The following is a 57,451-nucleotide window of genomic DNA, read 5'->3' as shown; positions in this document are numbered from 1 at the left end:
AGAATACTGGTTTCGGCTTTTTATAGCTACTTTAAGAAAAGTTTAACCTTTTTTAATCCGTCTTTCAAATTGGGATATCTAAGTGGTATGTCAAATTTGGTCGTTTGTTTTAGGACGCTTTTGTTATGTGAAAATGTGTCAAAGCTCCCTTTGCCATGATAAGCTCCCATGCCACTTGTTCCTACACCACCAAAGGGTAAGTAGGGTGTAGCAAGATGATAAATGGTGTCATTGATACAACCACCGCCAAAGGTTATCTTGTTTAGTACCTCGTCTACTGTACTCGTATTTTCAGAGAAAAGGTAAAGGGCAAGTGGTTTTGGATGATTATCGATGCCATCAATAACTTCAGCTAGGTCATTATAGACCATTACCGGAAGAATTGGTCCGAAAATCTCATCTTGCATGACAGGATCTTCCCAAGTGATATTGGTAAGGACCGTTGGCTCAATCGTTAACCCTTCTTCGTTTGTCGAACCGCCATGAGTAACTTTTCCATCTTGAAGAAACGATTGCAATCGTTCATAGTGACGTTTGCTGACGATACGGGTATAGTTTGGGTTTTTTAATGGTTCCCCTCCGTACAATTCTGTTATGGCGTCTTTAATATCAGTCAGGAATTCATTTTTAATACTTCTGTGAACATATAAGTAATCGGGAGCTACGCACGTTTGTCCAGCATTTATAAATTTTCCCCAAGCAATTCGCTTTGCCGCTAGTTTGAGGTTAGCATCTGAATGAACGATGCAAGGACTTTTCCCACCTAACTCTAAAGTTACAGGGGTGAGATTTTTGGAGGCAGCTTCCATTATAACTTTTCCTACTGGTACACTTCCCGTAAAGAAAATATAATCAAATGGTTCTTTAAGTAGCGATTGACTCCTTTCAACACCGCCTTCAATGACTGATATATACTCTTTGGGAAAGATCTCACCAATAAGCTTCGCCAAAAGTTCAGAGGTTTTCGGTGTTAATTCTGATGGTTTTAAGACAGCGCAATTACCTGCTGCAATGGCACCAATTAACGGCGCGATTGCTAACTGAAACGGATAATTCCAAGGTGAGATAATCAGTGCGACACCATAAGGTTCTGGGTAAATATAACCAGAGGAACCAATGTGAGTTATTGAGGTCTTTACCTTTTGAGGCTTCGCCCATTTACGCAAATTTTTCCGTGTGAAGCGAATTTCCTCCAACACCACTCCGATTTCTGTGGTGTAGGCTTCAAATTCAGATTTGTTTAGGTCTAATTTCAATGCATCTAAAAACTGTTGCTCATATGTTTTGATGGTATCTCTTAACTTTTCTAATGCATGAAGACGATAAGAAAGATCTTTGGTTTGCCCAGAACGGAAGAATGCTTTTTGCCTTGTAATGAGTAAATGATAGTCCTCCAAATGTTTTAACCTCCTAATAGTCTAACCATATTAATGGACAAGTTAGTTAAATCTATTCTTTAATTTGTTGATAGAGTTGAAACATATCTTGTTTCGAAAGGATTTTTGGAACTGGATAAAATGGATTGGCTTCCTTCATTGCTCGTTCAACCATTAATGGGATATCAGTATTATTAATACCGGAAATTTTAGTTGGAATATTCATCGAAGCATTAAGTTGTTTTATTGCTTCAATGAAATTTGTAGCTTTTTGCGCATCTGTATTCGTCCGAGTACCTAGTGATATCAAATCGGATAGTTCAGCAAGAGACTTATGTACTGTTGTTCCATAATACTCAAGTACGTAAGGTAAAATAATAGCATTTGCTAAACCATGTGGGATGCCATAAAACCCACCTAACGTATGCGCAATAGCATGTACATACCCAACGTAGGCACGGGTGAAGGCAATACCTGCTAAATAAGAAGCTCTTTGCATGTTCTTACGTGCTTCAATGTTCGTGCCGTTTGTATATGCTTCATTGAGGTTTTCAAAAATTAACGTTACTGCTTCCTTGCTAAACTTTTTTGTCTCTTCTGTGTTGCTTCTACCTATGTAGGCCTCAACCGCATGTGTCAGTGCATCTATTCCGGTTGTGGACGTTATGTGTGGGGGGAGGCCGACTGTTAGTAACGGGTCCAGTACAGCTACATGGGGGATTAAAACGGTATCAGTAATCGCATACTTTTCATGTGTATCATTGTTAGAAACAACAGCAACAATGGTAGCTTCACTTCCAGTTCCAGCTGTAGTAGGAATAGCGAAAAATGAAGGAATTTCTTTCCTGACTTTTAATTGCCCCTTCATTTGCTGAATGCTTTTCTTTGGATTAGCTACTCGTGCTCCAACCCCTTTTGCACAATCCATTGGAGAGCCTCCACCAAAAGCAACAATCCCCTGACAGTTGTTTTGTTTATAAATTGTCAGTGCTTCCTCAATATTTGTAATTGTTGGATTGGGAATCGTTCGATCATATACTACATAGTTTATATCCTCATGCTGTAACCCTTCTAACAGCCTATCTAACAGACCTAAAGATGTAATTCCATTATCGGTTACTACTAATACATTATCAATACCTTTACTTCTAATAACAGCTGGGAGTTTACTTACGCTATTTTCTCCTTCTAGTAACTCTGGTTTACGCCAATTTAAGAGGTAAGTAACTACCTTCATAGTCTCTTGATAAGCTCTACAATAAAATTTATACATCGATATATCACTTCCTTATACATCTTATAGTTAAATTTTATTAAAGGAATAGTACAAAAGACCAAAGAAGTGTTCTTGTGTAAAACTATAATGTATCAAACACCCCAAAAGCCTATACTACTCATATAGCTGTAATATCTTATAGGTGTCAAGATAATATTTAAAATAGTTTGTTTATTTATTTCATCGGCGTATGTTAATTTGTTAAATGGCTTATACACGACGCGACACTCATTCAACTTTCTACGAATTCTTTAACTGTAAAAGAGGATAGTAGTTTAACGAAGTAAGACCTGGATAGGGTAAAGAGCGTTTGTTTAAGCTGAATGGGAAGAGGACCGCAATTAGCTGTTCCTTTTTATTTTTAATTTCAGTGAAAAAAGGTGTAAGTACAAGAGTTCTAGAATATTGTACTTATTGATATATACTATTTTCCCGAAAGAGTGAGCTTATGAAGACGAAAAGCAAATTACGTAGAATGTCAAAGATCCTATCAATGGCATTTGTCATCTTTATTCAAATTTATTGGTATAAAGTTCGCAAAAAATCTGAAAGCGATTGGAATAGCTTATGGGGGAATATTGGTGAGAGATTTCGTCAAACATTATTTGAATTAGAAGGCTTACTAATAAAAATAGGTCAGCTATTAAGTATTCGCTCTGATTTATTGCCCTCTGCGTTTATCAGTCAACTTCAAGATCTTACTGATCAGGTTCCGCCTTCTGAATGGGGGGAAATAAAAGAGGTTCTCGAACTAGAATGGGGGTGCAGTCTCGAAGAAAAGCTACTTTCTATTGAACCGAAGGCAATTGCTTCAGCGTCTATTGGAGAAGTGTATAAAGGTGTTCTTCCAAATGGAAAAGAGGTTGCGATCAAGGTCCAGCGTCCAGGTATCCAATCTATTATTCATACAGATTTCCAAACATTAAAGATTATTATTTGGTTTGCTGATCATTTTGTTCCGATGCCAAAAGGATTTATAAATTTGAAGGTTTTATATCATGAGTTAAAACAAGTAATTGAAAGAGAGTTGGATTTCGTTCACGAAAAGGAAACATTGCTCTCATTTCAACAACGTTTTCATAGTATGGATATTGTTAAAGTACCAGAGGCTTATGAGGAGTTCTGTACGTCGAAAGTTCTCGTAATGGAATGGGTTGAAGGGATAAAGCTAACAGATGAAGAAAAAATTAGTTCACTTGAAGTAAGCCGACAGGAGTTAGCTCAGCGACTTATCAAGTTATTTCTGCCACAATGGTTAGAACCTGGTACATTTCACGCTGACCCACATTCCGGTAACGTATTAGTCTCAAAAAAAGGGGAAATCATTCTTCTTGATTATGGAATGACCGGTGAAATTAGCAAAAAGGATGCATCATATTTACAAGAATTAATAGAATGTTTCTTATCAAAGAATTATAGTAAAGCAGTTGAAACCTTAACCCAATTAGGGTTCTTGCTACCAGAAGCTGATCCGAGGACGATGGAAAGACTGTTATCGGAATTAATGACCTTCCAACCTGAGCAATTAAAGGAAATGGATCTCATTAAGTTAAAATTAGAAATGAACGATATTATTCAAGCCCTTCCGATACAGGTTCCAACACGATTTGTTTTTTTGGGGCGCTCATTTGTAACGATGGAAGGACTAATTCGAGGTTTAGTCACCGAAGATGAACTCTTTGAGTTAGCCAAACCAGTTTTTATGGAATGGGTGAAGAATCAAGGGAATAATAAATGGACATTTGTCTGGTATTGGTTGCAATCTCAGCCTTTATTTAAGGTCCTTCATTCTGCTACAGAGTTTTTACAGTTACCCCAAAAGCTCGAGATACTGAAGGAAAAAGAGCAACGGAGAGAGTTTCAATTTACAATTTATGAAAACTACAAAAGACAATTATTTCAATTGATGTTACTAAGTCTTTTTGGCGTTGGTGCAGGAATTTATGCAGAGCATTTGTTCATCCTACAATTAGCGAGCGCAGTAGCGGGTGTTTCAAGCGTTGGTTACTTGATATGCAATTATAAATTGAAAAAGTGGCTAAAATACATGCATGAAAAAAGAAGGTAGGTCTATGAATTCGATAACTCATTATTAGCGCCATCATAGATTGAGAAGGTTCGATTTTGGTAATTATGAAATTCACTCAGGTGGAGTGATGTAAAAACTGGTTAATATAATTACCTCACAGTTCATATAATGGAGTAAAAACTACAGGGGTAGAAACTATTGGATAAACAAGATAGCAGATTTAGATGGATTGTCTTTGCTTCTGTATTGTTTACTTATTTATTAATGGCGAGCCAAAGAACGGCTCCAGGGTTAATTACAGATCAATTGATGACGGATTTTATGGTTACAGCATCAACGATTGGGCTACTGACCAGTATCCAATTTTTTGTGTACACTGGATTACAAATTCCAATGGGGATTTTGGCTGATCGTTTTGGGCCAAATTATTTCCTCATTATTGGGGCAATCGTTACAGGTATAGGTACCATGATCTATAGTCTTGGTACACATGAATACATTCTTTTTTTTGCAAGAATTCTTACAGGAATAGGCGATGCGACCATTTGGGTCAATATGGTGTTAATATTAAGTCAGTGGTTTAAAGCAAAGGAATTTGTTCGGTTAATTGGATTTGCTGGCATGACAGGAAGTCTAGGTTTTCTATTGGCTTCATTTCCTTTCTCCTTATTAATTCATTTACTTGGTTGGAGGGGAGCATTTTTTTTACTAGGCTTTCTTTTATGCTTATGTGGAACTCTCCTTTACTTCGTACTCTTAAAAAAGCCAAAACAACTCTTTGTTAACGAACCTCTTGTCAAAGAAAAAGAAATACAACGTGAGAAAATATTCGCTTTACTTCGGAGGATTTCCTCCAATCGGCAAGCGTGGGCGTTATTCTGTTGTCACTTTGGGCTTGTTGGGGGCTATTTGGGGTTTATCAGTTCATGGGCAGTTCCTTACGGGATGAATGTATATGAACTAACACGTTCAGGTGCCAGTCAGCTCATCATGATTGGGCTTATTGGGGCATTGATTGGAGCACCTCTAACTAGTTGGATTTCAAGTCGGTTAGAAACAATTAAACGGCCTTATGTGGTTGTCCATATCGTTATTTTTATGAGTTGGTTTTCGTTTCTTTTATTTAATGGAAATCCACCATTTTATTTATTAATTTTACTTTTCTTTATCATTGGCTTTGGATTTGGGGCTAGTGCCCTTACGTTTGCTGTCGTCCGACAATCATTTCCGATCATGGAATCTGGTATTGTCTCCGGATTTGCTAATACGGGTGGGTTTCTGAGCGCCGTATTGTTGCCTAGCATTTTCGGAAGAATATTAGATCATTTTATGGTTTCATCAGGTAGTTTAGGTGATGGATACTTCTACGGTTTTTTCATTCCAGTAATTTTCTCGATGATTGGTTTGTTTGGGGTTATTTCTATTAAAGAAAAACGTGGGGATACAAAGCGTCAAGTAGCAGTGAATTAGTGAAAAGGCAACGAGAGGTCCTCGTTGCCTTTTTGCTAAAGAAGAATTTCCTCTGGAGCATTAGGGACATCTCTAGTCTTTATTTCAATAACCTCCGAGGAATAAATTGCAATACTTAAAGCCCCTCCGTACACCTTGGCTTGGATAAGGATCGGTTGATTGTGAATGTTCTTGAATCTAAAGTCAGCTCCGTACCAACTAACTTGTGCGTCCCGTCCTGGTGGTACGTAAGGAACTCGTTTACTGTGAGAATACCGTTGTAAAATTTGAACTCCTGCCCGGTCAACTGCGTTAAATAACGTAGATGAAACCTGGCAAATCCCACCGCCGAAGTCTCGATATACACGTCCTTTTATAATGACTGGTGCTGGTAAATACCCTTTTTCAAAGGTACGTTGACCAACAACCTGATTAAATGAAAAACTTTCTCCAGGAAAAACGACGTGATTATTGATAGCTTCTGCAGCTAGCGTAATGTTTTGGACTCTTCCTTTTTTACGACGGTTAAAATATGTTGTGTAGTGTCCAATCTGTTTTACTCGAATATTTCCGAGTAACTCACTATCTACTTTAGGGTATATAGGGGTTGTAGGTAATTCAATTGTCATTGGACCCCGTCCATAATAGTATGTATAAAAGGATTCGGAAAATTTTTGACGATCTAGTTTATAACCTAATTCTTCCTCAACGATAGTTCCGTATTGATCAATTCTTGCGTTTTGTGGTTCTTTTTTAATTTGTTGATCGAGTTTCTCAAGAAAGTCCTCAACTTTATCAACGTCTAAGATTGATTTTCCAATCATAGATTGAAACTCAAGACGATTGACACTGCCAATTGATTCTCCTTCTAAGGTTAATAATACGTTGTCAGATATATTTAAAGTTTGTACAAATAGTAACATAAGAGCAAAACAACCATATTTAATCATCAATCTACCTCCTAGAAGTAGTATGAGTAGGAAAAGAGTGTTTCATGAATTTCCTCAACATGGTAAAAAATAGTATGTGGTTAAGAAAACATGTATAATTAATGTTTAGAGTACTTTTTTTTAGGAGATGAAATAATGAAGTATATGCCATTACAACAACGTCAAATTTCAACAAGTAGACTCGTATTTGGTTGCATGGGCTTAGGTGGGGGCTGGAACCAAACTCCTGTTAGTGAGGAAGATATCCTGAGTGCAGAACGTGCGATAGATGCTGCGTTATCAATAGGAATCACAATGTTTGATCATGCTGATATTTATACATTTGGCAAAGCAGAAAAAGTTTTTGGTGAAGTTCTAAAACGTCGTCCAGAGCTTAGAGATCAGATGGTCATTCAATCAAAATGTGGAATTCGCTTTCCGGAAGGCGAGATACCAAATAGATATGATTTTTCAAAAGAATATATTGTCGAATCTGTCGATGGGATTTTAACTAGATTAGGTATTGAGCAATTAGATATCTTGCTTTTACACCGACCCGATCCATTAATGGAGCCAGAAGAGGTCGCAGAAGCTTTTGATTTATTAGTAAAAGCAGGAAAAGTAAATCATTTTGGTGTTTCTAATATGAATGTAGCTCAATTGAAACTTTTACAAAATGATTGTTCAACACCGCTTGTCGTCAATCAATTAGAGATGAATTTACAAAAATTAGATTGGCTAGAAGCGGGAGTGCTGGTAAATCAGGCAGCTGGAACGAATGTTAATTTTGCGGATGGTATTATAGAGTATTGTCGTTTAGAAAATGTTCAACTCCAAGCATGGAGTCCCTTAGCAAAAGGGATATATACGGGTGTGGAAGTAGCACAACCATCAGAAGCATACGTAAAAACAAAGCAACTAGTAGAAGAGATGGCCAAAAAGAAAGAAACCACTCTAGAAGCAATTGTCCTAGGTTGGTTGATGAGACATCCTGCGATGATACAACCTGTTATTGGTACGGCAAATGTAGATCGAATTCAGAAATGTGAAGATGCTGTAAGACAAGCAGAACAGATGTCTCGAGAAGAATGGTATGCCCTCTATGTAGCCTCTAGAGGACAGCTTATGCCTTAAGCTAATTTTTTTGCGAGCGTAACTATTCTAAGCAATGAACGACTAAATAAATGATAAACACCAATGCCAAAGGGGAGATTTTGATGATTTCGATCGTATTATTTATTGGCGTAATCCTTATTGTTTTTTTCTTCTTACTTGCCGCGGCAGGTGTTAAAAGTAAAACAAATGGGGGAGAAGACATGATCAAGAATGTGTATATTTATTTAGTACTGTTTGCTACTCTAATGATGACAATTGGGGGAAGTGTTGCGGCGTTTATGGCACTAGCTGACATGGTTGCGCCACCGCCATTCTATCAGTCATTTGAGGAATATAGTCGTTGGGGTGGAGAAAAGCCAGTTGGTGATACTACTGAAAAGCTAACTGAAGCAGAGTTAAGAGCTAATTATGAAGCAGCAGTTCAGTCACATCGTGCCACTGCTATGGAGAGATCAAAAAATAGCTTAGTAAAGAGCTTTGGTTGGATTATCATTCCTCTTCCAATTTTTATTTACTTCCAACGTCGATTAAATTCAGCAAAAGAATAAGTTTTATAGAAGCGTTAGGCTATCTTAATCACTGTTATGGTAAAACTTTGTTGTAATTCACACGATAGTATGATAGAAATAAATAGTAATAGTTCTTTAACATAAATTTCATAAGAATCACTCTAGGGGTGCTAGAAAGCTGAGAGAGACGATCGTCTTGACCCTTATTACCTGATCTAGGTCATACTAGCGTAGGGAAGAAGTGCAGAACTTTAGTAATTACTACAATTATTAATGTCTTGGTCTATCCAAACCACTTCTTTTCTAGGAAGTGGTTTTTTATATTGGAGGTAAAATAATGGAAGAGAGACTTTCATTCGTTTTAGAACAAATGGAAGACCGGAAAGATGAGTTAATTGAATTGGTGAAGACACTGATAGCTTTTGAAACACCAGCACCTCCTGCTAGAAATACGAGGGAAGCTCAAGATTTTGTAGCAAGTTACTTAAACCGCTTAGGGTTTGACATTGATATGTGGGATGTTTACCCAAACGATCCAAACGTAGTTGGGACGTTAAAAGGGAAAGCTTCTGATTATTACAAGAGTTTAATTGTAAATGGACATATTGATGTAGCAGAAGTAAACGAAGATGAAGAATGGGAGAAAGACCCATTTACACCTGTCGTAAGAGATGGTGTAATCATTGGTCGTGGTGCTGCTGATATGAAAGGTGGATTGGCTGGAGCTCTTTTTGCTTTAAAATTATTAAGAGAAGCAGGGATTGACTTTCCAGGTGACATCATTTTTCAATCGGTAATCGGTGAAGAGGTGGGCGAAGCTGGAACATTACAATGTTGTCAAAGAGGCTACAAAGCAGACTTTGCGGTTGTCGTTGATACGAGCGATTTACATATTCAAGGTCAAGGTGGTGTTATTACGGGCTGGATTACTGTCAAAAGTAAACAAACCTTCCATGATGCCACCAGAAGAAATATGATCCATGCAGGTGGCAACTTGTTTGGAGCAAGTGCGATAGAAAAAATGGTGAAGATCATTGCTGGGCTACAAGATCTTGAACGACATTGGGCGGTTACCAAAAGCTATGAAGGCTTCTTGCCTGGAACAAACACGATCAACCCAGCTGTAATTGAAGGTGGCAGGCACGCTGCCTTTATCGCTGATGAATGTCGTTTGTGGATTACCGTTCATTATTATCCAAATGAAACATACGAACAAGTGGCAAAGGAAATTGAGGACCATATCGTAAGTGTTGCCAATAGTGATCCTTGGCTAAAAGAAAATCCGCCTATATTTACTTGGGGTGGTACATCAATGATTGAAGATCGTGGTGAGATTTTTCCTTCGTTAGAAGTGGATCCAAGTCATGAAGCCGTTCAGTTGTTAGCTCGTACACATACAGAAGTATCTGGAACAAAGGCAGTGATCGATGTTTCACCAACGGTTACTGATGGGGGGTGGCTAGGGGATGCAGGAATTCCTACTGCTATTTATGGTCCTGGCACACTTCAGTATGCTCATTCGGTAAATGAACAAGTATCCATTGATCAGTTAGTTAAATTTACAAAAGTAATGACTCAGTTTATTTACAATTGGACCCATTCAAAAAAATAAGGAGTTGTCTACAAAATGAAATTTAGTGAACGTTTATACCAGGAATTACAGCCGATTTGGCAAGCCAATCACAACCATCCATTTGTCCAAGAAATGGGTGCTGGAACTCTTGATAAAGAAAAGTTTAGATTTTATATGATTCAAGATTACTTATATTTAATTGATTATGCTAAATTATTTGCACTTGGGGCAATGAAAGCAAGTGACGTAAAAACGATGGGGCGTTTTGCTAGTTTATTAAATTCTACATTAAACGAAGAAATGTCACTACACCGTGAATATGCGGTAAAATTCGATATTTCTGAAGAAGAGCTAGAAAACGCAAGCCCGTCACCAACCACATTGGCTTATAGTCACTATATGTTGCATGTAGGGCAAAATGGAACGTTGGCAGACCTTGTTGCGGCTTTACTCCCGTGTATGTGGAGCTACTGGGAAATTGGCAAGGAATTAAGCAAAATTCCTGGAGCAAGTGATCATGAATTTTATGGTGAGTGGATCAATATGTATAGCTCTGAAGAGTTTGGCCAATTAGCTATTTGGTGCATCGAACTTCTAGATGAGCTTACATTGGGCTTACCTGAAAAAGAACTAAAGAAATTAGAAGAAATTTTCCTTAACACGACGAGATTTGAGTATATGTTTTGGGATATGGCTTACAATCAAGCGATGTGGCCAACAAATGAGTAAATTTTCTTTGGAATTTGAGGATGTTTCATTCTCTTATCACCACGGGGAAAAGGCTATCTTAGAAGGCCTAAGCTTTCTTGTGAACGAAGGTGAGTTTGTCAGTATTATTGGGCCAAGTGGCTCAGGGAAAAGTACGATTTTCAAATTAATCACTGGCCTTGAAGATCATTCAGGTGGAAAGATTGCCATAAACGGAGAAGTGTATGGCAATCGATTAGGGCATGTGGGGTATATGCCACAACAAGATTTGCTTATGCCCTGGCGCACGGTCTTGGAAAATGCAGCATTGCCTCTTGAAATTCAAGGAGCAACAAAAACGGATGCCCGTGAGAGAGTGGTAAAGCTCTTAGATCAATTTGGATTAAAAGGCGTAGAGAATAAATACCCAAGTGACTTGTCTGGTGGGATGAAACAACGAATCTCGTTTTTACGTACAGTCTTAAGTGGTTCAAACGTTCTGCTCTTAGATGAGCCATTTAGTGCGCTTGATGCCATTACAAGACTTGCAATGCAGGAGTGGCTACTAGACCAATGGGAAAAGTGGAAGCTATCGATTTTGTTTATTACTCATGACGTCGATGAAGCGTTGTTCTTATCTGATCGTATCTTCATTTTTACAGAACAGCCAGTCCGTAAGTTTGTGGAAGTAACCGTACCCCTTGGACGTCCAAGGGGAATACGTGATATTCATTCACCTGAAGTTTTACAAGTGAAAGAAGAACTTATTGAACAACTTCGTTCGAAGGTGAAATTATGAAGCAGTTACATCGAACGATTGCACCGTTATTGTTAGTATTCTTGTTTTTAGTTGTTTGGCAAGTAGTTGGTATGATTATTGACTTGGCTTTTATTTTACCAACGCCACTACAGGTTGCCGTAAAACTTTGGGAACTTAAGGAGATTTTATTTCTAGTTCATTTACCGGCTACCCTATTGGTAATCATTGTAGGACTTACCTTATCAATTACTTTAGGAGTGGGGCTTGCCATTTGGATGAGTGTCAATAAAACGGTAGAGAAAGCATTTTATCCAATTATTGTTGCGTCTCAAACAATTCCAATCATCGCCTTGGCACCTATTTTTGTTTTATGGTTTGGTTACTCGATTTGGAGTAAAGTAGCAGTGACCTTAATCATTACGTTTTTTCCCATTACAGTTAGTACGTTTGATGGTCTCCGTTCAACTAGTAAGGAATTAAGAGATTTAATGTTGACGATGGGAGCTGATAAAAGAGATATCTTTTTTAAGCTAAGTATACCTTCAGCACTGCCATTCTTTTATTCCGGATTAAAGGTAGCGGTAACACTAAGTGTAATTGGGGCAGCCATTGGTGAATGGTTAGGAGCACAAAGTGGTCTTGGTTATTTTAGTCGCCGGATGATGACGCAATTTGACGGGGCAGGAGTGTTTGCGCCAATCGTTTTATTGTCAGCCATCGGTATTGGATTATTTTTATTCGTGGTATTACTAGAGAAAATTACATTACATTGGAGGAAGACCGAGTGAAGAAGAGTTTATTATTTTTTATGAGTTTAGTTTTAGTAGCGGTAATGGCTGCGTGTGGGCAGAAGGCAACGACAGGTTCAGAAAAGGGATTAGCAGAAATTGATTTAATGCTAGATTGGTATCCGAATGCCGTACATAGTTATTTGTATGTAGCTGAAGAAAAGGGATATTTTGAGGAAGAGGGCATTAAGGTGAATATTCAGTTCCCTGCAAACCCTACAGATCCAATTAATTTAGCAGCTGCGGGACAAATTACACTTGGGATTTCCTATCAACCAGATGTGGTAATTGCTCGTGCAAATCAAGATGTTCCGGTAAAGTCAGTTGGGGCAATTGTTCGTTCGCCACTTAATCACGTAGTATTACTAAATGATAGTCCAGTTAAGACACCGAAGGATTTAGAAGGGAAAACAGTTGGTTTCCCAGGTATCCCATTAAACGAAGCTTTATTAAAAACAATGGTGAAAAATGATGGTGGAAATCCAGACAATGTTACGATGATCGATGTTGGATTTGAATTAGGAACATCAATCGTTAGTGGTCGTGTAGATGGTGTGATTGGAGCTTACATTAATCACGAGGTTCCTGTGTTAAAGCATAAAGGCTATGATACTCGCTATTTTAATCCAGTAGATTACGGAGTTCCTAGTTTCTATGAGTTGGTTGTAGTAACAAATGACAACACTTGGAATGAAAGGCAAAAAGATATCGAAGCTTTCTGGAGAGCGGCAACAAAAGGGTACGAATTCATGAAAGCTAATCCAGATGAAGCTCTTTCAATTCTATTGAGTAATCAAGACAAAGCAAACTTCCCACTTATTGAAGAAGTAGAAAAGGAAAGCTTACAAATTCTTTTACCAAAGATGGAGTCTGCAAATGGTTTTGGCAGTCAAGACGAGTCTTCTTGGCAGGAAACAATTGATTGGATGATCGAGTTTGATTTGATCAAAAAAGAACCTAGATTAGAAGATATTTTTGTGAATATCGTTAAATAATGGAAAAAGAACGCTGTTGTGAATGCGAATTTTGCGACAGCGTTTTTGTTTTGCATGTGAACAGGTGAAAGTGAAATTGATCAATCAAAAAAACAGGCTGTAGATCAGCCTGTTAGCACTTAATTGATTCGTCTAAGCATTGAATTCTTTTCAACACCTGTTGTTTCTGTCACAAATGAAGCTTCTAAAATAGCCGTAGGGTCAAGTGTTAAAACGATGTCTTTTAGCTTTGGGTACATAATTCGGTCTGTTATACAATAAATCAATTGGACCTTATCACCTGTGTAACCACCAGTTCCATTTAAGTATGTGATCGAAATACCTAATTCCTCTACCAGCTTTTGCCCTACTTCCTCAGGTTTACTAGAAATGATCATAACGGATTTCCCCTGATTAATACCGTCTAAGATAAAATCTATAACTTTAGTAACGATAAAGAATATCGCGATCGAAAACATGGCTTTTTCTAATGAGAAAACCACTGCTGCCATCGTTAAAATAAAGGCGTTAATTCCTAATAAAAACTTACTAATGGGAACTCCATATTTTTTATTTATCCAAGTGGCAATCATTTCAGACCCATCAATTGCGCCACCTGCTTTTACGACTAAACCAATGCCTAGACCAAGTAATAGCCCTCCATAGAGAACAATTAACACTTCTGAAGAGGTAATTGCTGGAAAAGGAGCGAAATAGATTAATGAAGCTGCTGTAATAATATTCGCGTATAAGGTACGCACGACAAATTTCTTCCCCATGAACTTACCAGAAATGAGGAGTGAAGGAATGTTAAGTAGGATAAAAACAACCCAGATCGGAATATTGAATAATGATTTCGCCATAATTGCCAGGGCTGTTACACCACCATCTACTAGTCCATTTGGAGATAAAATTAATTCAAGTCCAATCGCTACAATAATTGAACCTATTGTTAATAGAAAATAATCAAAGAATTTCCGCATAGGACACCCCCATTTTATAAATTTACATCTATTCGTGCGTGCATGTCTTTTTGCTCGATACCAATGTACCTTAGTGTTTCGCCTCTAGAAGAATGGTGAAAGATTTTTTGCAATAGGGAAACCGCAACTCCACCGCGGTATGCATGATAGCCAAAGGTTTTCCTCAAGGTATGAGTACCAATCTTAGACTCAATTCCGACTTCTTTTGCTACAGAGTTAATAATTCGATAAGCTTGCTGGCGAGTAATCGGATGTTCACCTTTTTTTGATCGAAACAGGTAATCTTCTGAAGTGAGAGAAGGGACTGTAGCTAGATACACTTGAAGGGCATTTATTACTTGTTTATTTAGATAAGAATAATTCACCTCATTCTCTAGAATGAGAAACTCAGTAAAATTGCCAGTTGTGTCAATGATCTGCTCTTTTTTGATCTTTAAGATGTCACTAATCTTTAAGCCAGTATTAATACCCAAAGTGAATAGAAGGAAATCTCTTTTTGATCGTTTAAATAGTATATCTTTAATTTCATTTATTTTCTCGCGACTTTTAATAGCTTCAACAAATTCCATTTTTGGAAACCACCTACTCTTCATGTTACATAGTAATATTATAACACAGTTATAAGTAACGTAATTTTTGAATAGATATACTAACAATACTATCTTTCGGAAAATTCAATAAAATGAATGAATTTCATATTTCCCTTAATGGAGCCATATCAAACTAGTATCGTAAAGGCGATTGTAATAAATTATGAAATTCATTGAAATATAATAGTTTAATTAAGGCCAATGCAGGAAAATAAACTAGTAGATATAGACCCCTAGATAATGAGATAGGAGAGAACTAATTATGCATGATCTCAAGGACACCATTAAAGAGGTGGTTTTTGCAGTAATTCCACTCACCGTAGTTGTCATTATTCTTCAATTCACGATTATCTGGTTACCATTAGAGATGTTTTTGCAGTTTTTAGTTGGTGTGGTTTTTGTCAGTGTAGGGCTCATTTTATTTCTATTAGGGGTTCAAATTGGTCTTCTTCCTGTTGGGGAGATGATTGGATCTGCGTTACCTAAGACCAACAAATTATCGTTGATTTTATTCTTCGGTTTTCTCCTAGGATTTGTAGTGACTGTTGCGGAACCGGACGTAAGAGTTTTAGCTACGCAAATTGATCTTGTTTCAAACGGTGAAATCTCTAGTAACATTCTTATCTATTCTGTAGCCTTAGGGGTTGGTATATTTGTAGCCCTTGCTCTAATAAGAATTATTTTTAATATAAAAATTACACATTTATTAATGGTAGGCTATGGCATAGCGTTCTTACTAGCAGCTTTTACACCAGCCAACTTTATCCCGATTTCGTTTGATTCAGGTGGTGTGACCACTGGCCCGATGACAGTACCTTTTATTCTAGCATTAGGTGTAGGTGTGGCTTCCGTACTGAAGGGAAAAGCTACTTCTAGTGACAGCTTTGGTTTAGTTGCCCTTGCTTCTATTGGTCCGATCCTAGCAGTTTTGATTTTAGGGGTGATATACGGATGAACATACATATCTTTAAAGGCTTTGGTCATGTTTTGTTAGAGGTAACCTTTGCGTTAATCCCCTTAGTACTATTTTTCTTGATATTTCAGGTGTTCTTTTTAAAGCTCGATCGAAAAAAACTAGTGAATATAGCAAAAGGTATAGTATTATCATTTCTAGGATTAGCTTTCTTTCTACAAGGTGTCCATGTTGGATTTTTCCCCGTAGGTGAGCTAATCGGTGAAAAGCTAGGAAGTCTATCGGACCGTTGGGTGTTAATTCCTATTGGGTTTGTATTTGGGTTTGTTGCGACCTTTGCAGAACCTGCGGTAAGAATTTTAAATCATGAGGTAGAAAAGGTTTCTGGTGGTTATATTTCGCAAAAAGTAATGTTATACACGTTATCAATTGGAGTAGCGGTTTCGATTGCCCTATCCATGTTACGGATAATAGTAGGGATCCCCTTATGGTACTTTATCATTCCAGGGTATTTGATTGCCCTTACCTTAATGTATTTTTCATCCAATCGGTTTACAGCGATTGCCTTTGATTCAGGGGGAGTTGCTACAGGACCGATGACAGTGACATTTGTTCTTGCTATTGCTGTTGGTGTAGCTTCAGTGATTGATGGGCGTGATCCCCTATTAGACGGATTTGGTATGATCGCTTTGGTGGCTTTATCCCCAATTATTTCTGTTCTTACATTAGGGTTACTATTTGAAGGAAAGGGGCGAGAGAAACAGAATGAAAAGCGTAAACAAGGGGCATAAGCTCATTATTACAATAGTTAAAAAAGGACAAGCGAAAAAAATTGTTAAAGCTTCTAAACAAGCCGGAGCAGAAGGTGGAACAGTCATTTTTGGACGTGGAACAGGCGTTCATGAAAATAAATCATTTTTAGGAATTCCTATCGTCCCAGAAAAAGAGCTTATCTTAACTTTAACAACTTCGGATATTAGTGATAGAGTTATTTCGGCAATTGAAGACGAGGGAAGACTATGTACCCCTGGAAGTGGGCTTGCGATTGTCATCGGAACTAAGGCGATTACAGGTATAGCTCATTTACTTGGAATAAGCACGCACTCAACTCAATATCTGGAGGGGAAAACTGCGGTGGAAAAACAAGCTGTACTTTATGACCTGATCGTAACAATTGTAAACAAAGGTGACTCTGACGACGTTGTGGATGCGTCAAAGAAAGCTGGTGCGGAAGGTGGTACGATTATTTCAGGGCGAGGAACTGGTATCCATGAACAAGCAAAATTGTTTAATATTCTAATTGAACCTGAAAAAGATATTGTCTTAACACTTGTTGATCGAGAAAAAACAAAGCAAGTATTAGAACAAATTGAAGAAGATGTAGAGTTGAATAAACCTGGAAAAGGTATTGCCTTTGTCCTAGAAGTAGAAAGAACAATCGGGATTAACCATATATTAAATAAAATGATCAACGACAAATTTGATCAATCTTAAATCCTCTTAATCGAGGATTTTTATTTTGTGATATTAGTTTCCAATGTCCAAGTCAAATGTTCCGATTAGGTACATAATAGGAACATTTCAACAACTAGATTTAAAAATCAATAATTGCTTTTTATAAATATAACGAATGAAGAAATATTTTCTAAGTTTTTAAGCAATTCATTTTTAATGATACAAAAACTAATGCTATAATAAGGTTATGTAACGTAACGGGCATTCAAGTAAAAACTATTCATAGATTATCTGATTCCAAGATTATATAGAGGGGGAGGGAATTTGAATGGGGTAATTTTTAATGCAGACTATTTTGTTCTCCTTGGAGCACTTTTGTTAATAGTAGGTGTAATAACGACAAAGTTTTCGAGCCGTTTAGGCGTACCTGCTCTAGTACTATTTATCGTCGTTGGGATGGTTGTAGGTAGTGACGGTCTTGGAATTATTTATTTTGATAATGCTAGATATGCGCAACTGATCGGGATTATTGCTTTAGTAATTATTCTTTTTGAAGGTGGATTACAAACCAAATGGTCAACGGTGAAATCAGTGGCGATCCCTTCATTATCATTAGCTACCCTTGGAGTTGTACTCACTACGACGGTAGTGGCAGTAGCTGCTAAGTTGGTTCTTGATGTTTCTTGGCTAGAGGGATTTTTATTTGGTGCAATTGTTGGCTCCACTGATGCTGCAGCCGTATTTGCAGTATTAAAGGGACAAAATATTAGAGAAAGGCTAGGAGCAACCTTAGAAGCTGAGTCAGGAACTAATGATCCAATGGCTGTGTTTTTAACGTTATCAATTATTCAATTACTTCTTTCTGATCAACCAAATTATTTCCTCATGGCAGGGTCGTTTTTTTGGCAAATGGGAATTGGTTTAATTATGGGCTTAGCTGTTGGGAAACTCGCTGCAGCAGCCATCAATCGAATTAACTTGGATTCTAGTGGATTGTATCCTGTATTTGCTCTGGCGTTTGCCTTGCTCACATATAGTATTACTGCTCTCGTTGGTGCTAGTGGACTACTAGCCGTGTACGTTGCTGCACTTATTATTGGAAATTCTGAAGATTTGACTTACCGGCAATCAATCTTTCGCTTCAACGAAGGTTTTGCCTGGATGATGCAAATCTTAATGTTTATGATTTTAGGATTGTTAGTTTTCCCAGCTCAATTTACATTAAGTATTATGCTTAAAGGGTTGTTGCTGTCAATTATACTCATTTTAGTAGCAAGGCCATTGGCAGTGTTTCTGTCAGTTATTGGCTTGAAGTATAATTTTAAAGAGAAGGTTTTTCTGTCTTGGGCTGGTCTAAGAGGAGCTGTACCGATTGTACTGGCTACTTTTCCGATGTTAGCAGGAATACCAAACAGTCAGCTGTTTTTTAATGTTGTGTTCTTCGTTGTATTAACTTCAGCGTTAATCCAAGGTTCAACGATTTCGCATGTTGCCCGTTGGCTAGGTTTAACGATGGCAAAGAAAGTGCAGTCATCACACTCCTTAGAATTAGTATCAATCGGAAAAAGCAATGCTGAGATCATTGAATTTGTTATTGATGATGATAGTATGATAAATGGCATGAGGCTTGAGAATATCAGCTTTCCAAATAAAGTGTTAGTGAATGCAATTATTCGTGACAATCAACTCATTACGCCAACTGGAAAAACCGAGATAAAAGCAAATGATCTTCTATATGTACTAACAGCGCGCGAAAGTAAAAAGCAACTGAAAGAACTTATGGAAGAGAAAAAAGAAACCGTTGAGGATGAAAACGTCAAAGAAACGGTTGGTATATCTTAGTACCTAATTCTGTTACAACAAATCAAGTAAAGCACACTAACATCAAACTAGTGTGCTTTCGTATTTTTGGTAAAATATGTATTTATTTACTACTGACGTGCATATCAACGATTTAAGAGTCATTTGATAGAATAAACAGTACGTCATCTAGAGGGGGACCTTATGGAATTTTTATTATCACTATGGGAATACATAGTTATTTTTATTTTGGCAGCGATTCCGTGGATTGAAATTCTAATTATTATTCCTATAGGTATTCTAAATGGATTAAATCCGCTTTTAGTAGGATTTTTATCATTTTTAGGTAACTTATCGACAGTGTATTTGCTTATTCTTTTCTTTGAAAAATTTCAACAATGGCGTGCCAAAAAGAAACCGAAAAAGGAAAAGAAGCGAGCAAAACGTGCCGTGGAAATATGGAATAAATATGGATTACCTGGGCTATCGCTAGCAGGACCGTTTATTACTGGTGCACATCTTGCTGTTGTCATCGCCATATCATTAGGCGCAAAAAAGCAGGCTACGCTACTTTGGACGACAATTAGTCTTGCGTTATGGACAATCGCCATTACAGTAACCTCTTACTATGGGGTAGATTTATTTAAAAATTAAAGCATCATTTGAGATGTATTTTTTTATTTACTAGGTACCTATCCTCCGTGTTTTTCATACCTTAAAAGAGGTTATTATGAAACTAGGAGGAAGTACGATGCAAATTCACGTTATGCAAGTAGGAGATAGCCTTTGGCAAATAGCGAGAGCCTATAACACTACTGTTCAAGAGATAGTCCAGGCAAACCAAATACCTGAACCTGAACGATTAGCGGTAGGCCAAGCGATTGTCATACCAATAGTAGGAAGATTTTATTGGGTTCAACCAGGGGATTCTTTATGGTCAATAAGTCAGCGATTGGGTATCAACTACTTAACCTTGGCTCAAGTAAATCAAATTGATCCAAGTACACCTTTGATGCCGGGGATGAGACTTTATTTGACTCCTCGTCCGAAGACACCCGCAGAAACAAATGCTTATATCGAGCCGCGGGGAACAACCGTAAGTCCTGAGTTGCTAGCTGATGCTAGGCAAGCAGGCCCATACCTAACTTATCTAGCTCCTTTTAGCTATGAAGTACGAAGAGACGGAACACTGGATCCGCAACCGTTGCAAGGAATCCCAGAAGTAGCAAGAGAAACAGGAGCATCACTGATGATGGTTGTTACAAATTTAGAAGAAGGTCAATTCAGTGGGGAACTTGGCAGAGACATTTTACAAAGTGACGCTGTTCAAGATTTACTTTTAGATAACATCATTGCTGAAGCGAGAAGAGTTGGTCGCTTTACGGATGTTCATTTCGATTTTGAATTTTTACCAGGTGATATGCGAGAGCCATATAATAATTTTTTACGAAAAGCCGCGGCAAGATTACGTGCAGAAGGACTACTTATATCTAGTGCATTAGCTCCAAAAACAAGGAGGGACCAACCTGGCCAATGGTATGAGGCTCATGATTACCGGGCACATGGTGAAATCGTCGACTTTGTTGTATTAATGACATATGAATGGGGGTACTCTGGTGGACCTCCAATGGCAGTGTCTCCTATAGGTCCAGTTGAGGAAGTTATTCAATATGCGTTATCCGAAATGCCGGCGTCAAAAATTATGATGGGTCAGAACCTCTATGGATATGATTGGACACTTCCATTTGTACCAGGGGGAGAGTACGCTAGAGCGGTTAGTCCGCAACAAGCAATTGAACTTGCGAAACAGTACAATGTACCAATCCAATATGACTATGAAGCGCAAGCCCCGCATTTTGATTATGTCGATGAACAAGGTAGAAGCCACAAAGTATGGTTCGAGGATGCTAGATCAATTCAGGCAAAATTTGATTTAGTTAAGAGGTTGGGCTTGCGAGGAATTAGCTATTGGAAACTTGGCTTGCCGTTTCCGCAAAATTGGTTGTTAATTAATGAAAACTTCAATGTAGTTAAGAGGTAAAGATAAGGTCGGGTTATACTCGAAACGGGTTCCGTTTCCTATTGCAAACAAAGAAAATGTAGAGTGATTTGCCTATCAAATTGTTCATTAATTTGGTAGGCGTTTTTTATTGATATAAATCAATTTTTACTAATTTATTAGTGGTTTTTGTATTTTGATTTGTAAATGAATTTGGGTATATATGCTCCGCAGATACATGCACAAATGAGGGGACAAATCTATGGACAGTTTTACTCAAATGTGGTTTTCCATTTGTCGATTCCAATAACAAACTTAAATCATGAATAAAAAACTCCAAGAAAAATGGTATTTTATGTTAAAATAACATAGAGGTTAATACTAAGATTGTGAAATAATTTACTTAAAGTAACGAAGCAGAATTCAACAAGATTTTAAATCTGAAACCATATATTGTATACTTTCGTAAATAAATATTAGAAAAATTAGAATTTTGTTTTGACGGGTATTGAAACTACAAAAAGGAGATTAGATTAATGAGAAAAAAGTTAGTCGGGATTGGCATTAGTTCTTTTGGATTGGGTGTAATAGTAAGTTCAATTGTTTATCCTCTCGGTTTTATGAACTCTCAATCCGTTTTTTATGGAATGCTGGTAATCGGAGCGGTTTTACTTCTAACTGGAAAACTTATTGGTAAAACGCAGAAAGAAACTGAGATTATTAGTACCAAAATACAATAGCGTTACCATTATTAAAGTAACGGAGTGCGTTAGTTGAATTTCAAGGACTGTATGTATTTAATGGGAGGAATTAAGTTGAGATTTTTACATCTAATTTTAGCGGTAATACTATTTTCAGTTATATTAGGCTGTGAAAGTGAACTAATAATGACTGATGAAGACGTTATTAGTTACATTCGAGAGTATGTAGAAGAGGATAGAAACAAAAAACTATATCAAGTTACTAACAACGGAGAATATTACTATGCTATCTCTTATAACGCAGAAAATGAAACAGTGATAGTTTCTGCTTTTTCTTTTAAAGACAATTTAGAATTTATTTATTCAGGAGCTTTGGGAAGCGAAGTGGACGAAGCCATTGCTCTTTCAACAAGTGGCATAAATGTTGAAAATGACCATAAGTTATTTTTTGGTAAGGTAAATAATGATAAAATACATGAAATATTTTTCGACCGTAAAAAGGCTGATATTGTTAAGGTGAACGAATATCGTATTTGGCTTTCACCAATAGATAACTACATCATGATGGATATTGTTGCTTATGATAAAGAGGGAGAGGTTATTTTTAAAGATAGACCTGTATATAGAGAATTGCAGGATTTATAATCGAAATGGAAACGGTAGTTTTCATTACTTCTTTTCACTAACGGGTGGCTTTACTAAAACAGCAACATTGATACTTCCTTCGTAATTATAGAGGCGGTTTCGTTCAATAAATGAAACCTTGAGGTTATTCTGTTAACAGAGACAGTAAATCTACCCGAAGAATAAACACTAGAGTCTATTCCAGTGAATGCGGGAAGCTTTATGGTATGACTAAACCGGTCTATCTTATAATGGAGGAGCTATGAAAAAACGAATTCTACTACTTTTCTTTGTAATAATGACTTCAACCTCGGTTAGTGCCACTACCTGGGTTGATCTAAAACCTCAAAAGGTTCTTGAACAAGCAGAAGTTATTGTTCTTGGCACCTACAACTTTTCTAGCGAGGCCAAGAATGGTCGTGTATTCAACGGCTTTGAATTTGACGTTAGAGAAATTATTCTGGGAGATTATGTTGAGCCCCTAATCGCAGGTATAGATGTCCACGATGTTAGTTGGGCAGCCGAATTCCAAGAGGAAGGTGGCGAATTTCTCTTATTTCTTGAAAGGAATGAGAGTGCCAATTTCTTAGTACCAGTCGGAGGAATTAACGGTGTCCTAAAATTTTTAGAAGGTGAAATAATTCATCCAGACAAAAAGAAAAAAGCCTATTTCGATAAATATCTAAGGGCGCAACCTCAATCCGAAAGCATCGGAGTGGTTGACAGCGGTTATCAGTGGGAAGTCAAATCATTAATAAGCATAGTTATCTTTTTCTTGTTAGTAATTTCACTTTTAACATTCTATACTAAAAAACGAAGAAGTTTGTAGCAAATGCTACAAACCTTTTTAAGGATATTAGAAGGAAATAGTACTTATTGTACTAAGCATTCGTTAGTTCAATAAATAAAAATAAAAATAATATGTTAAAATGGCTTAGTTCAATGTGAACTGAGCCATTTTACATTTCTTAAATAGTCGTAAATTACGGTACAAATATAGGTGCAATTCAATCTACATTTTAAACTGTAAATTATGATTTTGCGATAGGTAACAGAACCCGTTATTATACTCGACCTCTCTTTTTAAAATCTAACTGACTATTAGGTATGCAAGCATTCATTTTTTTGCTATTCTGATAGTTATTAACCAGTTTGAAAGGTGGAGAATGGTGGAGCTTTTTCATCAATTTCAGAAGCAGATACTCTTCAATTACATAATTGGATCTATTATTGCAATCTTTGGGGTCGGTAGTGTGTTTATTTTTCATACATTAAATCTCACGACAAATGAAGTATTGTATTTACTAATGGTCATGATTTTTTCTGGAACCGTGATGGTCGGTTTGGAAATACGTTCGTATAAGACACATATCCAACCATTAAAACGCTACTTTTATACTGAAGCACCTACAGATCAACAAGTAAATGAGGCATTTTTAACGGCGCATCGTTTTCCTCTGTTAACGCTACAAAGAATTCTTGGTCCACATTTGTTAGGGTTATCAATACCTGCATCAATTGTAACGTTTGGTTTGATTTATCATAATTTTATTTCATTACCGTATTATTATATTTTTTATGCTTGGTGTGGGGCGATCCTTATCGCTGTCATGCATGGCCTAATTGAATTTTATTTAACTACATCTGCTGTTAAAGCAGTCATACAATCTATTTCAAATCGAGCAAGAGTGCCTTTATCGATAGAGGGTAAGTTCTTTCTGAGTATACAACAAAAGTTACTAATGAGCTCTCTACTTATTGCTGTTTTTCCTGTGTGTTTATTCCTACTAGCAGCACAAATTCGAACGACTGATGGTGGTACAAGCACTTATTGGAGTTGGGCATCAGTAATTGTGGGAGTGATCTTATTCTTATCTATTTATGGGACACTACTTCTCTATAAAAGTATTGAACAACCTATTAATGAACTTCGAGAAAATCTCCTTAAGGTTAAACAAGGTCAGTTAGAAACTATGGATAATTATTATTCAGATGAATTTTCTAACCTAGTAAGTGGCTTTAATCTAATGGTTTCCGGAATTAAAGAACGGGATAAAGAAAACGAGCAGTTACTAGAAAGCTTTTTTACCGTTTTTGCGGCTACTCTTGATGCAAGGGATTCGTATACAGCTGGTCATACCAATCGAGTTGCTGATTATTCAGTGGAAATCGCGAGGAAAGCAAATTTCTCTATTGAACAGATTGACTTGTTAAGAAAAGCAGCGTTACTTCATGACATCGGAAAAATTGGAGTCAGAGATGAAGTCTTACTCAAGGATGGCAAGCTAACAGATGAGGAGTTCGACCAAATAAAATTACACCCGACAATTGGAGCCAATATTTTGGAGCAGGTGGGTTTACCGAAGCACTTATTAGCAATTGTTCCCGGAGTTAAATATCACCATGAACGTTATGACGGAAACGGATACCCAGAAGGATTAAAAGGGGAAGAAATCCCACTATTGGGTAGATTAATCGCTGTCGCTGATGCATTTGATGCAATGACATCTGATCGGCCGTATCGGAAAGGTATGCCTATAGCTAAGGCTCTACAAATACTTGAAGAAGGAAAAGGAACGCAATGGGATCCGTACTTTGCTAGTATACTGATTGAACTACAAAAAGAAATGTAAGAGGGGGCGCAGTGTATGACGAAAATGAATGATTTAGAACCAAAAGTATTAGAACTAGACATTGCCTATTTAAGTACGTTTACCAATAAAATAATAACGGACTGGGGCTATATATTCTACAATGAAGATCAACCAATGTACTACGATGCAAATCATGCCCATATTTATGATGTTCCAGCTAATCCAACCGCTGTTATAGAAGAAGTACTGCAATTTTTTCAAACAAAGAACATTCCGCCACGATTTTATCTCTATAATCTTAAAAATCAAGAACAATTACTGGAGACACTTAAGGATTATCAATTCAAAATTGAGGAATTCATTAGTCCGGTTCAAATTTGGGATCAAAAGGTAAGGACAAGAAATTCCGAAAGTCAAATAACTTTTGAACGTGTTACCGAGACAACTCTTACGGAAGCTTTAGACATTGAATGTAGCATTAAAGAATTTGGTGGTAGGGAAGTTCGAGAAAAGGCATATATTGAGGAATTTCATCATCCCCTATTTTCCCATTATCTTCTTAGAAAAGATGGGATTGCTTGTGCCACTGCTTGCTTAGTTGAACATAACCATCAAGGCCGCTTAGAAAGCGTTGCGACACTAGAAGAGTTTCGAGGCCAGGGGCTGATTGGTGAGCTCATCTATTTTATACAGAGAGAAGCGAAAGAAAGAAACTTAAAGAACTTATGGATATTTCCGATAAATGAAACAATTGAAAAAGTATATGTAAAGTATGGCTTTGAAACCTTAGGAAAATTTACACATGGTCACGCTTATTTATCAGGAAAAAGTATAACTGAAATACGGGAAGGTTGAAGAAGTAAAATGAATGTCATGGAAACAAAGCGGTTACATATTCGTGAGTTTACAAGAGGTGATTTACCTTTCCTTCACGCTATATTTTCTGATCAAGAAACAATGCAATATTATCCAGCCCCATTCACTATCGAAAAGACACAAGAATGGATTGCTAGAAACCAAGAAAGATACACTCGCGATGGTCATGGTCTTTGGGCTATTTGTTTAAAAGATACCAATGAATTAATTGGGGACTGTGGTCTTGTTAAACAGGTCGTAGAAGGTCGTTCTGAAATTGAGATTGGATATCATGTTCACAAAAATCACTGGTCACATGGATATGCAACTGAAGCTGCCATCGCCTGTAAAGAGTTTGGCTTTACCCACTTAAAGTTTAAAAGATTAATCAGCATTATCGACCCAAGTAATGAAGCATCAATTCGTGTTGCTAAGAAAGTTGGCTTATGTAAAGAAAAGGAAGCTGTTATCTTTAATAAACTTCATATGATTTATTCAGTTAGTCAAATCTAAGTCAGTTGAAAAGGGAAAAAATGTATACTCCTAGTAATTTCTGGAATACTACAAATAGATAACCAGTGAAGGAGTATAGGAATGAAAATTGATGTAGGTACCGAATACAAAATTACAGAAAGTGTTAGACGAAATTTTAACTCGGCTGAAGCCCTAACCGTCATCCGACAAACAAATAACACCATTCAATTTACACTTAACGGCAAAAATGGTTATGGAGCCATGCCATTGCAACATATGCAGTATTTATTAAAGAAAAACTATATTACTCAAAGTAGCGGTACGAAACGACAGTTTTTAAGTAGAGAAAATAAAGAAGAACAAATTGTTTAATGAGCCAAGCGTTTGCTTGGTTTTTTTGATATAAAAAACAGTGTAGCAGAAAGCCAGCAACTGATAATATGAATATAGCGAAGAAAAGGTTTAAGGGATTAAATTAGAAAGTTTAAAAAGTTCAAAAATTGGAATAATTAGATACTCCCAGAATGAATGTGTTTGTGATAAAATTATCAACATAAAATAAAAATAAAATTAAAAAATAGTTCAGTTCTGGAGGGAGAAAAATGAGTAAAGATCTTAAACCATTTTTTGAAGAAAAGATTGTAGAAGCGAAGACCCAGTTTGAACGAACGATTGATTGTAAGCATACAGAATTTGATACTCTATACCCTTACATGAGTGAGCAACCGCAATTCTTCTGGTATAAGCGCTATGTAGCGTGGCAGGAGTTGCTTACAACTATCAAGCTTGCTAATGAACTTGAAATTACTTGGGAATCCCTTTTCACAGAAAAACAAGCAGCCTATATTGCTGAAAAGGTATTAGATGCGAAAGTCCTTGATGATTGGTATGAAGAAAGTGAACTAGCTGATACCGAAGAAACATCTTCACTAAATGAGCACTAAGTAAATCTTAGTGCTTTTCTTATATTAATTCCTAGTTTTTCCAACCCGTCTTATGGTATAAATGTAGTTATTACTACATAGAAAAGGGCGGGGAAAGATGGACAAGGATAAATTACGACGTCAATTTGAACATGCGTTAGAAAATCATCAAGAAGGTACAGGCCAATTATTTTTGTACTCATTTCTAAATTTTGAGTTTGAGTATGATGAAGATCAGCAAGTGGTTAGAATTACAGCGCCTATCTCGGAGGTAATGTACAACCCTATTGGCTTTATTCACGGGGGGATGATTACGTATCTTGCTGATACTGCTATGGGTCATCTTTGCGCCGCATTTGCGGATCGACCAGGTGTGTCATTAGAATTAAAAACACAATTTATGAGATCGGCGAAAGCAGGTACACTTCATGCTGAAGCTTACTTTATAAAAAAAGGGAAGCAAGTACAATTTGTAGAATGTACGATTAAAGACGATAAAAATGAGTTAATGGCAAAGATAACGGGTACGTTCTTTTCTATTGGTGAATAGATCGCGAAACCACACAAACGTGTGGTTTTTTTGCTTTTTGTTCACGCTCTGTTCATATAAACTTGCTATAATAGGAAAAAATAGGAGGAGGGGACGAACCTAGTGAAAATTAGATGGGTACAATTCATTGGGATTTTTGCAAGTTTATTATGCATCCTATGGATCGTAGGGTTAGGAATGACATTTGCACAGTATTTTACTAAAGGAGTATCAGAAGTGACCAAACCGATAGAAGTGATCGAAACAACTGCAGAAGAAGCAATCGAAACAACCAAAATAGGCTACCATATTGTAGCCTTGGGAGACTCTTTGACTACAGGTGCAGGAGATTTAGAAGGCAAAGGGTATGTAGGGAACATTGTTGACCAACTTGCCGAACTAACAACCGAGGAGATTATCTTGCATAACTTTGCGGTTAATGGTCTAACGTCAGATGGTCTCTTAAAAGTACTTAAACAACGTGAAGTACAAGAAGAACTTGCAGTGGCTGATATTATTTTCATGACGATTGGTGGCAATGACCTTTTTCAAGGTGGACAAACTCTTTTGCAACTTAATTTAGAGGAAATTGAACTTATTAAAGAACAATATTTGGGTAATCTAACTGGCATTCTCACTGAAATTAGAAACGTAAATACAGAAGCCCCGATTTATTTTAGTGGTTTGTACCATCCTTTTGCGCACCTACCAAATGTAGAGATTACCACGAGTGTTATTTTAAATTGGAATTATCTTACTGCGTTAGAGTTAGCTAAGATTAACCGGACCGTGTTTGTACCAATGTTTGATATTTTTCAATTCCAATTAGACACGTATTTGTCAGAAGACCGTTTTCATCCTAGTTCATTAGGTTATCAGCAGATGGCAAATCGAATTGCGGGTTTACTTTCATTAGGTGGTGACGACCTTGAATAATACTACTCTTGCTGTAAAAGGTTTACGAAAGGTTATTAATGGTAAAGAGATTATTAAAGGAATAGATTTTGATCTCAGACAAGGTGAAGTTTTTGGTTTTCTAGGACCGAATGGTTCTGGGAAAACAACCACGATTCGGATGATTGTTGGTCTTATTAAACCCTCTGCTGGTAAAATTGAAATTTGTGGTTATGATATTCAAAAAGATTTTACAAAAGCGATGGACAATCTAGGATGTATTGTAGAAAATCCTGAACTATATCCATATTTAACAGGTTGGGAAAATCTGAAACTATTTTCAGGAATGATGAAAGGAATTAAGAAAACGAGAGTACAAGAGGTTGTCGATCTTGTTGGATTAACTAGTAGAATTCATGATAAAGTTCGGACTTACTCGCTCGGGATGAAGCAACGTTTAGGAATTGCCCAAGCATTGCTTGGAAAACCCAAACTATTAATTCTAGATGAACCAACAAATGGGCTGGATCCTTCTGGTATTAGAGAAATGCGAGAATTGATCAAATTTCTAGCTGTTGAAGAGGGGTTAAGTGTTTTTGTTTCTAGTCATCTATTAAGCGAAATACAATTAATGTGTGATCGAGTAGCCATTATCTCAAGGGGAACGGTCCTACAAGTGAATGAGGTTCGTGCTTTATTATCAGAGCAACAACAATTACAGTGGCGAGTTGATCAAATTGAGGAAGCTATACGAATATTTACTGAGCTAGAAATAGGAACAGAGATTGTCAATGACACCATTTTAACCTCTTATAACGAAGAGGAAGTTGGGAAGTGGAATAAAAAACTGGTGGAGCAAGGTGTTACGGTAAAGGAAATGACCAGAAAAGTACCTCATTTAGAAGAGTTGTTTCTACAAGTAACAGGGGGTGAGTCAATTGATTAAACTGGTTCAAAACGAACTGCTGAAGCTCGTGAGTAAAAAGAAATTGATTGTTATTACCCTTATTATTATTGCGTTAATCTCGATGTTTACCTATGCTCAACTAAAACAAGCGGAGCGAACCATGGAGCGATACAATACGTCAGATTGGCGGACGACCATTGAATTACAAATTGCCGATACGAAAGATCGCTTGAATAGCAACCGCGTAACATCTGAAGAACGGCGCCAGCAGTTAGAAGTTCGCATTCAACAACAACAATACTACTTAGATCATGATATTAATCCGCTCGAACCCGGTGCACCTAGTTTTATGAGAGGTTTCTTAGAAAGTGCCGTTCATATGTTGCTACCGTTATTGATTATGATAATCGCAGCTGACCTTGTATCGTCTGAACACAGTTTGGGAACGGTAAAATTATTACTAACAAGACCTGTAAAACGCTGGAAAATATTACTTAGCAAATACATTACACTAGTTCTTGCAGTTTCGTTGGTACTATTTATATTTGGCTTTTTCTCATTTTTCATTTCTGGCTTTGTCTTTGGCTACAGTGGCTGGAGTGCTCCGGTCATTATGGGGTTTCAAGCAAGTGATGGAATTTTACATACAGCCAATGTAATCTTAGTCTCGCAATGGCAGTATTTACTAATGGCATTTGGATTAGCGTGGTTTGTGACGTTAGTTGTCGGAACACTTTCGTTTATGCTCTCTGTTATTATTAGGAGCACTGCTGCAGGAATGGGTATTATGTTAGCTTTACTAATTTCTGGAACGATCTTAAGTGGTATGGTTAGTGATTGGGAAACTGCCAAATATCTCTTCATGGTCAATATGAATTTGACCCAATACCTAACAGGATTAACACCACCGATAGAAGGAATGTCATTATTATTCTCTTTTACTGTTTTGTTGGTATGGGGGATAGCAGCTATTTTCATCTCCTTTACAACGTTTATACGAAGAGATGTATTTTAGACAAAAAAAGCACAAACTTCATGAGAGTGGACTTTGTGCTCTTTTTTTACACATTAGTAAAATCAGAATGAATTTCCTTTAAGTTTTGGAATACATATGGATATAAACAATTTCGAACTATCAGAATATTTGTAGTATAATGAAATCACGAAAACTAAACCAATAAAGGTGGGATCAGCATGTCTGAGTTAACGAATGTCCAAAAAAAACCTTTCGTCAAACACCCAGACGGGATGTTCCTTTTTCAAATTGGCAAAACGGATTGGAAATTAGATGTGAAGAGAGTTGGTAAAAAACGATCTTTACTCGACCGGATGATTGGCTTTAATCCGAACGAGCCGATTAAACGCACTAGTTATTTTGATATTGTCGCAGAAGAAGAAAATTATTACCACTGTGTCATTGGATTCCGAGATAAGGTTTCTGGTGAATTTACGTATACGAGAATACGTAAAGGAAGCGACTGTATCATAAATGAAGGCATAATGCTCGTATCACCTGCAGCCTTTCTTGAAGGTAGTAACCCTAGTGAAGAAGAAAGCTTTATCCTAGCAGTAGTTGAGGAAAGTGCCCTACATCAAGGTTCTCAACTACTTTCAGAAGATTTAGTGCCAAGAGGTGAATTGAAAAATAGGTACAAAATATCATTATCAAGGAATCGGCAACTAATTGTTAATGGCTATCATTATGCTTTTATAGCTTCTGGCTTTGTACTACTTCATTTGTTTGATGGTTATGAAGAGTTTCTAGACAGTAGTGATGGGATTGATCTTGATCTTGGGGGAATATTTTAAGATAGGATACTCATGTGGTTTGTGTCACATGAGTTTTTTATTTTGGCTCTATTCGTAAACATTGCTCCTGCGGTTACTCGTCGCACAAAAAACAACAGCCTTTAATTTTTTATGCCAGTTTTTAAGAATGTTGGGGATATTAACTGAGAAGGAGGGAAGAGAATGGAAGCATTTTCTCATTATCGGTTAAACCCAACAGAGGATGGTTATGAAGTTGTTTTGTACCTTAGTGAACAGGATACAGAATTTGCTGCAGAGTTAGGTACTAAGGAAAAAGAGCAAATACAGACGATTGAAGAAGAAGCTGTTAGTTACACTAAGAAATATTTACCAAATTTAAAAGTGAAAGCAATCAAAATTGTAGCTGGGACGCTGCTTATTACGTCGTTAGGATTTATTAATTTAACACCTAAAGCAGAAGCCTCTACAGCCCCTACGCAACAAAATGTTACAAGAACCTATATCGTAGTTTCTGGGGATACACTGTCACAGATTGCCGTGCGTTTTGGAACAACAGTACAAGCAATCCGGACTAGCAATAATCTTACGTCCGATGTAATTCGTGTTGGACAAACTCTAGTGATACCAAATGGAACAGCTACTGGGCCAACAACCAATTATGTTGTCGTCTCTGGAGATAGCTTATTTCTTATTTCCCAACGTTTTGGTACAACAGTGGATGCGATAAGAAAAGCAAACAACCTCACGTCTGACTTTTTACGAGTAGGACAAACGTTAACAATTCCAAGTGGGACAACGTCTACACTGCAAACAACGACCCATACCGTTGTTTCAGGAGATAGTTTATTTTTACTTGCACAACGTTTCGGTACAACTGTCGATGCAATAAAAAATCGAAATAATTTGTCATCTGATACACTACGCCTAGGGCAAACGTTGGTCATTCCGACGAATGGAGCTCAAACATCGACAACACAAACGACAACTACGCCAACCACTACATATACCGTAGTTTCTGGGGATACATTGTCACATATTGCTGCTAGGAATGGTACAACAGCAGATGCGATTCGTCGCGCCAATAACCTAACCTCTGACTTTTTAAGGATTGGACAAGTATTGATAGTTCCAATAAGTGGCGAAGTCCGTACAGCTCCAACACCACAGGTACAAACAAATATAAATCAAGCAGAGTTGGACCTATTAGCTAAAATTATCTTTGCTGAGGCTAGAGGAGAGTCATTGGAAGGGCAAATTGCTGTTGCGGCGGTCATCCTAAACCGAGTAAAGCATAACCAGTTCCCAAATACAGTAAGAGAGGTTATTTACGAACGAAGTCATGGCCATTTTCAGTTTACTCCTGCTGGGAATGGCGAATTGGATCGAGCCAATCCAAGCGCTGTCAACTACGAGGCTGCTCGCCGAGCCTTAGCAGGGGAAGATCCAACGAGAGGATCACTTTACTTTTATAATCCTAGTAAAACCAATGATCAATGGGTACGCTCACGAACAGTCTCGACTATTATTGGAAACCATGTGTTTGCATTCTAGGTTATACTTTCAGGAAGTGTCATGTATCCGTTTTAAAGATTGAGCAATAACGGGAACGAACATTAGGTGATCATTATATGAAAAACAAAACAAAACAAAACTAAACTTTTTCTTTGCTGCTACTCCTCTCAAGAGATAAAATGAGTAAGTGATTATATTTCTTGGAGGAGTATCAGTTGAAAGACGCTATTTTGACATTTCTGTTTATCGTGGTGAGCTTAGCGGTAGCAGCAATTTATAAAATTCCGCTTGTGATCGGTTTTGCGGTGGCCTTATTGTTGGTGATATTACTAGTTTTAAAGAAAGGTTTTACATTGAAAGATGTGGCTTTTGCTAGCTTAGATGGATTTAAGCGAATTAAGCCTGTTATTTATATTTTAGGGCTTATTTCATTATTAATCCCAGCATGGATTATGAGCGGGACTGTACCTACAATGATTTACTACATTGTACAATGGATTGAACCAACTTGGATTTTGTTGTTTGCTTTTTTAATAGCTTCCGTTACATCATTTGTGTTAGGTACAGCTATTGGGACTCTTGGTTCACTTGGAATTATTATTATTGGGGTTGCGATAACTGTGCAAGTGCCTATCGCTTTGGTCGCGGGTGCACTTGTTTCAGGAGCATTTGTTGGAGACCGCTGCTCGCCTTTATCATCCGCATTTCACTTGGCTGCAAACTCTGTTGATGGAGACCCAAAGAAAATGTTCTGGAGGATGCTTCCTACTACTTTATTCATGTTGTTATTTTCAGCATTATTCTATTTTATCCTTGGCTTTTTTGTTAAGCCTACGAATGTCATTGAAAATTTAGCTGTTACGAACTTGTTAGAGGATTATTTTCATATTTCGCTAGTTACTTTACTGCCGATCATCGTTTTATTTGGAAGCATCCTTTTAAAAGTACGGACGATTTATGCCCTAGGATTTGGAGTCTTAACAGGGATTGCATTAGCGCTCTTTTTTCAAAGTCAAGGAATTATGGAAGTAATGCAAAATCTTGGGTATGGGTATCACCATGAAAATCAAGGACTTGAGGAAGTACTCCGGGGTGGCGGAATACTGACAATGGGCCAACTGTTTCTATTTATTACACTGGCTAGTATGATGAATGGAATATTAGACAAAGCAAAGTTGTTTGAAGTTTTCATGAAAAAAATGTTTGAGAAAGCTTACTCGCTTACAAGCTACACAGCAAGAACGGTTGTGATTGGAATTCTTTTTGCGATTGTAGGGTGTAACCAAGCGTTTCCTGTGATGTTGACAGGGCGTTCTCTTAAGAAAACGTGGGTAGAAGCAGGCTACAACCAAGAGGACCTCGGTCGGGTAGTATGTGACTCCGCTCTTGTTACCTCGGGCTTAGTTCCATGGAACATGGTAGCGATTTTGTCAGCTGCTGCGATTGGTGTTGCTACCTTAGATTATGTTATGTTTGCAGCGTTTTTATGGCTTGGTCCAATTATTACAATCATTGTTAGTTACTTTTCTGATCAGAAAGTTGTTACTCATGAAAAAAAAGTCGAGCCAGCATAAGCTGTTCTCGATTTTTTTTATACTTAATTTACCTATTATATGGTATTATCCCCATATATAGGAGTCCGGACTAAGACTCAAGGCTTAGAAAAGATATATCTCAGGTTGATTATGGAAACGAAGAAAAAGCTCTAAACTGTAATTATACAATATGAATAAAGGAGAGGTACAAATTGAACAAAGGAGCATTATTAGGTCTAGCACTTATAGCGATTGGTGTATTAGCGTTAGTTTTTAATTCCACTCAACCAGTTTTTCATTTGTTTTCGAAAAATACTACGCCATTTGATGAGGGCCGTACGGTTTATGGTGATAATATCACTAGTATTGAAATCAATTCTTCATCCCCAAGTATTACAGTTGTTTCCGCTGATCGTGAAGATATTGATGTTAAATTTACAGGAGAGGTCAGTAGTCACGTCAAAAACTCTTTCATGTTAGATGTGGAAACAAGTAAAGATACACTAAAAATAAATATAAAAAGACCAAACAGAACATCGTGGTTTAACTTTGGAATAAACATTATGAATGCCAAATTAATCGTCGAGGTTCCGGAAAAAATGTTTGAAAGCATAAGTATTCATTCCTCATCTGGAAAAGTACTAATCGAAGATATTCAAGCAGAACAAATGGACATCAATGCAAGTTCAGGCAGTATTGTAGTTTCGAATGTAACAGCGGAAAAAGAACTCCGTTTGGTTAGCTCTAGTGGTGCTATCAAAGCTTCCGACAGCCATGCAAGAGCAATTCATGCAAGAGCTAGTAGTGGGGCAATTACGTTGGTAAATCAGCATGCGGAGAAAACCAATGTCTCTACATCTTCAGGGAGTATTACAATGACTAACGTTGGAGGGGAGATATCCGCTAATGCGAGTTCTGGTTCTATTAATTTAGATAACGTTCAACTAGATGGTAATATTCATGCTTCTACATCAAGTGGTGGGGTGAACATTCGCTTGAAGGAAACACCATCGGCAACCGTAGATTATAAGGGTAGTTCTGGAAGAGGCAATATCACAATTCCTGGCTTCAGCTTTGAACAAAATTCAAATAACAACATTTATGGAAAAATAGGTTCTGGCGACTATGAAATTACTGTCAGAACATCATCTGGTGGATTTACCTTACAATAATATGCTATATTAATATAGTTCGCTCAATCGTTGCTAGATTGAGCGACTATTTTTTTCTAAAGGAAAGAGTGCTAATGGAATACGTAAAAGAATGGCAGCAAGCACTACAAATTGAAATAAATCACTTAAAAAAATACGGAAGTACAAAATATCGAGTAAAAAATGGTCAGCAAATTTCTGCTACTACCAAAAATTTCACGTACCGTATTGAAGTACTTTCAGAAATAGTAATCCCCGTTGGAGCAAATATCCGAATCCAATGGGGAAGTCAAGTATATACCGGAAAAATTTTATCATCAGAACAGCGAAGCTTATTTATCTCTTTAGAGAAGTCTTTAGGGGATCTTTTTGATGAAGCGATTTTATTGCATGACCCCTGGGAATTGTTAGAGGAACTTTGTTTGCGTTTGGATGAAAGTATGAAAAGTAAACGAAAACGTAATCGCATCCACCAGCTTATGGAACCGACTATATCACCGAAACATCCGATTGAAAAAAATAAGAGTAACTCGCATGAGTTGTTTTTTCGATCACAATACAATCCAGCGACATTTGTATGGGGACCACCTGGGACAGGAAAAACGTATACGTTAGCGAGAGTAGCGGCTAACAAATATTTTCAAGGAAAACGTGTCTTGATTTTATCTCAAAGTAATCAAGCCGTTGATGTATTGGTACAAGAAATCGTTCAGTTTCTAACCAAAAAGTCTCGTTTTACCGAAGGGGATGTACTTCGTTATGGGATAGGTTCAAAACAGCTTATGCTAGAGTCAATTACGACTATGAGCTTGCTAGAAAAGCGTGAACCAAAGCTTGCGAAGGAACAAGAAGTAATTAGGAAGCAAAAAAAGTTACTAAATGCGGATCTAACACAATCATTTAGTAGACGTGACAGCGAATCGCTACTTGCGATGGAAAGAAAATTAGCTTCTATTATAGAAAAGGTAAGACAAAAAGAATTAGGCTTTTTAAAAGAAGCGAAGATTATTGGAACTACCCTTGCAAAAGCAGCTACTGATGGTGCAATTTATGAAAAAGACTTTGATATTGTCATTATCGATGAAGCGAGTATGGCATATGTTCCACAGGTAGCTTTTGCATCAGCGCTCGGTAAACGGGTGATTGTTTCTGGGGATTTCAAACAGTTACCACCAATAGCAGCAGCAAGGCATTCGTTAGTTGATAAGTGGCTTAGGGAAGATATCTTTCACAGAGCTGGAGTAGTTGACGGGCGACAAACAGGAGTGTTACACCCTCATTTAATGTTATTAAATGAACAAAGACGAATGCATCCAGATGTTTCAGCATTTACAAATGAACATATTTATCGATCTAAGGTCTTTGATCATCCTAGTATGGAAAAGAAACGAAGGGAGTTAGCGGCATTACCTCCTTTTTCAACTATTGCGAATGTTTTAGTAGATACCAGTTACACTGGTCAATATTGTATACAAGAAAAAGCGTCTAAATCCCGATTAAACTTATGGCACCTGTTTCTCTCTTTCCAACTCGTTCACGAAGCTGCAGTTGGAGGGGCAAAGTCTATTGGCTATGTGACACCTTACCGAGCGCAGGCACAGTTAATGGAAGTACTTCTTAAAGAATTCTATGAAAATGAACTGCAGTTAGGTCAAATTCAAGCGGCTACAGTTCATCGCTTTCAAGGTAGTGAGCGGGACGTGATGATTTTTGATACAGTAGATGGGTATCCTCAAGAACGTGCGAGTATGCTTTTAACAGGAAAAGATAGTGAACGTCTGGTGAACGTTGCCATCACAAGAACAAAAGGAAAATTCATTCATGTTAGTAACCGAACGTTCGTGAAAAATACTATGTATCCTGGAAAAACAATTAGACAGTTAGTAGAGCACCAAGAGAAGAATAACAAGGTGATTACTCACCAACAAATCGGTGCTTGGATCAATCATCAGCAGCCCAAATTTCGGTGGGTGCATGCTCTGAAACTTGATCAAGTAATTCAAGACCTGAATAGAGCAAATAGCTCCGTATTCATCTCATTACCAGACAGAGCAGAGTTATCACCGGAATGGTTAGATGCAGTAGAAACACTTTCTCATAAGGTTTTGGTCACTTTTCATTCAAAACACCGTTTACCAATCAAACGGCGAGTTACCTATCTTACAGAAACACTGCCCTTCCCGTGTGTAATTATTGATCAAAAGCTTCTATGGCTTGGTCACCCTCTCCAAAAAAATCAACATGTTAACCCGCCTTATGTAGCAGTTAGACTCGATAGTAGAAATTTTGTAGAATTCTTGGTCGGCCAGATAGTTTAGTGAAACTATAGCGAGAAGTGTTACGTAGATATAAACAGATGAATTATGTATAGGAGATGGTTTTCATAGTTACTAAAAAGCTTTTGCCGCTAATACTAGTACTGATCATATCGTTATTGTTTATAGGTTGTACGCAAAAGACAATGGAACAACAGGAAGACATTGGATCCAAGGGCGTTTTTTATGAAATTACGTATGGTGAAAATACTGTATACCTATTGGGTTCTATTCACATTGGTTTACCTAACCTTTATCCTCTTCATGAAAAAGTAGAAGCTGCTTACCAGAACTCTGAATATTTGGTGGTAGAGATTAATAGTAATGACATCGATCCGATGGAGATGATGGAGGTCATGTTTGAAATCGGTGTGTATCAAGATGGAACCACGATACAGGATCACATCTCACCTGATCTTTATGAGGAATTACTAGGTACGATAAGTGAATTAGGTCTGAACGAAGAAACAGTTACGATTTTTAAACCATGGCTATTAGCAGATATGCTAGAGTCGACATTGTTAGAAAACGCAGGCTTTTCTTTAGAACTTGGTATTGATCAATATTTTCTCTCTAAAGCTGAAATTGAGAAAAAGGAGATCCTTAGCCTAGAAACGATACATGATCAATTAAACCTTTATTCAATGTTGCTACCTGAGTCACAAGAAAAAGCATTAAAGGCTACTATCGAAGATCAAGATAACACAATTAAGCAAATTGAAGAGTTAATGGAAATGTGGAAGCACGGGGACATTCATGGACTAAGTAAACTTCGTACTATTGAAGAAGATGAATCAGGGGATGTTGTTGACTACTTTTATGCTCTTACCGATAAACGAGATAAGGAAATGACGGCAAAAATTGAAGACTTTCTAAAAAATGGTCAGTCAGAAACTTTTTTTGTTGTCGTAGGAGCCCTTCATTTAGTGGGGGAAAATAGTATTATCGATTTATTAAAACAACAAGGATACGAAGTTACGAAAGTCATAGACTAATTGTGTAAAATAAGTGTCAACAATAAGTAGGTATTTTCAACTATGGGAGAAGATTTTTGTAGAAAAATTTTCCTTAACTATTTATAATAAAAATAGTTAAGGAAAATTTCGTTGGCCAGAATGCCAAAACTTCCCATCAAACGTACTGTTTTGAATTATAGATTAAGGGGGGAAGTGTTTTTGAAAAAGTTTTTTATAGTTATTTTACTATTATTATCTGCTGGATTTTTAGGTAATTATGCTTATAACTACTTTCTTTCAATAGCCTCTGATAAAGTCATTGAACATATCGTTAGTGATTTACTAGATGAGGAAATGTTAGATCAAATCTTAAGCGACCCGAATATTAATGAGATTGTTGCTTCTTTCTCCGAAAATGTAGGTAGTGAACATGCACTTCCTTTTTCTACAAAAGAAGAAGGCGTTAAAGTTGTTTTATCAAAATTTTCAATAGCTGAAATGACGGAAATAGCTACACAGGTTCAAGGTGGATTATCTAGTAGTGAACAACAGAAGATTGCTAGTAAACTGCAGGAACGCTTGACAGATGAGGAACTAGAGGCACTTATGATTATTGGTATTGCCGAGTTTAAAAAAGAAATATCCACTAAAACTCAATAACGTTAATTCATTCCGCTTACGCCCACAAGAACTCTTTCTAATTTGTGGGTTTTATTTTTACACTTTTAGAATTGGGGCGTGCAATCTTGGTAACGATTATCGAAATGAAAATGTTTTTGTTGAATGTTTGTTTTGTTCTGCTCTTGTTTTTTCTTTATCATTACTTTATTGAAAAAAAAGTTACAAAGCTTTCAGAAGAATTTTTTATTTTTATCATTTCTAGTTTTTCAATTATCATGTGTATGACTTTTACTATTTCTCCTACACCAGGATATTTAATCGATATTCGCCAACTGCCATTTATCATTGGCGCTTTATATGGAGGGCGTCGAGTGATGGTGGGACTTTTTACGGTGATAATTTTATACCGCTATCAAGTTGGACTTGATTTTGGCTTTTATTCTACTGTAGTAATTTATCTCGTAGTTTCAGCAATTTTATGGATCATAATCCCAAAGTTTTCACAAGCTATGACTCTAAAAAAGAGGCTACAATTGACCTTAGTTACTTCAAGCATTTGGGCCGTAGTTCTAATCGGGTTATTCCTTGCTTCCGGAACTTCACTTAACTTAAAGGGCTATGCAATTTCAACATTAGCAATAGTAATTCATTTTGTCGGAATTATTTTGTTTGTTTCGTTTATTGAAAAAGTAAGAAAAGAACGATTGTTAATAAATGAACTAAACAAATTGGAACGACTGAGAATAGTTGGCGACATTGCTGCTAGTATTTCTCATGAAGTTCGAAATCCGTTAACTGTAACAAAGGGGTTCTTACAATTACTACGTTGTAGTGATGTTTCTAGTGATAAAAAAGAACAGTACATAAAACTATCTTTAGACGAGTTGCAACGTGCTGAAGAAATTATCACAGATTACTTAACTTTCGCTAAACCATCTCTAGAAAACGTAGTTGTGCTAGAGTTGAATAGTGAAGTAGATTACGTACATAAAGTGTTAGCTCCTTTTGCGGCAATGAGTAACTTAACTATAGAAGTTGAGAAGTCGGAAAAGGTTTACATACTAGCTGAAAGGCAGAAACTTCATCAGGCCCTAATTAATTTAGCTAAAAATGGACTTGAGGCAATGGCCCATGGTGGGAAACTTTTAATAAGTATAGAGGAAACGGCTACTCATGCGGTAATTAGAATTATAGATACAGGAAATGGAATGACGGAAGAACAAATTACTAGATTAGGAACCCCTTATTATTCGACAAAAGAAAAAGGGACAGGTTTAGGAACGATGGTTGTGTACAGTATCATTAAAATTTTTGATGGTCAAATTTCTGTAAAGAGTACAGTAGGAAAAGGAACCTGTTTTAAAATTGTACTTCCAAAGATCACAAATGAAACAAAAAAAGCAAATTAAGCTAAGCGAACTTGGGGGTGAATTCCAGGTTCGCTTTTTTTTATTCTTCTTGATTTTGGTCGTATTCATTAAGGTATTCATTTTCAGTAGTTGAATATCGTACATTTTGTAAACTCATTTCAGGTTCTAACCCATAGGATTCATGTTGTTCTGCCTTTTTATCTTCCTTAGACTTTAGTTGCTTATCTTTCATGGTTTGACTCCTTTTGTTTTGGTTTGCTTGTTTTGTTTCCAGTTGTGTACTCATACGCTGATATTCCATTGTCTTTTATCTTGCCTTTAGTAACTTTGTATTGACTTGAATCACGCTGTACCACAGTAAGTCCTCCTTGGTTGAGATTAAGGTTATTTTGCCGACTTTTTATTTGTTTCATCCAGACAGGGAAAGCTATTTTTAGAAAGGGGTGAAACTAAATGAGCAAACTAAATCAAGAGGATGCTCCAAATAATAACCTAACACCTGGTGACATCAAATCATCTAAACTTGTATCAAATGAAGATCATGAATTCTCAGAGGAACTATCTGATGGTGGTGAACGAAACGAAAATATAAAAGAAATGGATAAGTTTACAAAGGGAGTAAGACTAATTTAAGATATCGAGGGCTGTCTCTAATTATGACAGCTCTTTGAACTACTGTTGGATACTATTGACACTTACATGCTTTGGTGGTAAATTTGCTGAAAATACATAGCTCACATTACCTACTGACCTTGCCAAACTAGAGCTACTTTGGTGAGGTCTATACTATTTAAGGGGTGTTCTTTTGTGGATACAGTAATTATTTACGCTTCTTCCCATGGGACAACAGAAAAAGCTGCAAAGATGTTAGGACAAAAAATTACTGGTCAGGTTACTATTATTGATCTTAAGAAAATAAAAAACCTAGACCTAGAAGAATTTGATCAAGTAATAATAGGTGGTTCTATTCACGCCGGTATGATACAACGTAAAGTAACAAACTTTATGAAACGTTTTGAGAATGAACTTCTTGCCAAGAGATTAGGGCTCTTCCTTTGCTGTATGCGTGAAGGAGAGTCTGCTAATGTTCAATTCGAACAATCCTACCCTCAAGTCTTACGGGAGCATTCGAAAGCAAATGGGTTATTTGGTGGGGAATTTTTATTTGGGAAAATGAATTATATCGAAAAAACAATCATAAAGAAAATGAAAGGTGACACAGAAGACGTGTCAACACTCGATGAAAAAGCCATCAATGAATTTGCCAAGTCACTACTAGACTATTAGTAGCTTAGTAGATAAGGAGAAGAGAAGTTGTAAGTATATATTGATTAAAGGTAAGATTATAAACAAAACGATACATATTGAGAAACCTTCAATAATATAGGAAGGATCTCTTTGAAGGTTTTGATATATATCCGAAGGGATTTTGGTTCGAGGAGGATGATGATGGAAAAAGAAATTGTCTTAATTACTGGTACAAGCAGTGGCTTTGGATTTTTAACAGCACTCCAATTAGCTCAAAAAGGGTACTTGGTGGTAGCCACTATGCGAAACCTAGGGAAAAGAGTGGCTTTGGAAGCTGAAGCAAAGAAACGAAAACTTGAAGAACATCTAGAAATTTTAGAGTTAGATGTGACCAATACAGACCATATAATAAGAGTTAAAGAGTATATAGAAACTAAGTTTGGTCGACTTGACATTCTTATTAATAATGCTGGCTACTGTGCAGGTGGCATGACTGAACACCTATCACTAGATGAATGGCGTAAGCAACTCGAAACAAATTTATTTAGTGTTGTAGCAGTTACAAAAGCATTTTTACCGTTAATGCGTGAGAAAAGAAGAGGGAAAATTATTAATATTGGTAGTATAAGTGGAAGATTTGGATTTCCAGCAATGGGACCTTATGCTGCATCAAAATGGGCTCTATCCGGTTTTAGTGAATCGTTAAGACTTGAGGTCCTTCCGTTTGGGATCTATGTAAGCTTAATTGAGGCAGGATCTTTTAAAACCGAGATATGGGATAAGAGTTTAGAGGGAGTGGAGGTAAGTGGACAAGACGACTACGAAAAAGGGATCGGTTTTGTCTATAAGTACGCAAAACAATCAGCTAGGGATGCTGCAGATCCTAGTGAGGTCATACATAGAATTTTGAAGATTTGTCAAACAAAGAGACCAAAGCTACGGTATCAGGTTGGGAAAGGCGTAAGGTTACAAATTTTAAGTAAGGCACTTTTGCCCTGGTCAATGATTGAAAAAATGATTTTAAAGAAAATGAGATAAGACGAAAGCAACAAACTTTGCGAAAACAGCCAACAAAAAAAACGGCCATGATGACCGTTTAAATCTAAATCTAACAATGACTCGTATAGTTAAAAGCTATTCGGGTTATTTTTTACGCTGTTATGATTTTTCATTTCCAATTCAATTCGCGCAACTTCTTCTTTCGCTTTTTGATCAGCTTTTTTTAATTTTGTTAACGTTATTTTCGCGACAATAAACATAAATGCCATGGCAAGATAAGCATAACCGAAACCACCGGAAGCCTTATCAGGGAATGTAAAGATGTCCATAGGAACACTACCTTTCAGCTTTTCTAAGATAATTATACTAGGAAACTAGGTATATATCTAGTTTTTAATATTTCTGGTTCTCAATCCAAAAGTAGGCGCTAGGTACTTGCTCCATATATAGACAAATACATAGTATAAATTGTACGAAAATTGAAGGAGGCTATCCTATGTATAATTATTATCCACAAGAACAAAACCCGTATTATAACGTTAGATCTGATCAACATGTACAATACGATCCAAATGATGAGAGACTATTAGGCGCTGCAGCTGTGCCATTATTATTAGGAGGAGCATTAGGCGCAGGTTTAGGAGGAGCGTTTGGTGGAGGATTTGGAGCACCATATGGAGCTGGCTTTGGTGTACCTTATGGTGGCTATGGCTACGGTCCTGGATTTGGACACTTTGGCTACGGCAGACCACCATTCCATCATCATGGTAGACCACCATTCCATCATTATGGTAGACCGCCGTTTCACCATCGACCACCTTATGGACACTGGTATTACTAGGCAACTAGTAGGCGTTTGTTGATTAGTAGCTTAACTAAACATTCGCCCATACACATTTGACTGAAATGAATATAGTAATTTCGTAGGTGGATTTAATTGTTCCACACTAAAATTGTTAAAGGAGTAGATATTAATGGGTGCAGGTTTTGCGTTAATCGTTGTATTGTTTATTTTACTAGTGATCATCGGTGCTTCTTACGTTGGTTACGGTTATTAATTAAAAATAATTAGAGGCTGCCCTTAAGGCAGCCTTTTTCTAATTAATGTTTAATACGATCCTCTTCAAGGTAATTAAAAACCTCGTCAAGATTTTGATAGCCTCTCGTATCGCCAGCCTCGCTTTCAATAACCCAGCTTGATTCTGCAGGTGCTAACTGGCCTTCCTCATTTTTCGTAAAAGCTTGGTGAATCATGTAAACCACGCCATTCTTACGGACTGTATAACCTAAATAATACGTCTTGCCTTCTCCTTCTTCTTCAAAGATCCCGACATCATCAAGGCCGTACTTAGCTAGCATACCTTGTAAAGAATCGTTCATTTCATTAATGATTGTTTCTCGTTGAAAATATTCCATCGATAATCCCCCTTAAAATTCATTACATTTGTAATATGCATTATTTTTAATATAAATATTTCAATAAAATTCCTAACGATGGGTCATAATATAAATGGTTCTCTATAAGTAAAGGGGTTGTTTTTATGGGAGCAATTGATCGGAATGGCTACCGATTTGAGCCTGAATTCAGTGTCATTAATCAAAAAGGGGCTATACATGTCTCCAAAAATGGCAAGTTCGTTGAGGAGATTAAGTTTGAGTTTCATGGAGAGTTCCCTGAATTAAATAAAATCGAAGAACTCGTTGATACATACTGTGAGGAACATAATATTTAGGGGGTTTTACAAATGGATGCTACACTAGGCTATTTACGTGAATCGTTATCAAACTATACAGAGAAATACCCAAGCTGTCAGCGGATTTACACAAAATTAAAGGAAGGTCATTATCAAAATGAAGGTGAATTCGTAAACGACTTAAATGAGGCAGAAATGGCAGTTTTAGATTTGGTATTAAAAAACGAGATCAGTTATGCGAAAAAAGAGCAAGATCAAAAACGGGCACATGAATTAAGCGAAGTATATGAATTATTATTTTAAACGATTATAATGAAGACAGTGTAATAGCACTGTCTTTTTTTGGGGTGAATATATGATGAAAGAATGTATTCTTAAACAGCTTCAAACAATAGAAGAAGAGTATTCTGTAAAAATAATATTTGCCTGTGAAGCAGGTAGTAGGTCTACAGGGCTTGCCACACCAACTAGTGATTATGATGTCCGTTTTCTTTACATTCGGCCAATTCAATGGTATTTATCAATTGATAAGAAAAAAGATGATGTGATTTCCTTACCAGTTAATAATCAACTTGATCTTGTTGGTTGGGATCTACAAAAGGCTTTATTTCTGTTAACAAAATCGAACCCGACTTTGTTAGAATGGTTGCAATCATCCATTATCTATCTTGAAAACGAGACGATAACTAATAAAATTAAAGAGGTTGTTCCTTACATCTTTTCAGTGCGAACTTGCTTTTTTCATTACTTACATATGGCCAAGGGTAACTATAAAGCCGCACTCAAGGATGATGAACCATCAGTCAAATTGTATCTAAATGTCCTCCGTCCCCTCCTTTATTGTCGCTGGTTAGAAAGAAAACAAACTATTCCTTCGGTGGAGTTTGAACATTTGTTAGATGTATGTGAGCAAGGAATTAAATCAGAAGTAGCAGCGTTGTTACACTTGAAAAAAGGGCGGTTGGTAACACCAAACTTTGCTATGTTAAATACATACATAGAGAAGGAGTTTATTCATTTAGAGCATGTAATTAAAGAAGTGGAAGATCAAAAAGAAGATTTGAATGTAAATGACATCTTTTTGTATTCCTTAGAGCATATATGGCAGATAAAATTGTAAAAGGGGTGGAGAACCCAGGATGTTAAAATATATTATTTTTGATTTTGATGGAACCTTGGTTGATTCAAAAGATTTTTCTATCCAAGTTATCAATCAATTAGCAGAAAAGTACCAGTTTAATAGGCTTAGTCAAGAGCAAATTGAACACTTGCGTAAGTTTCCAATCGCTGAGCGGTGTAAGGCAATAGGTTTCCCATTATATAAAATTCCTTTTGCCTTGATTGATTTTTTGCTCATGTATAAAAAAGGTACAGAGCAACTTTCTTTGTTCCCTGGCATTAGAGATTTATTGGAGAAACTTGAAGAAGACTTTAATCTGGCCGTTATTTCGTCAAATACAGAAGAGAATATTACACAAGCACTTCAGAATAATGAAATTGAGAATATAGATGATATATTAGTAGCCTCCATCTTTGGAAAAGACAAAGTAATTAAACAGTTCTTAAAGAAGCACAGTTTAAAAGCTTCAGAGGTTCTATATGTTGGAGATGAACTACGTGATATTTTGGCGTGTAAAAGAGCAGGTATTAAAATCGCTTGGGTCAGCTGGGGCTTTGACTCGATTGAGGTAACGGAAATCGAGAAGCCAGATTATACTGCCCACCAGCCTATGGATTTACTTTCTATTGCTCAATCAATTGGGGGATAAGTATGGGAGAAGCACTTAAAATTAAAGAAAAAAAGAACGTTATTGAACGTTTCGGTTTGGAAGCTGTCCCAAGCCAACTGAGGACGACATCTGGAATGGAGTATGCCATGATCCAGATGGCAGTATCTGTGAATGCGGGCAACTTTCTAGTTCCAGCCCTTGCTGTATTGGAGGGCGGACTTTCATTTTTTTACGCAGTGTTAGCAACTGTAACTGGGGCTGCAATGGCGTTTTTCTTTGTTTCCTTTTTAGCTTTACCAGGGGCAAAATACGGAATTCCGGCGCAGTATGCAATTAGGTCAATTATGGGGATTAGAGGAGCTCGTTATGTCGCCTCTCCCGTTCGAACTTTAACTTCTTTGTATTGGTTTAGTGTACAAACAATAGGTGGAACGTATCTTCTAAAAGAATTAATTGAACGCTTTGTTGGTTATCACGTCTCGTTTATACCTTTAGCGTTATGTATGGCAACGATTATGGCTATCCTGGCTTTAATAGGTTTTGAGGCTGTAAAGAAAATAACGAAATACTTTCTACCTGTCTTGTTTTTAGGGGGAGTTGTGATGCTTTATATCTTTGTCACAACTGAGCAAGTTGGTATGACGTTTCAAGATGTTTTCCGAAAGGATGGAATTAATTCGGTTGGTTCGTTTGTTTTCTTTGCGAGCTTAGCTTTCGTGCAATATGTCTCTGGTGTCAGTTCAGCGTCCGATATGGCCCGTTATGGAAAAACACCAAAACAAGCTTATTGGGGTCTTTATCTTGGCAACGTAATTGGGTTTTCTATGACCGCTGTACTTGGGGCGTATACGGCAACTTTAGCAGGAAGTTGGAATCCTTATGTCGTTTCAACCCAGATGACGAATTCTCCCGTTTTCATAACGATCATATTTGTAGCAGCTATTTTTTCAATGATCTCTATTAATTTATCGAATGCGTACACTGGTGGGTACAGTTTGTTGAATAGCATTCCAAGGTTAGGGAGAATTAGAAGTGCGATTGTTTTTGGTTTAGTTGCCATTACATTAAGTGCATTTCCGGCTTTAGTTAATGATGCTAAGGTTTTTATAAGTTATTTAGGAACATTTATCATTCCTTTATCGGCAGTTATCGTATGTGATTTTCTGTTTGTTAAAAATCTTACACTAAAAGAAAGAGATTTTGAACATCTTGCTCATGAAAGTTATCACTATAATAAGCGAGGTTTTGGTTGTATTGTCGTAGGGATGATCTGTTATTTACTACTCCCTGAGTCACTATCTCCTGGTTTTGTTACATTCGTTGTTACAGGAGCTGTGTATTATTACGTTTCAAGAAGATCTAGTCATGAAATAGACGGATAAGAAGAGTCATTATCTAATACTGATAAAGCGAACATGACACTTGGTAGCCCTATCAACAAAAAAATGCAAAGAAAATTCTCCTGTTCAATTATGATACGTTGAAGAAAAAGGGATACTTTTAGTAAGGCTGTTTTCGCAAAGTGTTGCTTTCGTAAAAATCCCAAAAGCCGGATTTTTACACAAAATACTAAGAATTCACAACTAAGTTAGTAAGTATTGCTTATTGGCTGATATCTTCATCTAGGGTATTTATCCGATTATTTTAGGGTAAAAAAGCCACAATGTTTACGAAAAGAGCCTTTAGTAAACAGTAAATATTTTCTGGGGTGGACAATGAAATATAATCCGATATTAAAAAGTTTCTTTCAGCTACCTACACTTGAGTTAGCACAAGCTCTCTTAGGAAAACTGCTAGTAAAAGAGACGGAAGATGGACTAACATCCGGGTGGATTGTTGAAACGGAAGCGTATATTGGACCTGAGGACCGAGCAGCACATAGTTATGGAAACAGGAGAACAAAGAGGACGGAAGTCATGTTTGGACCAGCTGGCATTACCTATACTTATGTTATGCATACCCATTGTCTTGTCAATGTTGTTAGTGGCCCAATAGACCAACCAGAGGCAGTACTAATTCGGGCGGTTGAGCCTAAGGATGGTCTCGAACTAATGTACCAACGAAGAAATAACGTGAAGAGGGACCTTGATCTAACCAACGGACCAGGAAAACTAACAAAAGCACTAGGCATTACCATGGAAGATTACGGACACTCTTTAACAGATTTACCTTTGTATATTGCTGAAGGGAACGTAATAACAGATATTTCAAAAGGTACGAGAGTTGGAATTGACAATAGTGGTGAAGCTAAAGATTATCCTTGGAGATTTTGGATGACAGGTAATCCTTATCTGTCTAGAAAAGGAAAAAGCTAGGTGCTCAGTAAATGAGTGCCTAGCTTCTTTACTTTATCCAGGACTTAACAATTATTGTTGAGAATAATTAGTTGAAGAATAAGGAGAGTGCTGTTGTTGCATATGAGTCTGGTTCATCATTTGATTTGTTTGTTGGTGCATCGGTTGGTGAGAAGTGGATGTTTGGCTGTAGCCCATCATCATGCTTCCTTGACCTCTTAACTCTTGTTCTAACTGGTTACAAGTTTGGATAATTTGTTGACATTGGCGCATGGCTTGCTCATGTCCTTGAAGTGATTGTTGGATATATTGTGCAGCTTGACGTTCGCGTTGGATCATTTGTTCAAGGATTTGGACATTTTGTTGTTCTGACTGTAACATTTGCTTGTACTGTTGGCTACCTTGTTGTGTTTGTTGCATTAGTTGTTGTGCATATTGACGGCACTCGTTAATTTGTTGCATACCTTGAGTATAGTTGTTATTCATAATAATACCTCCACAAAAGTTGATTTGTTTTTTTCAAACATGAGTATTATGTGTTTGAACCATTCGTTCAATCCTCATTATTTTTTTTCATATAAATCAAAAAGTGAAGGGTGTGTATCTGGGGAAAACGCTTAGGACCAACTAAGAGAAATGAAAAAAATCTTACTCAAGGTTTGAATTCAAGATGGTGAAAATTAAGAAGTAGGAATTAATCCTAAAGTTAAGACTACAGAAAAAGAGGGTGACCCTAGGAGCTATGGGACACCCTTCTTTAATTTGGCTGTTGTTTTCGCAAAGGTTGTTGCTTTCGTAAAAATCCCAAAAGCCGGATTTTTACACAAAATACTAAGAATTCACAACTAATTTAGTGAGTCTTGCTCTTTTCTTACATAATTTATTGGCTGATCTCTTCTTCTAGGGTATTTTTCCGATTATTTTAATGTAAAAAGTAAAAATGTTTACTTTAAGAGCCTTTAATTTTAATCAGAAATAATATTGGGATCGCGAGAAGCTTCAACAGCAAGGGCATAGGCAGCTAAAATCGATGCCTTTTCTTCTTGGTTGGTAATACCGACTAGAGATTGTTCGTCACCATCGTCCTCAATTCTCATGAGTACTACTTCATCTTCTGAAGAAAGTAAGGCATAGGAATCATCAGCCATATCAAATAGGGCCTCAACATTAAAATCAACCATATTTCCCTCTTCATCTTGAATCGTTATTTGATCTCGAATTTCTTCCATGTTCTTCAAATCCCACCTTTTTGCTAAGACTTACTGTTACTTTCCCCTTAGTTAGAAAAAATAATAGCTCGTAATGCATATAGAATATCCAAATTTCTCAATTAGAAAAGAAAATGATAAAATTTGAAAGGAATTGAAACTCTAAGAATAGAAGTTCCGTATATGAACTGGAGGTGTTAAAGATGAGAAAGCCAAAAACAGATAAATTACTAAAGGGAATAGTTGGAACAACTGTGGCTCTAGCTTCTCTGTCAGGGTGTGGTGTTACCAGACATGATTTAGTCGGTATACCTGAATACCGAAATGATAACGTGGAAGTAGTCGAGGTTCCAGCCTTACCATCACCGGAAGAGGCTGATTGTGATACATGGACATGGGATGAGGAAGCAGAAGGCTATCAATGTGCTCAACCAAATTCTCCGCGTCATGGACATTACTATTACGGTGGTATGTGGTTTCCGACAGTTGCAGCATTTATGGCTGGGCGTGCAACAGCGGGTGGTAGGACCGGTACCGGGGTAACTAATCGTACGACACCACCACCAAACCAACAAGTCACACAACCAAGAACTAATACAAATACTAGTCCAAATACAGGTAATATTACTACTAATCCGCGTTCGGGTATGGGCGGTGGTGGTACGTTTGGTGGATAAACAGAGACAAAGAAATAGTTTTTACGTGCAAATACCTGATTTTTGGGATCGTCTTTATGGCAGTGAGTATGCTCTTTTTGATTGCTATGAATTAACAATTAATGAAGTTGAGCAAATTCGGAAAGCGACTCAGGATGCTTATTTTATCTATAAAAAAGTAAATTATTTGTTAAGAAGTGTATCTGATGAAACGTTATTGGACCTAGGTTTCCCGGAAAAAGGGTTGTCTTTTTTGAGATCAACTTCCATTCCTTATGAAACAGTGATTGGTCGATTTGATTTTGTGTTAACGCAAGCTGGGCCAAAAATTATTGAGTTTAATTCGGATACACCTACCTTTATTCGCGAGTTGTTTGACGTTAATGCTTTAGTTTGTGAGGAGTTTGGTTTAGTCAATCCAAATCAGGAGACTGCTGAGGAATTAGGAAAGGCCATTAGAAACAGTGTTTTTCACTGTGCCAATTCACTGGGAATTTCAGATCATCCTTATGTTATTTTTACTGCCCACGAAGACGATATTGAGGATAGAGAAACATTGAAATATTTAATGAAAGTAGCAAAAATCAAAGGTGCTACATTTGTCCCTTTAAGTAAAATTCAAATTGTTCCCGAAGGTGAAAATCAAGGAGTATATGACCCGGAAGGAAAAAAAGTTGATATCGTCTATCGTCATACATATCCATTAGAGGCTTTATTAGAGGATGTATCAGCCGATAACTATCCAATTGGTATTGAATTCATGAAGCTCGTGGAAGCCGGACGAGTAGGAATGTTAAACCCGGTGTCGGCTTTTTTAATGCAAAGCAAAGCGGTAATGGCATTAATCTGGGGGATGTATGAAGAACGACATCCATTCTTCGAAAAAGAAGAACTTCAAGTAATTGAGCGATATTTTCTCCCAACTTATTTAGATGAAGAGCCTTTTTATGAAACAGGAGAGATGTATGTTTCAAAACCAGCCTTTGGGCGTGAAGGAGACACAGTTGAAGTAAAGCAAGATGGTAAAACGATCTTCTCCCAGAAACAAAAAACGTATGATCAATACGTAAAAGTTTATCAAAAATATGTAGACTTACCTTCTACGACAATTCAAACTGAATTAGGAAGCCAAGAAGCCCACCTTTTAGTTGGGAGCTTTGTTGTCAATGAAAAACCTAGCGCAATTGGAATTCGTGCTGGTGCAAAGATCACTGATAATTTATCATATTTCTTACCTTGTGGTATGAGAGGAGAAAACAAATGAATTTAACTTATTACTTACAAACATTTGACCATTTTTTAATTTATCTAGGTACTTCTTTAGTTTTATTTTTAATCGGTACGTATATCTTTAAACTAATAACTCCCTATTCTGAACGTGCGTTAATAAAAAATGGGAATGTAGCGGTTTCTTTAAAGCTTTTAGGAAAAATGGGTGGTCTTGTTGTTGTTCTTCAGTCTGCGATCCGGAGTTCAATCAATCTAGTGGACCTAGCAATATGGGCGTTTGTTGCGATTATTATTCAAATTGTACTTCACCTAGTAATAGAGTACGTACTTACTCGAAACACGAATCTTGCAAAAGAAGTAGAAAAAGGGAACGTTGCTGTAGGCCTGCTATTAGGTGGGGTTTCTATTTTAGTTGGTCTCATTGTGGCGGCTAGTATTAGCTTTTAAAGGAGGGGGGCTATGCTTCCATATAAATCATTAACAGAACCATTTCATCCCGAGACTTACCTAAGAAAGTGGGAAGCGGTTGAAAAAAAGGCATCAGAAAAAGGTTTTACCTGGGGTTCTCTTTATGAAAATTATGAAGATAACCAGTACATGAGTGATTCTTTACTGCTTGTACCAAGAGGAATGGCACGTGAAATTGAAAATGCCTCTCGTGCTGTTAACGATATATACACCAAGACATTCGAACAGATAGGTAAAAATCCGTCTGTGCTTCATGACTTAGGATTACCAATTATGTTATGGGACTTGTTTTTAAAAAAGGCTAAAACGAGATTTTCCTATTTCACAAGATACGATTTTATTGCATCTGCCGAAGGGCTAAAAGTGATAGAAGCTAATACGGACACACCTGTTGGAATCGTTGAGGCTGCAATTGGGCAAGAGGTACTTTGCCAGGAACATCAACTCCCTAACCCGAATTCACAGCTCGGCAATAGGGTAAGAGATGCTTGGTACCAAGTGATTAAGGATTATTATATTCGCTCTACAGATACGCTTTACTTTACTTGTGCGGATTGGCACACAGAGGATAAGCAAACGGTTCAATATTTAATGAGTTGTTATCCTCAAAAAGCAAAATATATTCCTTTAGAAGAAATCGTAGTTGAGAAAGACAGTGTAAAAACACCAGACGGCGAAACGATTACATACCTTTACCGTCTTTATCCAATGGAATTTTTTCTTGAAGAAAGAAGTGGAACAGGAGAACCGATTGGAGAGCAGTTTCTCGTTCATATAATGGAAGAGAAGTTACAGGTCATTAATCCCCCGCAGGCTTTATTAATGCAATCAAAAGCTATTTTAGCTTTAATTACAGAAAAGAAAACTGAGTGGTTTACGCGAATTGAGCAAAATGCGATTGAAAAATATTTCTTGCCAACGTATTCAACTCCAAACAGACTTTCATCTTATGTGAAAAAGCCGGTTCTTGGTCGGGAAGGCGGAGGCATCCAAATCGTGGTTAACGGTCAAATTCTTGAAGAAGATGTTGATCATTACCAAAATCAACAAACGGTGTACCAACAATATTTCTCGATGCCTGATCAGACGATTGATACATGGGACGGACCTTATACAGGAAAACTTTTAATTGGCTCTCATGTATTGGCTGGAGAACCTAGTGGCCTTTTCTTTCGTGTGGGTGGCTTGATTACCGGTAACCTCTCGATGTTTGTACCATATACTGAAGTCTAATCAATGAACGGGAAAAAGAAATTTTTCCCGTTTACATATGTGAGGGGAACTACCATGCATTTTTTTCTAAAAATAAGTTTGTCGCTAATTAGGATGAAGAATATTACTTTAGCTATTACTACTAGTATTTTTATATTGTTCTGTACGGTTGTTATGTTTTACCTTGAACCTGATAACTTTGAAAGTTTACTTAATACCTTTTATTTTGTTATGACAACTTTTGCTACGGTTGGTTATGGTGATTATTCTCCCGTAACGATGACAGGAAAGCTTTTTTCAATAATTATGTACCTATTTGGAATAGGTTTATTGGGGGTAGTCATCGGGAAACTCGTGGATTCGTTTACGATTTTTAGAAAGAAAAGGGAGGAAGGAAGATTGAATTATATGAAAGAGCGTCATATTGTAATTGTCGGGTGGAATAAGAAAACAGATATCGCAGTTAAGGAAATATTAGATTCGGACTCATCAGTTGAAGTTGTCATTGTCGATCAATTACGACAGTCTCCAATTGATTTAGCATATAATCGGGTTCACTATATCCAAGGTGATCCTACAGAGGGCGAAACATTTGAGAAGGCAAACCTCAAAAGAGCAAAAGCAGTTATTGTTTTTTCTGATGATACAATTCAAGATCCATCATTAAAAGATGCGAAAACATTGCTAGTTTCCATTACAGTCGAACGTTTAGCGCCACATGTTCATACAACTGTAGAAGTTGCAACTGAAAAACATGTGTCAAACTTCTCTCATGTAAAAGTAGATGAGTTTATACTCTCTCAAGAAACAATCTCACATTTAGCGGTTAGAGCTGCTTTATATCAAGGTGTTAGTCAGATATACGCGCAGTTAATTAGTCGACAATATGGGGACGACTTATTTAAGATTTCAAAAGACCCAGCCTGGAAAACCTATAATGATGCATTTCAAGCACTATTACAAAAAGGAGCTACTTTAATTGCGGACAGGAATTTATTAGACATTAATAGACGTTTAGATGAAACTATTCCGGATGAGGCTGTTCTATATATTATTTGTAATCAGGAAACTTATCAATGCTTAAAAAAGCAATAAAATGCAAGAACTAGATTAATGAATATTTTTTTCATTTATATCATTCCATCTTTATCCGAAAATGAAGAGTGTGGGGGTAATCACGCTCTTTTTTGTGGATCTAGTGATAGCTTTTGTCTGTCCTTACATAAAAAAATTATATTTATAATAGCTTAATAGGAGTGTAGTTATGGATAAGCAGATTAGAATTGAACAAATTTTTTCTGAAGTACATTTTAATGAACTTGCTGAACTCTTAGCAATAGTAGTGGAGGATGGAGCTTCTATTGGTTTTTTGCCACCATTGTCAAATACTGATGCTATAGACTATTGGAAAACAGTGTTAGGACCGGGGGTAGTCTTATTAGTTGCGAAATTAAATGAGCAAATTGTCGGGAGTGTACAACTTCATCTATCAATGAAGCAGAATGGTAGACATAGAGCTGAAGTTGCAAAATTAATGACCCACCCAAATTTTCGTCGGAATGGGATAGGACGTATACTGATGGAGAAAGCCGAACAAATAGCTAAGCAAGAACAACGGTCATTAATTGTCTTAGATACGAGAGAAGGAGATCCATCAAATAATCTCTATCATTCGTTAGGATATATAGAAGGTGGTCGTATTCCTAACTATGCAATGTCCGCTGACGGTACATTAGCAGCAACGATACTCTACTACAAAAATGTTGATTGAGTGAAAAAGTCCAAAGATTATGCCTTTGGACTTTAGTTCTCTTTACTATTAAATTGAGAAATTCTTCATTTCCTTAACGAGTCCTTCGACCCCTATTACTTCATGGTTTTCATTAAATACAGGAACCTCCGTTATTTCAACAAAGCATTTCGTCCCATCTTTTCTATACAATTCCGTATAATATTTAGGTTGCTGTATTCCAGTTAGAGATGATTCGGTATAGTTAACTGCTTTTTTGTTTACTGTATGATCGGTTAAGAACGTTTCAAAGTTCTGCATAAACTCGTCTGTAGAATAGCCTAATACTTTTTCAACGGATTCAGTAACATATTCAAAGACGCCTTCAAGATTATGCCGGTATGAAAAATAACCTTGTTCTCCATTTTTTCCAGTTTCTAAAACAGTCCTTCTACCAATCTGATTTACATTTATAAATAGTTCGTTTACATTATTCGATACCGCTTTGTTATTATTATTCCCATCTATGGTCATCTCTTTAACAGACTCGGTGGTGGCGTATATTTCTTGAGCTGTTGCTAGTTGCGTTTGAGTTAGATCTGTTATTTCCTTAGCAAAGATACTAGCTTCAGTCATGTCTTTCACTACATAATTAATGTTATCTTTAAATTCAATCCCGGAGTTTAGCATGTTGTTAAACACTTGTTCAGTTACTCCTACGGATCGTTGAACAAGATTTATACTCTCGCGATTTGATTGTGATTGATTGACAGCTTGATTAATAATACTTTCAACATTGCCAATTAGTTGTTCAATTGTCTTGGTAGCTTCTGTGACGCTCTCTGAGAGTAGTCTGATTTCTTGCGCAACAACTGCAAAGCCTTTGCCATGCTCACCAGCACGAGCAGCTTCTATAGAAGCATTTAGGGCCAATAAATTTGTTTGAGAGGCAATGTTATTTATGACCTGTATAATTGTTTTGATCTCAAGGGCTGAGTTTCCAGCTAGAGAAACCGTATCTGTTAAGCTATTAATTGACTGAATAACAGCTTGGACGTTTTCTGATGTTTCCTTCATAGATAGTTTTCCTTGTTGTGAAATCTCGACCATTTCAATCGTTTTATGGTTTACATCTTCACATTTTTGTGATGCATCTAATACAACGTTCGAGAGTTCTGTAACCTTTAGGGTGATTTCTTCAGTATCTTTAGCAAATTCTCCAATGTTTTTGGTAAGGTCTTTAATGGAGGCAGATTGCTTCTTAGAGATTTCATCTTGTTCAGAAAGGATACTTTTAACTGTACCTGCCATTTGATTTGTTTCTATGACAATATCGGAGGTTCGATCAATTAGCTGTTCAATACGATGACTCTTTTCTATCAGTTTTGAATTGTAATCAGTTTTTCTTTTTCGTGGAATGATTGATTTAAACATGTGTCACTTCCTTGTTGTTATTATGATTAATATGTATTTTGTTTTAAGCCAATTTTATTTTACACTATGATAGGAGGCAATTGGATAAAAGTTTTGTTAATAATAGAAGTAAGTAATGCACATGTAGACAAACAGTTAGGAGGGGAATAAAAGAGGAAGTACTGTTGATAAAAAAGTTGTATTTTTATTTTGTTTATGGTAATCTTATAAACCTGAGTAAAACAAAACGAAATGTTATTGTTTTTCCAGAAAATACAATTTGCATTGATACGAATTGTTGTGATATATTATTACTTGTCGCTTCTGAAGGATGCGATGAACTGAAACAAACAAAAATTAAAACATTTTAAAAAAGATGTTGCATACGTTTTGTTATTGTGGTATAATAAATCTTGTCGCTAAAACGACTTACTAATTGTTCTTTGAAAACTGAACACACAGCCAAGCGAATTAAAGAGATATTAAATATCTCGTCAATGAATTATTTATTTTTGAGCTTTTGTCAAACACTTTTATGGAGAGTTTGATCCTGGCTCAGGACGAACGCTGGCGGCGTGCCTAATACATGCAAGTCGAGCGGAGAATGAAAAGCTTGCTTTTCATTCTTAGCGG

64 protein-coding genes, 1 rRNA gene and 1 riboswitch are annotated in these 57,451 nt (G+C 36.9%); of the genes, 53 read left to right on the top strand and 12 right to left on the bottom strand.

Annotated features, from left to right (window positions below):
• Positions 1-26 precede the first annotated feature (26 nt).
• Positions 27-1,397 carry an aldehyde dehydrogenase gene (locus tag DS745_RS24130; RefSeq protein ID WP_129080801.1) on the bottom strand — a complete coding sequence of 457 codons (1,371 nt, stop codon included), beginning with the start codon at positions 1,395-1,397 and terminating at the stop codon, positions 27-29.
• Positions 1,398-1,449: 52 nt separating this feature from the next.
• The gene (locus DS745_RS24125; RefSeq protein WP_129080800.1) at positions 1,450-2,649 is read right to left on the bottom strand and encodes an iron-containing alcohol dehydrogenase; all 1,200 of its coding nucleotides are present in this window, start codon (positions 2,647-2,649) and stop codon (positions 1,450-1,452) included.
• Between the two features lie 451 nt (positions 2,650-3,100).
• Between DS745_RS24125 and DS745_RS24120 the strand changes: the two genes are divergently transcribed.
• Both DS745_RS24120 and DS745_RS24115 read left to right on the top strand, forming a co-directional pair.
• The gene (locus DS745_RS24120; protein ID WP_129080799.1) at positions 3,101-4,720 is read left to right on the top strand and encodes an ABC1 kinase family protein; all 1,620 of its coding nucleotides are present in this window, start codon (positions 3,101-3,103) and stop codon (positions 4,718-4,720) included.
• 159 nt (positions 4,721-4,879) lie between these two features.
• Positions 4,880-6,151, top strand: coding sequence for an MFS transporter (locus DS745_RS24115; protein ID WP_129080798.1), 1,272 nt, complete (start codon positions 4,880-4,882; stop codon positions 6,149-6,151).
• A gap of 35 nt (positions 6,152-6,186) precedes the next feature.
• Here DS745_RS24115 and DS745_RS24110 read toward each other — a convergent pair whose 3' ends face one another.
• The gene (locus DS745_RS24110; protein ID WP_129080797.1) at positions 6,187-7,080 is read right to left on the bottom strand and encodes a VanW family protein; all 894 of its coding nucleotides are present in this window, start codon (positions 7,078-7,080) and stop codon (positions 6,187-6,189) included.
• Between the two features lie 135 nt (positions 7,081-7,215).
• Between DS745_RS24110 and DS745_RS24105 the strand changes: the two genes are divergently transcribed.
• The 7 genes from DS745_RS24105 to DS745_RS24075 all read left to right on the top strand — a co-directional run bounded on the left by DS745_RS24105 (position 7,216) and on the right by DS745_RS24075 (position 13,487).
• Complete coding sequence (locus tag DS745_RS24105) at positions 7,216-8,193, top strand: aldo/keto reductase (RefSeq protein WP_129080796.1); 978 nt, start codon at positions 7,216-7,218, stop codon at positions 8,191-8,193.
• An 83-nt stretch (positions 8,194-8,276) separates the two neighbouring features.
• Complete coding sequence (locus tag DS745_RS24100; protein WP_129080795.1) at positions 8,277-8,723, top strand: hypothetical protein; 447 nt, start codon at positions 8,277-8,279, stop codon at positions 8,721-8,723.
• Between the two features lie 114 nt (positions 8,724-8,837).
• Positions 8,838-8,938: riboswitch (TPP riboswitch) on the top strand.
• 83 nt (positions 8,939-9,021) lie between these two features.
• Positions 9,022-10,296 carry an acetylornithine deacetylase gene (locus tag DS745_RS24095; RefSeq protein WP_129080794.1) on the top strand — a complete coding sequence of 425 codons (1,275 nt, stop codon included), beginning with the start codon at positions 9,022-9,024 and terminating at the stop codon, positions 10,294-10,296.
• Positions 10,297-10,311: 15 nt separating this feature from the next.
• Positions 10,312-10,986: a thiaminase II gene (tenA, locus tag DS745_RS24090; RefSeq protein ID WP_129080793.1), complete on the top strand. Its 675-nt coding sequence runs from the start codon at positions 10,312-10,314 to the stop codon at positions 10,984-10,986.
• Entirely contained in the window at positions 10,979-11,743 is a 765-nt protein-coding gene (locus DS745_RS24085) for an ABC transporter ATP-binding protein (protein ID WP_129080792.1), read from the top strand. Before tenA ends, DS745_RS24085 begins: the two co-directional genes overlap by 8 nt.
• Positions 11,740-12,492, top strand: a complete 753-nt coding sequence (locus DS745_RS24080) for an ABC transporter permease (RefSeq protein WP_129080791.1) — start codon at positions 11,740-11,742, stop codon at positions 12,490-12,492. The genes DS745_RS24085 and DS745_RS24080 overlap by 4 nt, the downstream gene beginning before the upstream one ends.
• Positions 12,489-13,487, top strand: coding sequence for an ABC transporter substrate-binding protein (locus DS745_RS24075; RefSeq protein WP_421721852.1), 999 nt, complete (start codon positions 12,489-12,491; stop codon positions 13,485-13,487). The genes DS745_RS24080 and DS745_RS24075 overlap by 4 nt, the downstream gene beginning before the upstream one ends.
• A 119-nt stretch (positions 13,488-13,606) precedes the next feature.
• On the opposite strand, the gene DS745_RS24070 is transcribed toward DS745_RS24075, so the two are convergent.
• Complete coding sequence (locus tag DS745_RS24070) at positions 13,607-14,449, bottom strand: YitT family protein (protein WP_129080790.1); 843 nt, start codon at positions 14,447-14,449, stop codon at positions 13,607-13,609.
• Positions 14,450-14,463: 14 nt separating this feature from the next.
• Positions 14,464-15,018 carry a tyrosine-type recombinase/integrase gene (locus DS745_RS24065; RefSeq protein ID WP_129080789.1) on the bottom strand — a complete coding sequence of 185 codons (555 nt, stop codon included), beginning with the start codon at positions 15,016-15,018 and terminating at the stop codon, positions 14,464-14,466.
• Between the two features lie 283 nt (positions 15,019-15,301).
• Between DS745_RS24065 and DS745_RS24060 the strand changes: the two genes are divergently transcribed.
• The 26 genes from DS745_RS24060 (at position 15,302) to DS745_RS23935 (ending at position 40,976) form a co-directional block, all read left to right on the top strand.
• Positions 15,302-15,994 carry a DUF1538 domain-containing protein gene (locus DS745_RS24060; RefSeq protein ID WP_129080788.1) on the top strand — a complete coding sequence of 231 codons (693 nt, stop codon included), beginning with the start codon at positions 15,302-15,304 and terminating at the stop codon, positions 15,992-15,994.
• A complete protein-coding gene (locus tag DS745_RS24055; RefSeq protein ID WP_129080787.1) occupies positions 15,991-16,743 on the top strand; it encodes a DUF1538 domain-containing protein in 753 nt (250 codons plus the stop codon). The genes DS745_RS24060 and DS745_RS24055 overlap by 4 nt, the downstream gene beginning before the upstream one ends.
• The gene (locus tag DS745_RS24050) at positions 16,718-17,446 is read left to right on the top strand and encodes a P-II family nitrogen regulator (protein WP_129080786.1); all 729 of its coding nucleotides are present in this window, start codon (positions 16,718-16,720) and stop codon (positions 17,444-17,446) included. Before DS745_RS24055 ends, DS745_RS24050 begins: the two co-directional genes overlap by 26 nt.
• Positions 17,447-17,731: 285 nt before the next feature.
• The gene (locus DS745_RS24045; protein WP_129080785.1) at positions 17,732-19,249 is read left to right on the top strand and encodes a potassium/proton antiporter; all 1,518 of its coding nucleotides are present in this window, start codon (positions 17,732-17,734) and stop codon (positions 19,247-19,249) included.
• A gap of 162 nt (positions 19,250-19,411) precedes the next feature.
• A complete protein-coding gene (locus DS745_RS24040; protein ID WP_129080784.1) occupies positions 19,412-19,861 on the top strand; it encodes a small multi-drug export protein in 450 nt (149 codons plus the stop codon).
• A 97-nt stretch (positions 19,862-19,958) separates the two neighbouring features.
• Positions 19,959-21,248 carry a LysM peptidoglycan-binding domain-containing protein gene (locus DS745_RS24035; protein WP_129080783.1) on the top strand — a complete coding sequence of 430 codons (1,290 nt, stop codon included), beginning with the start codon at positions 19,959-19,961 and terminating at the stop codon, positions 21,246-21,248.
• Positions 21,249-21,742: 494 nt separating this feature from the next.
• Positions 21,743-21,946: a hypothetical protein gene (locus DS745_RS24030; RefSeq protein WP_129080782.1), complete on the top strand. Its 204-nt coding sequence runs from the start codon at positions 21,743-21,745 to the stop codon at positions 21,944-21,946.
• A gap of 75 nt (positions 21,947-22,021) precedes the next feature.
• The gene (locus DS745_RS24025) at positions 22,022-22,552 is read left to right on the top strand and encodes a hypothetical protein (protein ID WP_129080781.1); all 531 of its coding nucleotides are present in this window, start codon (positions 22,022-22,024) and stop codon (positions 22,550-22,552) included.
• Positions 22,553-22,793: 241 nt separating this feature from the next.
• The gene (locus DS745_RS24020; protein WP_129080780.1) at positions 22,794-23,360 is read left to right on the top strand and encodes a hypothetical protein; all 567 of its coding nucleotides are present in this window, start codon (positions 22,794-22,796) and stop codon (positions 23,358-23,360) included.
• A 340-nt stretch (positions 23,361-23,700) separates the two neighbouring features.
• Positions 23,701-25,164, top strand: a complete 1,464-nt coding sequence (locus DS745_RS24015) for an HD domain-containing phosphohydrolase (RefSeq protein WP_421721851.1) — start codon at positions 23,701-23,703, stop codon at positions 25,162-25,164.
• 15 nt (positions 25,165-25,179) lie between these two features.
• Entirely contained in the window at positions 25,180-25,980 is an 801-nt protein-coding gene (locus DS745_RS24010; protein ID WP_241657928.1) for a GNAT family N-acetyltransferase, read from the top strand.
• Between the two features lie 9 nt (positions 25,981-25,989).
• On the top strand, positions 25,990-26,493 hold the full coding sequence (locus DS745_RS24005; RefSeq protein WP_129080778.1) for a GNAT family N-acetyltransferase: 504 nt from the start codon (positions 25,990-25,992) through the stop codon (positions 26,491-26,493).
• Between the two features lie 81 nt (positions 26,494-26,574).
• Positions 26,575-26,826 (top strand): hypothetical protein, encoded by a 252-nt coding sequence (locus tag DS745_RS24000; protein WP_129080777.1) that lies wholly within the window; start codon positions 26,575-26,577, stop codon positions 26,824-26,826.
• Positions 26,827-27,056: 230 nt separating this feature from the next.
• Complete coding sequence (locus DS745_RS23995) at positions 27,057-27,398, top strand: hypothetical protein (protein WP_129080776.1); 342 nt, start codon at positions 27,057-27,059, stop codon at positions 27,396-27,398.
• Positions 27,399-27,495: 97 nt separating this feature from the next.
• Entirely contained in the window at positions 27,496-27,927 is a 432-nt protein-coding gene (locus DS745_RS23990; protein ID WP_129080775.1) for a PaaI family thioesterase, read from the top strand.
• 102 nt (positions 27,928-28,029) lie between these two features.
• On the top strand, positions 28,030-28,842 hold the full coding sequence (locus tag DS745_RS23985) for a GDSL-type esterase/lipase family protein (protein WP_129080774.1): 813 nt from the start codon (positions 28,030-28,032) through the stop codon (positions 28,840-28,842).
• Positions 28,835-29,746: an ABC transporter ATP-binding protein gene (locus tag DS745_RS23980; protein ID WP_129080773.1), complete on the top strand. Its 912-nt coding sequence runs from the start codon at positions 28,835-28,837 to the stop codon at positions 29,744-29,746. Before DS745_RS23985 ends, DS745_RS23980 begins: the two co-directional genes overlap by 8 nt.
• A complete protein-coding gene (locus tag DS745_RS23975) occupies positions 29,739-30,722 on the top strand; it encodes an ABC transporter permease (protein WP_129080772.1) in 984 nt (327 codons plus the stop codon). The genes DS745_RS23980 and DS745_RS23975 overlap by 8 nt, the downstream gene beginning before the upstream one ends.
• A 179-nt stretch (positions 30,723-30,901) precedes the next feature.
• The gene (locus tag DS745_RS23970; RefSeq protein ID WP_129080771.1) at positions 30,902-31,516 is read left to right on the top strand and encodes a hypothetical protein; all 615 of its coding nucleotides are present in this window, start codon (positions 30,902-30,904) and stop codon (positions 31,514-31,516) included.
• A 162-nt stretch (positions 31,517-31,678) separates the two neighbouring features.
• Positions 31,679-33,028 (top strand): LysM peptidoglycan-binding domain-containing protein, encoded by a 1,350-nt coding sequence (locus tag DS745_RS23965; RefSeq protein ID WP_129080770.1) that lies wholly within the window; start codon positions 31,679-31,681, stop codon positions 33,026-33,028.
• A 176-nt stretch (positions 33,029-33,204) separates the two neighbouring features.
• A complete protein-coding gene (locus DS745_RS23960) occupies positions 33,205-34,563 on the top strand; it encodes a Na+/H+ antiporter NhaC family protein (protein ID WP_129080769.1) in 1,359 nt (452 codons plus the stop codon).
• A gap of 173 nt (positions 34,564-34,736) precedes the next feature.
• A complete protein-coding gene (locus DS745_RS23955; protein ID WP_161568380.1) occupies positions 34,737-35,696 on the top strand; it encodes a DUF4097 family beta strand repeat-containing protein in 960 nt (319 codons plus the stop codon).
• Between the two features lie 74 nt (positions 35,697-35,770).
• Positions 35,771-37,993, top strand: coding sequence for a DEAD/DEAH box helicase (locus DS745_RS23950; protein WP_129080767.1), 2,223 nt, complete (start codon positions 35,771-35,773; stop codon positions 37,991-37,993).
• Between the two features lie 143 nt (positions 37,994-38,136).
• Complete coding sequence (locus DS745_RS23945) at positions 38,137-38,985, top strand: TraB/GumN family protein (protein WP_161568379.1); 849 nt, start codon at positions 38,137-38,139, stop codon at positions 38,983-38,985.
• 180 nt (positions 38,986-39,165) lie between these two features.
• Positions 39,166-39,606 carry a hypothetical protein gene (locus DS745_RS23940; protein WP_129080765.1) on the top strand — a complete coding sequence of 147 codons (441 nt, stop codon included), beginning with the start codon at positions 39,166-39,168 and terminating at the stop codon, positions 39,604-39,606.
• An 86-nt stretch (positions 39,607-39,692) separates the two neighbouring features.
• The gene (locus tag DS745_RS23935) at positions 39,693-40,976 is read left to right on the top strand and encodes a sensor histidine kinase (protein WP_129080764.1); all 1,284 of its coding nucleotides are present in this window, start codon (positions 39,693-39,695) and stop codon (positions 40,974-40,976) included.
• 40 nt (positions 40,977-41,016) lie between these two features.
• On the opposite strand, the gene DS745_RS24995 is transcribed toward DS745_RS23935, so the two are convergent.
• Together DS745_RS24995 and DS745_RS25440 are read right to left on the bottom strand one after the other, a co-directional pair.
• Positions 41,017-41,169 (bottom strand): hypothetical protein, encoded by a 153-nt coding sequence (locus tag DS745_RS24995; RefSeq protein WP_196121311.1) that lies wholly within the window; start codon positions 41,167-41,169, stop codon positions 41,017-41,019.
• The gene (locus tag DS745_RS25440) at positions 41,159-41,293 is read right to left on the bottom strand and encodes a hypothetical protein (protein WP_277750956.1); all 135 of its coding nucleotides are present in this window, start codon (positions 41,291-41,293) and stop codon (positions 41,159-41,161) included. The genes DS745_RS24995 and DS745_RS25440 overlap by 11 nt, the downstream gene beginning before the upstream one ends.
• 97 nt (positions 41,294-41,390) lie before the next feature.
• On the opposite strand from DS745_RS25440, the gene DS745_RS23930 reads away from it, so the two are divergent.
• From DS745_RS23930 to DS745_RS23920, 3 genes are all read left to right on the top strand, one after another.
• Positions 41,391-41,570, top strand: a complete 180-nt coding sequence (locus DS745_RS23930) for a hypothetical protein (protein WP_129080763.1) — start codon at positions 41,391-41,393, stop codon at positions 41,568-41,570.
• A 174-nt stretch (positions 41,571-41,744) separates the two neighbouring features.
• Positions 41,745-42,224: a flavodoxin domain-containing protein gene (locus tag DS745_RS23925; protein ID WP_129080762.1), complete on the top strand. Its 480-nt coding sequence runs from the start codon at positions 41,745-41,747 to the stop codon at positions 42,222-42,224.
• Between the two features lie 162 nt (positions 42,225-42,386).
• Positions 42,387-43,223: an SDR family oxidoreductase gene (locus DS745_RS23920; protein WP_129080761.1), complete on the top strand. Its 837-nt coding sequence runs from the start codon at positions 42,387-42,389 to the stop codon at positions 43,221-43,223.
• An 89-nt stretch (positions 43,224-43,312) separates the two neighbouring features.
• On the opposite strand, the gene DS745_RS23915 is transcribed toward DS745_RS23920, so the two are convergent.
• A complete protein-coding gene (locus tag DS745_RS23915; RefSeq protein WP_129080760.1) occupies positions 43,313-43,513 on the bottom strand; it encodes a hypothetical protein in 201 nt (66 codons plus the stop codon).
• Between the two features lie 167 nt (positions 43,514-43,680).
• Here DS745_RS23915 and DS745_RS23910 point away from each other — a divergent pair, with 167 nt between their 5' ends.
• Positions 43,681-44,025, top strand: coding sequence for a hypothetical protein (locus DS745_RS23910; protein ID WP_196121310.1), 345 nt, complete (start codon positions 43,681-43,683; stop codon positions 44,023-44,025).
• 133 nt (positions 44,026-44,158) lie between these two features.
• Positions 44,159-44,242: a YjcZ family sporulation protein gene (locus DS745_RS23905; protein ID WP_129080813.1), complete on the top strand. Its 84-nt coding sequence runs from the start codon at positions 44,159-44,161 to the stop codon at positions 44,240-44,242.
• A gap of 43 nt (positions 44,243-44,285) precedes the next feature.
• On the opposite strand, the gene DS745_RS23900 is transcribed toward DS745_RS23905, so the two are convergent.
• Positions 44,286-44,600: a DUF5634 family protein gene (locus DS745_RS23900; RefSeq protein ID WP_129080759.1), complete on the bottom strand. Its 315-nt coding sequence runs from the start codon at positions 44,598-44,600 to the stop codon at positions 44,286-44,288.
• Positions 44,601-44,725: 125 nt separating this feature from the next.
• Between DS745_RS23900 and DS745_RS23895 the strand changes: the two genes are divergently transcribed.
• The 6 genes from DS745_RS23895 to DS745_RS23870 all read left to right on the top strand — a co-directional run bounded on the left by DS745_RS23895 (position 44,726) and on the right by DS745_RS23870 (position 48,923).
• Positions 44,726-44,917 (top strand): YbxH family protein, encoded by a 192-nt coding sequence (locus tag DS745_RS23895; protein ID WP_129080758.1) that lies wholly within the window; start codon positions 44,726-44,728, stop codon positions 44,915-44,917.
• A gap of 12 nt (positions 44,918-44,929) precedes the next feature.
• Positions 44,930-45,181: a sigma-G-dependent sporulation-specific acid-soluble spore protein CsgA gene (locus DS745_RS23890; RefSeq protein ID WP_129080757.1), complete on the top strand. Its 252-nt coding sequence runs from the start codon at positions 44,930-44,932 to the stop codon at positions 45,179-45,181.
• Positions 45,182-45,233: 52 nt separating this feature from the next.
• Positions 45,234-45,998, top strand: a complete 765-nt coding sequence (locus DS745_RS23885) for a nucleotidyltransferase domain-containing protein (RefSeq protein ID WP_129080756.1) — start codon at positions 45,234-45,236, stop codon at positions 45,996-45,998.
• Between the two features lie 19 nt (positions 45,999-46,017).
• Positions 46,018-46,647 (top strand): HAD-IA family hydrolase, encoded by a 630-nt coding sequence (locus tag DS745_RS23880; protein ID WP_129080755.1) that lies wholly within the window; start codon positions 46,018-46,020, stop codon positions 46,645-46,647.
• Between the two features lie 2 nt (positions 46,648-46,649).
• The gene (locus DS745_RS23875; protein ID WP_129080754.1) at positions 46,650-47,990 is read left to right on the top strand and encodes a purine-cytosine permease family protein; all 1,341 of its coding nucleotides are present in this window, start codon (positions 46,650-46,652) and stop codon (positions 47,988-47,990) included.
• Positions 47,991-48,323: 333 nt separating this feature from the next.
• On the top strand, positions 48,324-48,923 hold the full coding sequence (locus tag DS745_RS23870; protein ID WP_129080753.1) for a DNA-3-methyladenine glycosylase: 600 nt from the start codon (positions 48,324-48,326) through the stop codon (positions 48,921-48,923).
• Between the two features lie 51 nt (positions 48,924-48,974).
• On the opposite strand, the gene DS745_RS23865 is transcribed toward DS745_RS23870, so the two are convergent.
• Positions 48,975-49,388 (bottom strand): hypothetical protein, encoded by a 414-nt coding sequence (locus DS745_RS23865; protein WP_129080752.1) that lies wholly within the window; start codon positions 49,386-49,388, stop codon positions 48,975-48,977.
• 479 nt (positions 49,389-49,867) lie between these two features.
• A complete protein-coding gene (locus tag DS745_RS23860; RefSeq protein WP_129080751.1) occupies positions 49,868-50,131 on the bottom strand; it encodes a DUF1292 domain-containing protein in 264 nt (87 codons plus the stop codon).
• A gap of 182 nt (positions 50,132-50,313) precedes the next feature.
• Here DS745_RS23860 and DS745_RS24800 point away from each other — a divergent pair, with 182 nt between their 5' ends.
• From DS745_RS24800 to DS745_RS23835, 6 genes are all read left to right on the top strand, one after another.
• Positions 50,314-50,787, top strand: a complete 474-nt coding sequence (locus tag DS745_RS24800) for a hypothetical protein (protein ID WP_161568378.1) — start codon at positions 50,314-50,316, stop codon at positions 50,785-50,787.
• Positions 50,780-52,030 carry a glutathionylspermidine synthase family protein gene (locus DS745_RS23855; protein ID WP_161568377.1) on the top strand — a complete coding sequence of 417 codons (1,251 nt, stop codon included), beginning with the start codon at positions 50,780-50,782 and terminating at the stop codon, positions 52,028-52,030. Before DS745_RS24800 ends, DS745_RS23855 begins: the two co-directional genes overlap by 8 nt.
• A complete protein-coding gene (locus DS745_RS23850; RefSeq protein WP_129080749.1) occupies positions 52,027-52,443 on the top strand; it encodes a DUF350 domain-containing protein in 417 nt (138 codons plus the stop codon). The genes DS745_RS23855 and DS745_RS23850 overlap by 4 nt, the downstream gene beginning before the upstream one ends.
• 12 nt (positions 52,444-52,455) lie before the next feature.
• Positions 52,456-53,697, top strand: coding sequence for a glutathionylspermidine synthase family protein (locus DS745_RS23845; protein ID WP_129080748.1), 1,242 nt, complete (start codon positions 52,456-52,458; stop codon positions 53,695-53,697).
• Between the two features lie 54 nt (positions 53,698-53,751).
• Entirely contained in the window at positions 53,752-54,771 is a 1,020-nt protein-coding gene (locus DS745_RS23840) for a potassium channel family protein (protein WP_129080747.1), read from the top strand.
• 169 nt (positions 54,772-54,940) lie between these two features.
• Positions 54,941-55,447, top strand: coding sequence for a GNAT family N-acetyltransferase (locus DS745_RS23835; protein WP_129080746.1), 507 nt, complete (start codon positions 54,941-54,943; stop codon positions 55,445-55,447).
• A 48-nt stretch (positions 55,448-55,495) separates the two neighbouring features.
• Here DS745_RS23835 and DS745_RS23830 read toward each other — a convergent pair whose 3' ends face one another.
• On the bottom strand, positions 55,496-56,839 hold the full coding sequence (locus DS745_RS23830; protein WP_129080745.1) for a methyl-accepting chemotaxis protein: 1,344 nt from the start codon (positions 56,837-56,839) through the stop codon (positions 55,496-55,498).
• 511 nt (positions 56,840-57,350) lie between these two features.
• On the opposite strand from DS745_RS23830, the gene DS745_RS23825 reads away from it, so the two are divergent.
• Positions 57,351-57,451, top strand: a 16S ribosomal RNA gene (locus DS745_RS23825); the annotation flags it as partial.

Origin of the sequence: Anaerobacillus alkaliphilus, assembly GCF_004116265.1 — a bacterium.
In the GTDB taxonomy this organism is placed as follows: Bacteria; Bacillota; Bacilli; order Bacillales; family Anaerobacillaceae; genus Anaerobacillus; species Anaerobacillus alkaliphilus.
The sequence above is the reverse complement of the archived record's forward strand: the minus strand, read 5'-3'. Positions and strand labels throughout refer to the sequence as shown.

Excerpts from the sequence above, each read along its gene's own strand:
- DS745_RS24995 (WP_196121311.1), bottom strand. The coding sequence starts at position 41,169 with ATGAAAGATAAGCAACTAAAGTCTAAGGAAGATAAAAAGGCAGAACAA.
- DS745_RS24065 (WP_129080789.1), bottom strand. The coding sequence starts at position 15,018 with ATGGAATTTGTTGAAGCTATTAAAAGTCGCGAGAAAATAAATGAAATT.
- DS745_RS23995 (WP_129080776.1), top strand. The coding sequence starts at position 27,057 with ATGAGTAAAGATCTTAAACCATTTTTTGAAGAAAAGATTGTAGAAGCG.
- DS745_RS24110 (WP_129080797.1), bottom strand. The coding sequence starts at position 7,080 with ATGATTAAATATGGTTGTTTTGCTCTTATGTTACTATTTGTACAAACT.
- tenA (WP_129080793.1), top strand. The coding sequence starts at position 10,312 with ATGAAATTTAGTGAACGTTTATACCAGGAATTACAGCCGATTTGGCAA.
- DS745_RS24010 (WP_241657928.1), top strand. The coding sequence starts at position 25,180 with ATGACGAAAATGAATGATTTAGAACCAAAAGTATTAGAACTAGACATT.
- DS745_RS24050 (WP_129080786.1), top strand. The coding sequence starts at position 16,718 with ATGAAAAGCGTAAACAAGGGGCATAAGCTCATTATTACAATAGTTAAA.
- DS745_RS23850 (WP_129080749.1), top strand. The coding sequence starts at position 52,027 with ATGAATTTAACTTATTACTTACAAACATTTGACCATTTTTTAATTTAT.
- DS745_RS24000 (WP_129080777.1), top strand. The coding sequence starts at position 26,575 with ATGAAAATTGATGTAGGTACCGAATACAAAATTACAGAAAGTGTTAGA.
- DS745_RS23880 (WP_129080755.1), top strand. The coding sequence starts at position 46,018 with ATGTTAAAATATATTATTTTTGATTTTGATGGAACCTTGGTTGATTCA.
- DS745_RS23845 (WP_129080748.1), top strand. The coding sequence starts at position 52,456 with ATGCTTCCATATAAATCATTAACAGAACCATTTCATCCCGAGACTTAC.
- DS745_RS23905 (WP_129080813.1), top strand. The coding sequence starts at position 44,159 with ATGGGTGCAGGTTTTGCGTTAATCGTTGTATTGTTTATTTTACTAGTG.
- DS745_RS24120 (WP_129080799.1), top strand. The coding sequence starts at position 3,101 with ATGAAGACGAAAAGCAAATTACGTAGAATGTCAAAGATCCTATCAATG.
- DS745_RS23945 (WP_161568379.1), top strand. The coding sequence starts at position 38,137 with ATGGAACAACAGGAAGACATTGGATCCAAGGGCGTTTTTTATGAAATT.
- DS745_RS23965 (WP_129080770.1), top strand. The coding sequence starts at position 31,679 with ATGGAAGCATTTTCTCATTATCGGTTAAACCCAACAGAGGATGGTTAT.
- DS745_RS24030 (WP_129080782.1), top strand. The coding sequence starts at position 21,743 with ATGAGAAAAAAGTTAGTCGGGATTGGCATTAGTTCTTTTGGATTGGGT.
- DS745_RS24125 (WP_129080800.1), bottom strand. The coding sequence starts at position 2,649 with ATGTATAAATTTTATTGTAGAGCTTATCAAGAGACTATGAAGGTAGTT.
- DS745_RS24085 (WP_129080792.1), top strand. The coding sequence starts at position 10,979 with ATGAGTAAATTTTCTTTGGAATTTGAGGATGTTTCATTCTCTTATCAC.
- DS745_RS24055 (WP_129080787.1), top strand. The coding sequence starts at position 15,991 with ATGAACATACATATCTTTAAAGGCTTTGGTCATGTTTTGTTAGAGGTA.
- DS745_RS24105 (WP_129080796.1), top strand. The coding sequence starts at position 7,216 with ATGAAGTATATGCCATTACAACAACGTCAAATTTCAACAAGTAGACTC.
- DS745_RS24020 (WP_129080780.1), top strand. The coding sequence starts at position 22,794 with ATGAAAAAACGAATTCTACTACTTTTCTTTGTAATAATGACTTCAACC.
- DS745_RS23915 (WP_129080760.1), bottom strand. The coding sequence starts at position 43,513 with ATGGACATCTTTACATTCCCTGATAAGGCTTCCGGTGGTTTCGGTTAT.
- DS745_RS23870 (WP_129080753.1), top strand. The coding sequence starts at position 48,324 with ATGAAATATAATCCGATATTAAAAAGTTTCTTTCAGCTACCTACACTT.
- DS745_RS23875 (WP_129080754.1), top strand. The coding sequence starts at position 46,650 with ATGGGAGAAGCACTTAAAATTAAAGAAAAAAAGAACGTTATTGAACGT.
- DS745_RS24095 (WP_129080794.1), top strand. The coding sequence starts at position 9,022 with ATGGAAGAGAGACTTTCATTCGTTTTAGAACAAATGGAAGACCGGAAA.
- DS745_RS23840 (WP_129080747.1), top strand. The coding sequence starts at position 53,752 with ATGCATTTTTTTCTAAAAATAAGTTTGTCGCTAATTAGGATGAAGAAT.
- DS745_RS23900 (WP_129080759.1), bottom strand. The coding sequence starts at position 44,600 with ATGGAATATTTTCAACGAGAAACAATCATTAATGAAATGAACGATTCT.
- DS745_RS23865 (WP_129080752.1), bottom strand. The coding sequence starts at position 49,388 with ATGAATAACAACTATACTCAAGGTATGCAACAAATTAACGAGTGCCGT.
- DS745_RS24100 (WP_129080795.1), top strand. The coding sequence starts at position 8,277 with ATGATTTCGATCGTATTATTTATTGGCGTAATCCTTATTGTTTTTTTC.
- DS745_RS24040 (WP_129080784.1), top strand. The coding sequence starts at position 19,412 with ATGGAATTTTTATTATCACTATGGGAATACATAGTTATTTTTATTTTG.
- DS745_RS24800 (WP_161568378.1), top strand. The coding sequence starts at position 50,314 with ATGAGAAAGCCAAAAACAGATAAATTACTAAAGGGAATAGTTGGAACA.
- DS745_RS24060 (WP_129080788.1), top strand. The coding sequence starts at position 15,302 with ATGCATGATCTCAAGGACACCATTAAAGAGGTGGTTTTTGCAGTAATT.
- DS745_RS23885 (WP_129080756.1), top strand. The coding sequence starts at position 45,234 with ATGATGAAAGAATGTATTCTTAAACAGCTTCAAACAATAGAAGAAGAG.
- DS745_RS23860 (WP_129080751.1), bottom strand. The coding sequence starts at position 50,131 with ATGGAAGAAATTCGAGATCAAATAACGATTCAAGATGAAGAGGGAAAT.
- DS745_RS23930 (WP_129080763.1), top strand. The coding sequence starts at position 41,391 with ATGAGCAAACTAAATCAAGAGGATGCTCCAAATAATAACCTAACACCT.
- DS745_RS24070 (WP_129080790.1), bottom strand. The coding sequence starts at position 14,449 with ATGCGGAAATTCTTTGATTATTTTCTATTAACAATAGGTTCAATTATT.
- DS745_RS23990 (WP_129080775.1), top strand. The coding sequence starts at position 27,496 with ATGGACAAGGATAAATTACGACGTCAATTTGAACATGCGTTAGAAAAT.
- DS745_RS23830 (WP_129080745.1), bottom strand. The coding sequence starts at position 56,839 with ATGTTTAAATCAATCATTCCACGAAAAAGAAAAACTGATTACAATTCA.
- DS745_RS24080 (WP_129080791.1), top strand. The coding sequence starts at position 11,740 with ATGAAGCAGTTACATCGAACGATTGCACCGTTATTGTTAGTATTCTTG.
- DS745_RS23920 (WP_129080761.1), top strand. The coding sequence starts at position 42,387 with ATGGAAAAAGAAATTGTCTTAATTACTGGTACAAGCAGTGGCTTTGGA.
- DS745_RS23910 (WP_196121310.1), top strand. The coding sequence starts at position 43,681 with ATGTATAATTATTATCCACAAGAACAAAACCCGTATTATAACGTTAGA.
- DS745_RS23950 (WP_129080767.1), top strand. The coding sequence starts at position 35,771 with ATGGAATACGTAAAAGAATGGCAGCAAGCACTACAAATTGAAATAAAT.
- DS745_RS23895 (WP_129080758.1), top strand. The coding sequence starts at position 44,726 with ATGGGAGCAATTGATCGGAATGGCTACCGATTTGAGCCTGAATTCAGT.
- DS745_RS23890 (WP_129080757.1), top strand. The coding sequence starts at position 44,930 with ATGGATGCTACACTAGGCTATTTACGTGAATCGTTATCAAACTATACA.
- DS745_RS23970 (WP_129080771.1), top strand. The coding sequence starts at position 30,902 with ATGTCTGAGTTAACGAATGTCCAAAAAAAACCTTTCGTCAAACACCCA.
- DS745_RS23835 (WP_129080746.1), top strand. The coding sequence starts at position 54,941 with ATGGATAAGCAGATTAGAATTGAACAAATTTTTTCTGAAGTACATTTT.
- DS745_RS24005 (WP_129080778.1), top strand. The coding sequence starts at position 25,990 with ATGAATGTCATGGAAACAAAGCGGTTACATATTCGTGAGTTTACAAGA.
- DS745_RS24035 (WP_129080783.1), top strand. The coding sequence starts at position 19,959 with ATGCAAATTCACGTTATGCAAGTAGGAGATAGCCTTTGGCAAATAGCG.